Origin of the sequence: Deinococcus planocerae (assembly GCF_002869765.1) — a bacterium.
GTDB classification, from domain to species: Bacteria; Deinococcota; Deinococci; order Deinococcales; family Deinococcaceae; genus Deinococcus; species Deinococcus planocerae.
Genome location: NZ_PNOR01000008.1, coordinates 54,133 through 106,872 on the forward strand (window position 1 = coordinate 54,133; position 52,740 = coordinate 106,872).

Consider the following 52,740-nt stretch of genomic DNA (forward strand, 5'->3'; position numbering starts at 1 on the left):
CGCCTTGACCCGGGGCGCCTCAACCCGGCGACGGAGGTGGCCTTCCGCGCGAGCCGCCTGACCGGGGAGGTCGTCGCCGCCTTGATCGGGCCGGGGGAGCCGCGGGTCTTCCTGCGCGCGTCCGATCACCTGATGGACGCCGGGGTGGTCGGCGTGAGCCTCGCCCAGCCTTCCGAGCGTCGCTTCGGGGCGGGGGTGCGGTTGATCGCGGGGGAGGGCGAGATTCGGGAGCAGTTCGGGCGGGTGCAGGTCAGCGTGTCCGCGACGGGCTTCGCGCAGGTAAACCCGGAGGCGGCGGGGCTGGTGTACCTCCGCGCGGCGGAGCTGGCCGGGAAGGGCACGCACGCGGTGGACCTCTACGGCGGGGCCGGGGCCATCGGGCGGCACCTCGCGCCGAGTTTTACGCGGGTCACCGTGCTCGACACCGCCCCCGAGGCCCTGTCGCGCGGGCGGCAGGACGTGGCGGAAAGCGGGGGGGGCAACGTGACCTTCCGGGCGGGGGACGCGGCGCGGCTTGCCGACCTCGGCACCGACGTGATCGTGGTGGACCCGCCGCGCGCGGGGCTCGACGAGGGCTCGCGCGGGCACATCCACGCGAGCACCGCCGACCGCCTCGTGTACGTGAGCTGCGACCCCGCCACCTGGGCGCGCGACGTGGGCGACCTCACCCGGCGGGGGTGGAAGCTCGGCTCCGTGACCCCGCACGACTTCTATCCCCAGACGAGCCACGTGGAAATCCTGAGCGTGCTCGAACGTTAGAGCACCGGACAGAAGAAGGGAGGTACCCCGACCTGGAGACTGGCGCAGCAGAGCCAAGCGAGGTGCCTCGCTGGGTTTTCTCCGATGTTTTTTTGGGTTGGTATGACCTTATCTCTGTCGCTTGGAGGACCTGCTAAAACGGTGGACAGAAGCAGCCTTGTCACCCTGAGCGTGAGCGAAGGGTCTCGCACGCCACGTCGGGATGCATCGCTCGCGCCTGGCATGGCAGCACTCCTGTGTCGAACGCTCTGGAGCGGTACTCGGTGACGTGGCCGCGTGGGGTCGGGCGTCCCTTCTACCCCGCACGGCCCTGCTCCGGAGCCCTTCTGGCCGTCTGTCCCGGACGTTCATGTGCCGCCGTCCTCCCCGCGTTAGCCTTCCTCCGTGAAGCGTGCTGCTCCCCTCCTCCTCGCCGCGCTGCTGTGCGGCTGTCAGGACCGCGAGGCGCGCGCGGAGAACGCCCGGCTTCAGGAGCGGGTGACCCGGCTGGAGGCCCAGGTCGCGGCGCTGCGGCGGGAGACGCGTGCGGAGGACCCGGCCCAGGCGGGGGAGGTCGTCTTGCGCGCCGCCGCCCAGAACTGCGCGAACGACCTCGCCCGCTTTCTGGAGACGACCCGGCAGGGCGGGGGCACCTACCCCCCGGCGCGGCTCGTGACCCTGCCCGACTCGTGCGTGGACCTGCGGGTGAACTGGCGCCAGCTCGGCGCGGACGCCTACGCCTTCGACGTGGCCGACCCGGGGGGGCGCACCCTCGCCACGGGCCGTTCGCCCTGACTCCCACCCGGCGACCCTGCTAGGCTCCTGGGATGCTGGACGCTTTGGTGGTGGGCGGCGGGCTCGCGGGTCTGACGGCGGCGCGGGTCCTGACCCGGGCGGGGCGCCGCGTGCGCGTGCTGGAGGCGGCGGACGCGGTGGGCGGGCGCGTGCGCTCCCGGGCGGTGGAGGGCTTCACCCTGGAGGCCGGGTATCAGGTCCTCTTCCCCGCCTACCCGGCGGTGATCCGGCACCTCGACCTGAGCGCGCTCGACCTCGTGCCCATCCCGCCCGCCGCCGTCATCCGCCGGGGAGCGCACTCGGACGTGGTGGGCGACCCCCTGCGCGACCCCGGCGGGTTGCCGAGCACCCTGACGACTCCGGTGTTGCCCCTCGCGGACAAGCTGCGGGTGGCGCGGCTCGCGGCCCGGCTGCGCGCCCCCGCCCCCCACACCCTGCTGGGCGGCCCGGACGAGACGACCGAGAGCTACCTCCGGCGCCAGGGCTTCACCGAGGCGACCCTCGACCGCTTCTTCCGCCCCTTCTTCGGCGGCATCTTCCTGCGGCGGGACCTGCACACGAGCGCGCGGCTCTTCCGCTACTACTTCCGGATGCTGATGGACGGCGGCGTGGCCCTGCCCCGGGCGGGCATCGGCGCCCTCTCCGATCAGCTTGCGGGGGGCGTGGAGGTGACGACGGGCGTGCGGGTCACCCGGCTCGTCCCGCAGACGGGCGGGCACGTGTCCGCCGCGACCTCCGCCGGGGACATCGAGGCGCGGCACGTCATCGTCGCCACCGACCCCGACACGGCGCAGGCCCTCCTCGGGGAGCCCGTCTCGCGCGGGAGCCTCGGCAGCACGTACCTGTACTACGCCTCGTCCGTGCAGCTCGACCGCCAGCCCCGCCTCCTCCTGAACGCGGAGGGCGGGCTGATCAACAATGCCCAGTGGCTGAGCAACGCGATTCCCGGTCGGGCGCCGGAGGGCCAGCACCTCCTCGCCGTGACCGTGCTCGGCCTGCCCGACCTCGACGACGCCTCGCTCGACGCCCGGGTGCGCGGGGAACTCGGGCGGTGGTACGGGGCGGAGGCGAGCCACCTGCGTACCCTCCACGTCGAGCGCATCCCGCACGCCCAGTACCCGCAGCCGCCGGGGTACGCCGCCACCCTCGCCGGGCACGCCACCCGCCTTCCCGGCGTGCTGCTGGCCTCGGAGGTCACCTCGTCGAGCAGCATCCAGGGCGCGATGGAGAGCGGGGAGAAGGCCGCCGCCATCCTCCTCGGCGACCTGGCGGGGATGAGCCGCCCGAGGGGGGCGTGAGCGCGGACCTATCCTGTCCCCTATGACCGCCCACCTCGACCACCTCGTCGTCGCCGCCCGCACGCTCGAAGAGGGCCGGGCGTGGCTGGAGGGACGCCTGAACGTGCCCACGCAGCCGGGCGGCGAACACGAGCGGTTCGGCACCCACAATGTGCTGCTCTCCCTCGGTGGCGCGGCGTATCTGGAGGTCATCGCCGTCAACCCGCAGGCGCCCGCGCCGGGCCGCCCGCGCTGGTTCGGCCTGGACACCCCCGAGCTGCGCGGGCGGCTGGAGGACGGTCCCCTCCTCATCCACTGGGTCGCGCGGGTGCCCGACATGAACGGCCCCGACCTCCCGACCTTCGGAGAACCGCTTGACCTCTCGCGTGGCGAGAACCGCTGGACGCTGACGGTGCCGGGAGACGGCTCGCTTCCCGGCGGAGGCGTGCGCCCCAGCCTGATTCGCTGGCACACGCCGCCCCCGCCTGGCCGCCTGCCCGACGCGGGGGTCCGCCTCCTCACCCTGCGCCTGGGCACGCCTGACCCGGACGGGCTCCGCGCCGTGCTGGACGCCTTGGAGTTCGTGGGCGAGGTCGAGGTCTACGAGGCCCCCCAGCCCGAGCTTCAGGCGATGCTGGAGACGCCGGAAGGGCCGGTCACGCTGTGAGGGGTCACCAGCGGGACGGGGGCAGGGACGATCCGACCTGACCCGCCCGCGCCGGTCGCCTGCGGTGCAGCAGCGCCGCCGCCAGAAGACCCGCCAGGAAGCCGAAAAGGTGCGCCTCCCAGGAGATCAGCGGGTTCGATGGCAGCACCCCCCAGATCGCCCCGCCGTACAGGAACACCGCGACGAGTGCGATGACCACCGCGCCGGGCGTCCGCTCCCACCACCCCACCCCGATCAGGTAGGCGAGGTAACCGAACACGAGCGCCGAGGCCCCCAGGTGTAGGCTGCCCCCTCGCCCCAGCAGCCACACCAGGAACCCGCCCACGACGACGATCACCAGCGTCGCCCCCAGGAAGCGCCATGCGCCGCGCAGCGCACTCATGAAGGCGAGGACGGCCAGCGGCACGGTGTTGGCGATCAGGTGCCCGAATCCGCCGTGCAAGAAGGGCGCGGTGAGCACGTTCGTCACGCTGCCCGGGTCGCGCGGGAGGATGCCGTACCCGTCGAGCGCCCCGCCGAACGCGAACTGGTCGAGGATCTCCTGCGCCCACACCCCGCCCACGAGCAGCAGGGTCAGCACGGCGGCCAGGACGGGTTGCGAGCCCCGGCGCGGTCGGTCGGGGCCCGGACGGCGGGAGGGGGAGGCGCGCACCGCTCCAGTCTGACCCAAAAGGAGGAGGGCCACCGGGACCGTTCCCCCAGTGGCCCTCTCGCCCCTGTCCTTAGCCCGCGACCTTGCCCTTCAGAGCCCCCTTCTCCTGCAAGTATTCGGCGATCTGCACGGCGTTCAGCGCCGCCCCCTTGAGGAGCTGGTCGCCCGCCACGAAGAGGTCGAGCCCCCCGTCGAACACCAGCGAGGAGCGGATGCGCCCGACCTCCACGTCGTACTTGCCGCTGGCCGTGAGGGGCATGGGATAGAGCCTCGCCGATGGATCGTCGCGCACCTCGACGCCCGCCGCCTGACGCAGCAGCTCGCGCGCCTCATCCGGGGTGGCGGGCCGTTCGAGTTCGAGGGTGATTGCCTCGGAGTGCGTGCGCAGGGTGGGGATGCGGACCGCCGTGCAACTGACCCGGATGGAGTCGTCGCCGATGATCTTGCGCGTCTCCCAGGCGACCTTCATCTCCTCTTTCGTGTAGCCGTTGTCCTGGAAGGCGTCGATGTGCGGGATAACGTTGAAGGGGATCGGGTGCGCGAAGACCTCCGCCTCCGCAGGCTGGGCGTGCAGGACCCGGTGCGTCTGGGTCAGCAGCTCCTCGATGCCCTTTTGCCCCGCGCCGCTCGTCGCCTGATAGGTGGAGACGATCATGCGCTTCACGCCGTAAGCCCGGTGCAGCGGCGCCACCGCGACCACCGCGACCGCCGTTGTGCAGTTGGGGTTGGCGATGATGCCCTTGTGGCCCAGGGCCGCCTCGCCGTTCACCTCGGGCACGACGAGGGGCACTTCCGGGTCGTAGCGGAAGGCGCTGGAGTTGTCGATGACGACTGCGCCGCCCGCCACCCACGCCGGAGCCAACGCCTTGCTGATCGAACCCCCCGCCGACGCGAGGATCAGGTCGGCGTCGATGGCCCCCTCGGGCGTGACGCGCACCGTCAGCTCCTGGCCGTTAAAAGGCAGGGTCGTCCCCGCCGAGCGCGGGCTGGCGTAGAGCTGCAATTCGCCCAGTTGAAGCGTGCTGCTCTCCAGCACCCGCAAGAGTTCGTGTCCGACCGCTCCCGTCGCCCCCACAATCGCTACGCGCATCTCACGCCTCCTCGAAAATTGGTCCCTAAGACTGTTTCCTCAAGAAAAAGGCCGCCACGCGGTGTGCGGGCGGCTGTCCAAGCACTCCGCCCTCACGGAGTGGTGGTCGTGTGGCGGCGCATGGGGGCAAGGTAACGGGCGCGGGGCGGGGGGTCAAGGGGGCTGGGCTAGGGCGCATGGTCCTGCGGGAGGTCGCCACTTTGCGTTGCCGCAACGAAGTTCTGCCAGAAGTCCGGGGCATAGACGCTCTCCCGGTTCAGGCCGAGGACCCGCCCGACCCGCAGGAAGCGGGCCCGTTCGTCGGCGTCCAGCCACAGCCGGGCTTCCATCTCGTTCAGGCCTGGAGTCCCAAACGCCATCTCCCGCTCGCCGACGGCAAACAAGTGTTCGACACGCTGTACCCCGTCGGCGGGGCCGGTCGTAGACCTTCCAGCAGCCGGGCGACCTCCGCCTCGCACCGGGCATCTTCCTCTGCTGTTCGGCAGGGCTGAACCTTTCAGGAGTGCTGACCGGAGATCATCTCTTCTTCCGCAGGAACGATAGCCACCCCGCACGCTCGGGGCTTTGCGCGGGGGCGAAGTCGGTGATCTTGATCTCGGCTTCGGGGTGGGGGGCGGGGGCCCAGTCTCCGGCCTCGCTGGCAATCATTCCGCCGAAGCGACCGGCGGCGTAAAGGGCGTGGGTTCGCTCCTGCTCCTGGGTAAGCGCGCGGGGGTCGGCGAGGGCTTCGAGCATGGCCTGGAGGGTGTCGTCCTCGCAACTCCAGCATCCGCGCGAGAAGGTGGCTTCCTTGCCGTAAATCCGAATCCTGACGGGCATGACTGGCTCCGGGCCGGACAGGCTGACTCTCCCCGTCCGGGCTTGTGGGTTGGGGTGACCCGGCCAGGATAGCGCGTGTGCCCCCGCGGGGCCCGGTTGGAAGGACACCTTGTCTGTTTCGGGGTTACTTCGGCTCGCCCAGACGGCGCTCGTTGCCCGCCTGGAGGCGGCGGATGTTCTCGCGGTGCTGCCACACGAGCAGGGCGGTGAGCGCCGTGACGACCCCCGTGAGCCACGCGGGCTGACCGGTGACCACGGCGAGGAGGACGGCGGTGACGGCGCCGAGGACGCTTCCGGCGGAGACGAAGCGGGTGAGAAACATGCTCGACAGCCCGATCACCAGGATGCCCAGGCCCAGCACGGGCGCGGCGGCGGTGATCACGCCGAAGCTGGTGGCGACTCCCTTGCCGCCCCGCCAGCCCAGGAAGGGGCTGAAGTTGTGCCCGAGGACGGCGGCGACCCCGCAGAGTGTGGCGGCGAAGGGGCCCAGGCCCAGCGCGCCCCCCAGCCACACGGCCAGCGCCCCCTTGAGGATGTCGAAGAGGGCGACGAACAGCGCCGGGCCCGCGCCGAGGGCGCGCAAGACGTTCGTGGCGCCGCTGTTGCCGCTGCCGACCTGGCGGATGTCCACCCCGCGCGCCCGGGCCACCCACGCGGCGGCGGGGAGCGAACCGAGCAGGTACGAGAGGGCCAGGGCGAGGACGGTGGTCAGGATCACGGCCCCGATTGTACGCGGGGCCCGCGGACTCTGAAGGAAGGCCCGGGGCCTTTGTCACGTGCGCGCCCGGACCGGGCCGCTAGGGTGGCCTCGTGCCCACGCCCCGCCCGCCCGCCGCCGCCGAGCGGCTCGCCGCCCTGCACGCGTACCTCAGCCTCGACCCCCTGTCCGGGGAGGCCTTCGACCGGATTCTGGCCCTGACCGCGCAGGTGCTCGACGCGCCCTGCGCCGTCGTCAACCTCGTGGGCGAGGACTGGCAGTTCACGGTGGCGAGCCACGGCGCCCCCCTCACCGGGCTGGTCCTGCCCCGTGAGGAGGTGCCCTGCTCGCTGACGGTGCTCGGGCAGGGGGTGGTGGTCATCGAGGACCTTGCCGCCGACCCGCGCTTTGCCCACCACCCCGAGGTCGGGCCGGACTCCCCGGTGGGCGTGCGGATGTACGCGGGCGCCCCGCTTGTCACCGCCGGGGGGCAGGCGGTCGGGACCCTGTGCGTGTTCGACACCCGCGTGCGCGGGCTGGAGGGACGCGAGCGTCAGGTGCTGCGCACGCTCGCCGCGGTGGTGATGGACGAACTCGACCTGCGGCTGAGGACCCGGGAGCTGACCCAGGCCCGCGACCACGCCCGCACCCTGCGCGACCTCGCCGAACTCATGCACGAGCCCCAGGGCCCCGAGGAGACGGCGCAGCGCGCCCTCGCCCTCCTGCACGCCCGGATGCGCCTCGACTGGTCGGGCCTGCTGCGTCTCACGCCGGGGGGCCCCGAGGTGCTGCGCGACCACGCCGGGCCGCGCGGCGAAGCGTACCGGGCGGTGATGCGCGAGCCGGTGACTCTGGAGGGCACCCCCCTCTGGGCGGCCCTGCGGCGCCGCGAGCACGTCTTCGTGGACGACTACGCCGCCGAGCCCGAGACCCTTGCGCACCTGCTCGCGGCGGGGCTGCGCAGCGCGGCGTGGCTTTTTCTGCGAGACGGCCAGGGCGGCGCCCCGTACGTGCTCGCGCTCGCCCGCCTCGGCGAGCCGTCGGGCTGGACCCCCGACGAGCGCGGGTTGCTGGAGGCGGCGGTGCGCAGCGTCGGCGTGGCGCTGGAGCGCGCCGAGCACGTCCGCGACCTCGAACGCGCGGCGCTCACCGACGCCCTGACCGGCCTCGGCAACCGCCGGGCCCTCGACGAGGCGCTCGACGAGGCCGCCCGGTTGCACGCGCAGGCGGGGGCGGGGTACGTGCTCGCGGTCGTGGACCTCGACGGGATGAAGCGGGTGAACGACGAGCGGGGCCACGCGAGCGGCGACGACCTGCTGCGCGCCTTCGCCCTCGCGCTGCGCGCCCCCGACGTGACCGCCTACCGCCTGGGGGGCGACGAGTACGCCCTGCTCCACGTGGCGCCCCGGGGCGGCGCGGCGGCCCGCGAGGAGCTCGTCGCGCTCGTGGAGGCGGCGGCCCGGCACGTCCGCGCCCTGGGCTACCCCGCCGACGCCTCGGTGGGGGTGGCCGGGGTCCCCGACGACGCCCGCGACGCCACCACCGCCCTGCGCACCGCCGACCTGCGGATGTACGCCCGCAAGCGCGAGCGGCTGCGCCTCCGCGGCGGGGAGTAGAGGCCGCGCTCCCCCCTCCCGGCCCGCCCCGTCCCCCGGCGGGGGAGGAGGCCCGCCCCCCTCGCCCGCCGTCCCCCCGGCCCGCTACCCTGCGGGGCATGACCGCCCTGCTGCTCGATCACGTCGCCATCGCCACACCCGACCTCGACTCGGGGAGCGCCCCCTACCTCACCCTGGGCCTGACTCCCGAGGGCCCCGACGAGGAGGTCGCCTCCCAGGGCGTGGTCGTGCGCGCCTTCGTGGTGGGGGAGAGCCTGGTGGAACTCCTCGCGCCCACCCGCCCGGACAGCCCGATTGCAGGCTTCCTGGAGCGGCGCGGCCCGGGGCTGCACCACACGGCCTACCGGGTCACCGATCTCGACGCCGAGATGGGGCGGCTGCGGGAGGCGGGGGCCCGTTTCCTCTCGGACGCGCCGACGCCGGGCCGCGCGGGGACGCGGGTGGCCTTTCTCCACCCGAAGTGGGGGGCGGGCACCCTGATCGAACTCGTCGAGCATCCCGCCGGGGGGCCGCACCACCCGGCGGGGAGGGAGGCTTGAGGCACCGGGCCAGACCCCTGTGGTGGCTCCCCGCCCTGGGGATCATGGGCGCGATCTGGTGGCTCAGCTCGTCGCCCGACACGCCCGGCCCGCCCCTGCCGCACCCGCGCGACTGGGCGGCGCACTTCACGGCGTACCTGGCGCTGAGTTTCTGCCTCGCGCGGGCGACCGGGCGGCGCGGACTCGCCCTGGTGGTCGCCGCGTGGTTCGGGGCGCTCGACGAGGTGCACCAGGCCTTTGTGCCGGGCCGCGAGGCGGGGCCCACCGACTGGGTGTTCGACGTGCTGGGCGCGTGGGTGGGGGCGTGGCTGGCCCTGCGGGGTGGGACGCGGGCGCCCTCCGCCCCTGTCCCAGTTCTGTCAGACCCCTCCCGCTAGGGTAGGCCGCATGACGCGCGCCGTGACTGCCGCCGCCTCCCCGAGTGCCGGGAGTCCCCCGCCGGGAAGTGCGGGGGCCGTGGCTTCGGCCCAGGAAGCCCTCGACCGGGTGATCCTCGGGAAGTCCGGGCAGGTCCGCCTCGCCCTGGCGTGCCTGCTCGCGCGCGGGCACCTGCTGATCGAGGATCAGCCGGGGGTGGGCAAGACCACGCTCGCGCACGCGCTCGCCCGCGTCCTGGGGCTGGACTTCCGGCGGGTGCAGTTCACCGCCGACCTGCTGCCCGCCGACCTCCTCGGCGTGAGCGTCTGGGACGCGCGGGAGGGGGCCTTCCGTTACCACCCCGGCCCGATTTTCTCGCAGGTGCTTCTCGCCGACGAGATCAACCGCGCGACCCCCAAGACGCAGGGCGCCCTGCTGGAGGCGATGGAGGAGCGCCAGGTCAGCGAGGGCGGGGTGACCAGACCCCTCCCCGAGCCCTTTTTCGTGATCGCCACCCAGAACCCCGCCGCCTTCGTGGGGACCGCGCCGCTGCCGGAGGCGCAGCTCGACCGCTTCCTGCTCACCGTCACGCTGGGCTACCCCGACCCCCGCGCCGAGCGCACCCTGCTGGAGACGGGGGGCCGGGCGGGGGCCGCGCGCGACCTTCCCGCCGTGCTCGGCCCCGCCGCCCTGGTCGCCGCCCAGCGCGAGGTGGACGAGGTGTACGCCGCTCCCCCTCTGCTCGACTACCTGCAACTCCTCGCCCGCGCGACCCGGGGGCATCCGGCGCTCGCGGGCGGGCTCAGCCCCCGCGCGCTGATCGGGCTGCTCGGGGCCGCCCGCGCGTGGGCCTTCCTGGCGGGGCGGCGTATGGTCCTCCCCGAGGACGTGCAGGCCGTGTTCCCGGCGCTCGGCGCCCACCGCCTGCCGCCGCGCGACCCCGGCACCCGGGTGGGGGACGTGCTCGCCCGCGTCCTCGCCGACACGCCGATCCCCTAGCCGGAGACCCGTGACGAGCGCACCTCGGGAGACCGGAGAGGGCGGCGTGGGGCCCGCGGGCCGATTGCGCCCCACCCGGCTGGGGCTCGCTTTCCTGGGGCTGATCCTGCTCACCCTGGTGGGGTGCATCAACTACGCCCTGAGCCTGGGCTACGCGGTGACCTTCCTGCTCGGCGGTGTGTGGGTGGTCACGGCGACCGGGGCGAGCCGCGCGGGCCGGGCCCTGGCGGGCACCCTGACACCCCCGACCGAGGCCGTGGCGGGGACGGCGGCCACCTTCACCGCCACGCTGACGAGCGCGGGGCCAGGGTGCGCGGCGGCGGTGCGGATCGGCGGGCGGGGCACCCCGGAGGCCCGGGCGCACGTCCCGGCGGGAGGCCGGGTGACCGTCACCCTCCCCGTGCCCGCCCCGGCGCGCGGACGGCTGACGCTCCCGCGGCCCCGGGTGGTCGCCCTCGACCCCCTCGGGCTGTGGGAGGTCACCCGCCCGCTGCCCGCCCCGGACGGGCCCGTCGTCTTTCCTGCCCCGGAGGTCGGCGCCCCGCCCCCCCCGTCGCGGCTGGCCGCCGGGGCGGGGGAGGGGGGACGCCGCGTGCCCGGCCACGAGGACTTCAGCGGCCTGCGCGCCTACGTCCCCGGCGACTCGCCCCGGCAGGTGTCGTGGCGGCACGCGGCGCGCACCGGGGCCCTCCTCACCCGCGAGACGGACGCGCCCGCCACGTCGGCGCGGGTGTTCGACTGGGCGGACACGGGGGCCCTCGGGGACACGGAGGCCCGGCTCTCGCGCCTCGCCGCGTGGGTGGGGGAGGCGCGGCGGGCGGACCTCCCCTTCGGCCTGACGCTGCCCGGGCGGGCGCTCCCGGTCGGACGGGGGGAGGCGCACGCGCGGGAGGCGCTGACGGCGCTCGCCGGGCACCCGCCGCCTCCCCCAGTTCCGGGCCGGGGGAGGCGGACGGGGGCGCCCGCGCCCCTGCCGGGCGGGCCGCTGCGGCTGACCCTGTTCGCGCTCACGGTGGCGCTCTTCCCCGCCGCCCTGCGGCAGCCGGGGTGGGCCACCCTGCTCATGCTGGGGGTGCTCGGGTACAGCGCGGCGCGCACCCTACCCGGCTGGCGGGAGCGCGTGGCCCCGCCGCCCGCCGCCTTTCTGGCGCTCGCGGCGGTGGGGTCGGCGGCGCTCCTCCAGACCGGGTACGGCACCCTGCTCGGGCGGGACGCGGGCACGGCCTTCTTGAACCTGCTCGTCGCGCTCAAGGCGGCGGAGACCCGCACCGGGCGCGACGCGAAGTTGCTCGCCCTCCTCGGCGTGTTCGTCACGCTGACCCACTTCTTCTTCGGGCAGGGCCCCGTCGCGGCGGCGCACGCGGTCCTGAGCGTGCTGCTGCTCCTCGCGGCGCTGGGCGGGTGGACGCTGCCCGCCTCCCCGGCGGCCCCTCCCCCCCTGCGCGTGGCGGCCCGCCTCGGCCTGCGGGCCACGCCGCTGACCCTGGCCCTCTTCCTGCTCTTTCCCCGCCCCGACGGTCCGCTGTGGCAGCTTCCCGTGCAATCGGGCGCCCAGACCGGGCTCGCCGACCAGATCAGCGCGGGCGAATTCGGCTCGCTCGCCCAGAGCCGCGCCGTCGCCTTCCGGGCGGACTTCGGGGGCGCTCTCCCCCCGCCCGACGAGCGCTACTGGCGCGGCCCCGTGTACGAGGCCTACGACGGGGTGAACTGGACCCAGGTCCGGCTGCGCGGTCCCTCCCCCAGCGTGGAGCCCGGCGGGCCCACCCGGGCCTACACCCTCACCCTGGAACCCAGCGCCCGGCCCTGGCTCCTCGCGCTCGACGTGCCCACCACCCTGCCGCCGGGGACCTTCCTGACGACCGCCTTCCAGGCCGTCACGCCCCGCCCTCTGGCGACCCGCACCCGCTACACCTTCCAGAGCCGCGCCGCGCGCCTGGGGGTCACGGAGAGCCGCGAGCGGCTGGAGTTCGACCTGCGGCTGCCCGGGGGGGAGAGCCCGCGCGCCCGCGCCCTCGCGTCCCGCTGGCGCTCACTCGCCCCGGAGGCCCGGGTGGAGGCGGCGCTGGGGTATCTGCGCGCGGGCGGCTTCGCCTACACCCTCGACCCCCCCACCCTGCCGACGCGGGACCGGGTGGACGCCTTCCTCTTCGGCACCCGGCGCGGCTTTTGCGAGCACTACGCCTCGGCCTTCGCGTTCCTGATGCGGGCGGCGGGGCTGCCCGCCCGGATCGTGGGCGGCTACCAGGGCGGCGAGGTCAACCCGCTCAGCGGCTCCCTGATCGTGCGGGCGCAAGACGCCCACGCCTGGACCGAGGTGTGGTTGCCTGCTCATGGCTGGGTGCGGGTGGACCCCACCGCCGCCGTCGCCCCCGCGCGGGTCAGTGCCGGGCTCGCCACCGCCCTGACCTCTCCCACCGCCCTCGCCGCGCCCCCCCCGACGCCCCTGCGCCGCGCCGCGCTGCGCCTCGACGCCCTGCAAACCCGCTGGAACGCCTGGGTCGCCGGGTACGACGGCGCCCAGCAACGCAGCCTCCTGGGCCGCGTGGGGGTGGGCCGGGTCGGCGACTTTCCCTACCTCGCCCTCGCCGGGGGACTGCTCGCGCTCGCCCTGCTGCCCGCCCTGCTGACCCGCCCGCCCCGATCCGCCGACCCCGCCGCCCGGCTGCTGGGCGACCTCGCCCGCCGCCTGCGCCTGCCCCGCGCACCCGGCGAGACGGCGGGGGCCTACGCCCACCGGGCCAGCCTGGCGCGGCCCACCCAGGCCGACGCCATTCGGGCCGCCGTTCACGCCTACCACGCGGCGCGGTACGCCCCCGGCGCCGGGTCGGCGGCCCTGGGCGAGCTGCGGGCGGCGGTGCGGCGGGTGCGGCGCTGAGCCCCGGCGCCTACCGTCCCGCCGCCTTGTCCTCCTCCCCGAGCAGGGCCGCGCGCTCGTCCGGGGTCAGGGCCGCCATCACCCGGCGCAGCACCACGTCCACGGCCTGATCGGCGCTCTCGTCGAGGGTGAGGGCGTCGAGGAGGGGTACGTCCTCGCGGGCGGCGAGGTCCTCCAGAAAACGCTGCATCGTACGAATCTCGCGGAAGTAGCGCATGTAACGGTGCAGGGGCCGACTCGCCGCCGTCTCCTGGTCGCGCGACTCGAAGTGGCGGCGGTGCTCGTCCTCGCCCCGCAGCACCACGAGCATGGGCACGACGATGGCCCCCGCGTAGGCCTCCGCCCGCAGGTAGCCCGGCACGAGGTGCACGCCCTCCAGCACCACGCTCGCGCCCTCCTCGACCGAGCGGCGCACCACCGCCCCCAGCCCCACGCTCACCTGCCCGACCTGATCGCGGAAGCCCGCCAGCAGCGCCCCTTCCGTGGGGTGCTCGGGCCGGGGCTCGCCGGGCGGAATCAACGCCTCCCAGGCATTGAAGGTGCTCGCGTGCAGGGTAGGCACCAGGGCGGGGGAGACCATCGCCCGCATCACCTGCCGGATCGAGTCGGTGCTCACCACCCGCGTGATCCCCAATCGGTACGCGATCTCGGCGGCGAGGTAGCTCTTGCCCGTGCCGCTCACGCCGCCCAGCAGCACCACCAGGGGCCGGGGCGGGCGGCGGACCAGGCGCAACAGGCGGTAGCGCGCGCTCACGTCGGGCCCCACCTCGTCGCGCAGCAGGGCCTCGACCTTCTCGCGGATGGCGCGCCGGGTCACCACCCGGTCCTCGCTGCCGCGCAAGTCGCGCTGGGTCACCCGGGCCACCTTGCGCGCCACGTCGGGCGCCACCCCCGCCGCGAGGAGCGACTGCACGAGCAGGCCCTTGCTGAAGGGGCTCGGCGTGCCCCCGTCCGCGCTCACCACGCCGAGCCGCCCGCGGTTGCGCTGGAGGAAGCGGTACGTCAGCCGCAGGTGTTCCCCGTACCGCTCGGCGAGGGTCCGCTCGGTCATGGCGTCGAGGGCCTCCACCCCGAGCTCGCGCACGCCCGCTTGCCGCAACTCCACGTCCACCGCGCTCGCCACCGCGTAGGCGTCGCGCGGAGAGAGGCCGGTGTCCTCCAGCGTGCGGGCGAGGACTCCCCGGCTGAAGGGCAGCGTCCCCTTCTTCGCCCGCACCAGGATGTCCACGAACGCGGGCGTCTGCCGGGCGGCGGCCTGCGCCACCTCCTCCCCCGCCACGTCGTGCGCCACCTCGACCATCAGGGCCTGCAACTCCTCGGGGCTGACCGGCGACCGCTTTGAAAAGCGGAGCTGCCCCTCCCCCCGCCGCGCCACCGCCGCCGCCGTAGGGGCACTCGCCCCGGCGTTCACCAACGACTCCACGACGAGCCCCCGGCTGAAGGGCCAGTGGTGGCGGGGGGAACCGACGGTGAGTTCGGGCTGCGTCAAGGGCGGGGACCTCCGGGAAAACCGGGGGGCATTCTACGCGCCCCCACCCGGGGTCATGGGGTGGGTGGTCAGAGTCCGGGAGGCCGGGACGCCCGCGCCCCTAGGTTGTCCGCCCGGTGGGCTCGCGCCGCAGCGCCCCCTCCAACAGCAGGTTGAGCGCCAGCCGCGTCTCCTCCTGCAAGGTGCGGTCGGTGCCGTACGCGCTCCAGCGCAGGGCCACCATCAGGTACGTGTCGGCGATCAGGTTGCTGATGCGCTGGAGGCTCATGTCGGTGCGAATCTGCCCCGCCTGGTGCAGGGGCCGCAGGATCAGTTCGATCACCTTGCTCAGCGGCAGCGCCTGGTACGCCGTCCGGGCCCGCTCGGGGTTGGGGTTCATCACCTCGTAGGCGAGCGGCGGGAAGAGGTCGCGCTCGCGCCCATTTTCCTCGGCGAGCTGGTCCCAGATCTCGTACAGGACGGTCAGGGGCGCGGTGCCTTCCGAGAGCCGGGCCTCGGCCTGGTCGCGCAGGCGGTCCATCACCTCGCTGCCGTAGTCGAGGAGCACCGCTTCCTTGTAGGGGTAGTAGTTGAAAAAGGTCCCCCGCGACACGTTGCTCGCCTTGGCGATGTCGGTCGCCGTCGTCGCCTGGAAGCCGCCCCGCTTGAACAGCTCCAGAGCGACGTTGTAAATCCGCGCGCGGCGGCGTTCCTTCTGACGCTCCCGGAGTGAGGAGGAATCCATGATCCCTCACATATAGCGTCTGGAGTCCAAATTTGCACCCCGTCAAACATGAAGGCGGGGGAGGGGTGTCTACACCGGGACCGGCGCGGTCAGTGGCCCGTGGTCAGTGGCCCGTGGTCAGTGGTGAGTGGAGAAAGAAAAGGGCCGAGCCGCGTACGCCCCAGCCTCTTCTCCCCACTCACGCCTCACCACTCCCCACCCACCGCCCCTACGGCTCGAAGCTGTCCTGAAAAGCGTACCGGTCTCCCCGCACCCAGTAGTTGACGTAGGAAACGCGCTTGGGGCCGCTGTAGGTCGTGCGCCTCAGGAGGAAGGCGGCGGTGCCCAGCGGCACGCGCAGCAGGTCGGCCTCCTCCTGGCGGAGGTTGACGGCCTCCAGGTTCTGCTCGACGCGGGTGAGGGGCACGCCCATCGAGACCATGACCTCGTGGACGCTCTCGGCGGCGAGGTTGTGCTCCATGAGCGCGGGGGCGAGGCGGGCGTTGACGTACCTCTTCTCGATCACCAGCGACTCGTCGCCCGCCGTCCGCAGGCGATGCACGAAGATCACCGGGTCGCCGGGCTGAATCTGGAGCACGATGGCGATCTCGGGCGTCGCGTCGATCTGCATGGCGCGCAGCACGGTCGTGCGGTGCTCGGGGTGGCGCGCCCACTCCTTGAAGGGCCGCACCCGGAACATGCCCTGGCGAAAGCGTTTCCCGGTCGGGAAGGTGCCCGCCCCCTGCACCCGGTACACGTAGCCCTCGCGTTCGAGTTCGTCGATGGCGCGGCGGGCCGTCATGCGCGAGACCTCGAATTCGCGCGCGAGTTGCGGCTCGCTGGGCAGGGGCAGCCCCTCCGGGTAGTGCCCACCCAGCAGCCGGTCTTTGAGGGTGGTCTTGATGAGCGGGTACTTCGCCATGCATCCCTCCGGGGGGCCGCCAGAACGGCACGCGGCTATACAACCTCATCTTAGGGTTGGTGTCCAACGTACACAAGGCGGCCCCGCCTGTCACCCGCCCCAGGACAAGGGGCCGGCAGCCCGGGGTCCACTTGGAAGGAGGGCCCTCAGCCCCCAATGTGCGACATCTCGATCTTGCGCCCGGGTCCCTCCGCCCCGGACGGGGTGGCCTCGCCGCGTTCCTCGCTGTAGCGGTCGCGGCGCTCACGCCATACGCCCGCGATCAACTCGCGCAGGTCGTCGTCGCCCGCCCCGGCACGCAGCGGGGCCCGCAGGTCGGTGCCCGCGCCCGCGAAGAGGCAGGTGTACAGCACGCCGACCGCCGAGAGCCGCGCCCGCGAGCAGTCGCCGCAAAAGGGCGCCGTGACCGAGGAGATCAGCCCGACCTCGTGGCCTGCCGCGTCCACGTGCCGCTCGGCGACCTCGCCGCGGTAGTGGGGATTCACGGGCCGGAACTCCGCCCCCGTGCCGTCCTCGCCGAGGCGGGCGAGCACCTCGCGCGAGGGCACCACCGAGTCGAGGTTCCAGCCGTTGTGGTTGCCCACGTCCATGAACTCGATGAAGCGCACGACCGCCCCCTCGCGCAGGGCCAGCCAGAGGTTGCGCAGCCCCTCGTCGTTCACCCCGCGCTGCACGACCGTGTTCACCTTGACGCCCAGGCCCGCCGCGAGCGCGGCCTCGATGCCGCCCAGCACCCGCTCCGGGTGCACGCCGAGCCCGTTCATGCGCCCGAAGACCTCCGGGTCGAGGCTGTCGATGCTGACCGTCACCCGCCCCAGCCCGGCGCCCTTGAGGTCGGCGGCGAGGCGGGGAAGCAGCAGCCCGTTCGTGGTGAGCGCCACGTCCTCCACCCCACTCAAACGGGTGAGGCGCCCGATCAGCTCCGGCAGGTCGCGCCGCAACAGGGGTTCGCCCCCGGTGATCCGCAGCTTGCGCACCCCCAGCTCCACGAAGACCCTCGCCAGCCGCTCGATCTCCTCGAAGCTCAGCAGCTCCGTTCTCGGCAAGAAGGCGTAGCCCGGCCCGAAGACCTCGGCGGGCATGCAGTACGTGCAGCGCAGGTTGCAGCGGTCGGTCACGCTGACGCGCAGGTCACGCAGGGGCCGGTTCAGCCGGTCGAGGAGCATCCCCCCCACCATAGCGGGTGCGCGGGCGGGGGGTGGAGGCCCGGCTCACGCTGTGCCCATCTTGCCCGTCGCCGGGGCCGCGCTGTTCCGTCCACAGGGACGTCCTTTTTGAACCCGGTTCATTGCTATTGGGTTAAGAGCGCCCTAATCTTTTGGACAACCTTCAATTTGCCCGCGCGCCCGTGGCGCCCCGCCGACCCTCGTGCTCCCCGCCCCCAGGAGGCCCGCATGACCGTATCCCGTCTGCAATCCGGCTCGCCGCCCGTCCGCAACGCCGCCTACGCGCGGCTGGTGGCCGAGCGCAACCGCTTCACCGTGATCATGACGATCACCTTCCTCGTGCTGTACTTCATGCTGCCCATCCTGGCGGGGTACAACAAGCCGCTGATGGCGACGAAGGTGTTCGGCAACGTGACCTTCGGGTACGTGTTCGCCTTCCTGGAGTTCGCGATGGGCTGGATCATGGCCGCGATCTACGTCGTCAAGGCCCGCACCTTCGACCGCCTCGCCGCGGAGGCCCAGCGATGACTCTTCTCCTCTCCGCGATCATCGTGGCGATCACGCTCGGAATCACCTTCTGGGCGAGTCGGCGCAACACCAGCGCCTCGGACTTCTACGTGGCGGGCGGGCGGATCAGCGCCCCGCAAAACGGCATCGCCATCGCCGGGGACTACATGAGCGCGGCCAGCTTCCTGGGCATCACGGGTCTGATCGCCCTGAACGGCTACGACGGCTTCATGTACTCGGTGGGCTGGTTCATCGCCTACCTCACGGTCCTGTTCATCGTGGCCGAGCCCCTGCGCAACCTCGGCAAGTACACGCTCGCCGACATGCTCGTCTACCGCCTCAAGGACCAGCGGGTGCGGACCTACGCGGCGATCAGCACCATCGTCGTGAGCACCTTCTACATGATCGCGCAGGTCGTCGGCGCGGGGAGCCTGATCAGCCTGCTCTCGGGCGGCGTGATCGGGGCCGGGCTCGCCATCCCGCTCGTCGGCGTTCTCATGATCATCTACGTGGTGGTCGGCGGGATGCTCGCCACGACCTGGGTGCAGATCATCAAGGCCGTGCTGCTGATGTTCGCGACCATCGTGATGACGGTTTTGATCCTGAGCCGCTTCGGGTGGAGCTTTTCCAGCCTGCTCGGCGCGGTCGAGCAGCGCAACGGGGCGGAGTTCCTGGGTGCGGGCGTGAAGTACAAAAACCCCATCGACCTGATCTCGCTGGGCCTGGCGCTCGTGCTGGGCACCGCCGGGCTGCCGCACATCCTGGTGCGCTTCTACACCGTGCCCACCGCGCAGGACGCCCGCAAGAGCGTGGTGTGGGCGATGGTCCTGATCGGCGCCTTCTACGTGATGACCGCCTTCATGGGCAACGCGGCGAACGTGCTCGTCGGCAAGGACACCATCACCCGGGAGAACGCGGCGGGCAACATGGCGGCACCGCTGCTCGCGCAGGCCCTCTTCGGCGGGGCGGGCACGGTGGGCGGCGAGTTCGGCCTCGCGTTCGTGACCGCCGTGGCCTTCGCGACCATCCTGGCGGTCGTGGCGGGCCTGACCATCGCGGCGAGCACGAGCTTCACCCACGACATCTACAAGGGCGTGATCCGCAAGGGGCAGGCGACCGAGCGCGAGGAATTCCGGGTGGCCCGCCTCGCCACCGTCGGCGTCGGCGTGATCGCCATCCTGCTCGGCCTCGCGGCCCAGACGCAGAACGTGGCGTTCCTGGTGGCGCTGGCCTTCGCCATCGCGGCCTCCTCCAACCTGCCCGTCATCCTCTTCACCCTGTTCTGGCGCAAGTTCAACGCCACGGGCGCGATCTGGGGCATCGTGGGCGGCATCCTGACCTGCCTGGCGCTGATCGCCGTGAGCCCCAACATCCGCGGCATCGACCCGCCCGAGAAGACGACGGGCCGCCACCTCGTCCAGGCCCCCGCGATCTTCCCGCTCGAAAACCCCGGCATCGTGTCCATCCCCGCCGGATTCCTCTTCGCCGTCCTGGGGACGCTGGTGGGCGCCGCCCGCCGCAACGAGGGCGCCGAGCAGGCCTTCGAGGAGATGCAGTTCCGCGCCTACACCGGGGCGGGCGTGGACGGAACGGTCGCGGCGCACGACTGAGAGGCGGCAGAGCTTCTGTTGACCAGCCGTCCGCATTCACCCCCGGCCCAGCGGTCGGGGGTTTCGCTCTCGGAGCGGGCCGGGGCAGCTTGGACCCGGTGCAGTACCCCTCCCGTAACGACACATGCCCGCCTGCGCTGGCGGCGGTACAGTGGGTCCACTCAAAGCCAGGACAGCCACGATTCCCGCAGAGCCCCCCAAGAGGCGCCCCCTGCCCGGAGGTTTCCCCGCATGACCGACCCCGCCCTGTCCCGACCCACCCCGACCGACCACATCGACGCGATGCTGCACGAGAGCCGGGTGATTCCGCCGAGCGCAGAGTTCGCCGCGCGCGCCCGGGTCTCGCGCGAGCAGTACCAGGAACGCTACCGCCGCAGCCTCGACGACCCCGACGGCTTCTGGAGCGAGGTGGCCGACGAGCTCGGCTGGATGCGCCGCTGGGACCGGGTGCTCGACTGGCAAGAACCCCACGCCCGCTGGTTCGTGGGCGGGCAGACGAACATCGCCCACAACGCCCTCGACCGCAACGTGGCGCGCGGCCTGGGCGACAAGACGGCCATCGTCTGGGAGGGCGAGGACGGCACGGTCCGCACCTATACCTACGCGGAGCTCCTGCGCGAGGTGAAGAAGGCGGCGAACGCGCTGACCTCCCTCGGCGTCGTGGCGGGCGACCGGGTGACCCTCTACCTGCCGCTGATCCCCGAGGCCGCGATCAGTATGCTCGCCTGCGCCCGCATCGGGGCCGTCCACAGCGTCGTCTTCGGGGGCTTTTCGGTGAGTGCGCTTTCCGACCGCATAGGCGACGCGCAGAGCAAGGTGCTCATCACCGCCGACGCGGGGCAGCGGCGCGGTTCGCTCGTCAGGCTCAAGGAGAACGCCGACCGGGCCGCCGAGAGTGCTCCGAGCCTGGAAAAGATCGTGGTCGTGTGCCGCGCGGACTGCGACGCCCCCATGCAAGAAGGCCGCGACGTGTTCTGGCACGACGTGGTGGGCTCGGCGGGTGAGGAGCACGAGGCCGCGGCACTCGACTCCGAGCACCCCCTCTTCATCCTCTACACCTCGGGGAGCACGGGCAAGCCCAAGGGCGTGCAGCACACGACGGGCGGCTATATGGTGGGCACGTACCTCACCACCCAGACCGTCTTCGACCTGCGCGACGACGACGTGTACTGGTGCACCGCCGACGTGGGCTGGGTGACCGGGCACTCCTACAGCGTGTATGGCCCCTTGCTCAACGGAGCGACGGTCGTGCTGTACGAGGGCGCGCCCAACCACCCCGACTGGGGCCGTTTCTGGGAGGTCGTCCAGAAGCACGGGGTCACCATCCTCTACACCGCGCCGACGGCGATCCGCTCCTTCATGCGGCAGGGCGACGAAATTCCGTCCCGCTACGACCTGAGCAGCCTGCGCCTGCTGGGGTCGGTCGGCGAGCCCATCAACCCCGAGGCGTGGATGTGGTACTACCGCGTGATCGGCGGCGAACGCTGCCCGGTCGTGGACACGTGGTGGCAGACGGAGACGGGCGCGATCATGCTGACCACCCTGCCCGGCGCGCACGCCAGCAAGCCCGGCAGCGCGGGCCTCCCGATGTTCGGCGTCGAGCCCGCGATCATGACCCACGCGGGCGACGAACTCGGCCCCGACGACGGCGGCCTGCTCGTGATCAAACGGCCCTGGCCCTCGATGCTGCGCACGGTCTACGGCGACGACGAGCGCTACCGCAAGAGCTACTGGGGCGAGATTCCGCACGTCTACTTCGCCGGGGACGGGGCCCGCCGCGATCAGGACGGCTACATCACGGTGGTGGGCCGGGTCGACGACGTGCTCAACGTCTCCGGGCACCGCCTGGGCACGATGGAGATCGAATCGGCCCTCGTCGCCCACCCGAGCATCGCGGAAGCCGCCGTGGTCGGCAAACCCGACGACGTGAAGGGCGAGTGCGTGGTGGCCTTCGTGCTGCCGCAGGTCGGGCACACGGTCGATCCCAAGGTGATCCGCGCCCACGTCTCCAAGGAGATCGGCGCACTGGCCCGCCCCGACGCGATCATCATCGCGGACGCCCTGCCCAAGACCCGCAGCGGCAAGATCATGCGCCGCTTCCTGCGCCAGATCGCCGCCGGGAAGGAGATTCAGGGCGACACGAGCACGCTGGAAGACCCCACGGTGCTCGACCGGCTGGCGGCGACGCAGGCGGTGTAAGGGGAGGGGTGCCCCCGGTCCTCTTGCTCTTGACGGGTGCGCCCGCCAGCGGCAAAAGCCGGTTGGCCGCCCGACTTGCAGCCGAGTTGGCGTGGCCGCTGCTGTCTCGTGACCGGATCAGGGAATTGTTGTGGGACGCTTTGCCCTCAGGAAGTGAGGCGCGGGAGGCGTCTGCCGACACGGCCTGGAGGCTGTTCTACTCGCTGACGGGGGACCTTCTTGCCAACGGCTCGAATGTCATTGCGGAAAGCAGCCTGCACTTCCGGCGGGCGGTGGACGAACTTCAGCCCGTCCTGGCGCGGGCGACCACGGCGCACGTTCATTTGGACTGCGACCGGGACGTTCGTGTGGAACGCTACGCCGCCCGCGCGGCCAATCGGCACCCCTGCTTCAACGACTCGGCGTTGGCCCTACGCTACCGGGATGAAGCGGACCGCTGAGCCTATTTCGCGGAGCCGCCCGAACTGGGCTTTCCCCTGTTGCGCGTCAACACTTCCGCTGGAGAAGACCATCTGGAACAGGTGCTGGCCTTTGTTCGGAGCCTCCAACTAAATCGACACCCGATCCCGGACGGCCACTTCCGCTAGCCTCCGCGCCGCCTCCACCAGCACCTCCGGCGGCTGCACGAGCGCGAAGCGGACGAAGCCCTCGCCCCGCTCCCCGAAGGCGCGGCCCGGGCTGACGGCGACCCCGGTCTCCTCGGCGGCGCGCACGGCGTAGGCCACGCTGTCGGTGAGCCCCGGCACCCTCGCCCAGGCGTACATGCTCGCCTGCGGCAGCGCGACCTCCCACCCGAGCCCCCGCAGGGCCGGGACGAGGGCGTCTCGCCGCGCCTCGAAGACCCGCGCGCCCACCCGCCCCAGCTCGTCGGGAAGGCCCAGCGCGACCGCCGCCGCCCGCTGGATGCCCAGGTAGGCGTGGAAGTCAACGGCCCCCTTCACGCGCGCCAGGGCCGCCAGCGCGTCCGCGTCGCCCGCCGCGAAGCCGATCCGGAAGCCGCCGAGGTGGTGCGTCTTGGAGAGCGAGTGCAGCTCCACGACGCCCTCCAGCCCGGCCTCCAGGGCACTCGGCGCCCGGTAATTTCCGAAGGTCAGCTCGGCGTAGGGGTGGTCGTGGATCAGCAGCGTGCCCCGCGCGCGGCACCACGCGGCGGCCTCCCGGAAAAACGCCGCGTCCGCCACCGCCGAGGTCGGGTTGTTGGGGTAGTTCAGGAGCAGAACGCGGGGCCGCACCTCGTCCGGCACGGCGTCCAGGTCGGGCAGGAAGCCCCGGTCGGGCAGGAGGGGCAGCGTGACGGCCCTCAGGCCCGCGACCGCCACTGCCCCCAGGTAGGGGGGATAGCAGGGGTCGGGGAGCAGCACGGTGTCGCCCGGGTCGGCCACCGCGAGGAGCAGGTGGGCCAGCCCCTCCTGCGCGCCGATCAGGGGCAGGACCTCGCGGCCCGCGTCCACCCGCACCCCGAAGCGCCGCGTGAGGTAGCCTGCCGCCGCCTCGCGCAGGGGCGCCGTGTCGCTGAAGAGGGGGTAGCGGTAGGTGGCGGGGTCGCGGGTGGCTTCCCGCAGGGTCTCCAGGGCAGCCTCCGGGGGCGGCTGGTCGCTCGATCCGATGCTGAGGTCGATCACGCCCAGGCCCGCCGCCCGCGCCCGCCCTTTCGCGGCGTCCATGAGCGCGAAGACGCTGCCCGGCACCGCCGCCGCCCGCCTTGAGGTCCACATGCCCGGCAGGCTAACACTCCCGCGGCCCGGCGTCCCGTGGTCTGCCGGAAGAGCGGCGCCGTGAAAGAAGACGGTAAGAAAGTGAATCTATCCTGAAGACAGTCCCATCCCACTGGAGGCGAGATGCTGACCGTAAAGCTTCACCTGTGTAACGGCGACGTAATCACCACCACCCTGACCCTGGCCCAGAAGAACCGTCTGAGCCGGACGCTGAACCAGGCGGTCCTCCCCGTCACTCCCTTCACCCTAAACGCGAACGGCGCCGAACTGGAGATCCCCTGGCGCACCATCGGCTACCTCTCCTCCGAGCCGTTGGTCCGCGCCGACCTTCAGGCCCAGGAAGCGCGGGAGGCGGCGGACTGAGCGTGTGCCCCGCCCGGCGCGCCGGGTCCTGACTGCACCCCCGAACGACTCTCTGCCAACAGAACTGCCGCCGTCACCAGGGGCGGCGGTTTCTCTGTTGGGCTGCCGACCCGCGCGTCCCGGCGAGCAGGGCCGCGTGCATTGTGTCCCCGGGGGACTCTCCTGACCTCGCCTCCCCCCGGCCCTACGTCGGCTCCTCCGCCTCCCGGACGATCCCGAGCACGCGCTCGCGCACGAGGCGTTCCTCGCTCAGGTAGCGTTCGGCGCTCATCTGCACCCCGATGGCGGCGACGACCTGGCCCCCGTGGCGGTAGGGCACGCCCAGGGTGCACTGCCCCTCGACCCACTCCTCGATGGAGTAGGCGTAGCCCCGGCGCCGCACCCGGGCGACCTCGGTGCGCCACTCGTCGGGGGTGGTGATGCTGCTTTCCGTGCAGGCGCTGAACTCGCGCGGGTGGATGTCCGCGTGGGTGTAGAGGATCTTGCCGCTCGCGGTGGCGGTGGCGGGTAGGTAAATGTCGAGCGGCAGGTCGATGTCCGCGTCGGGGTGGCGCTCGCGGATCGCGCACACGACCTCCTCGGCCTCCAGGATGCACAGGAAGGCCACCGCCCGCACCCCGAAGGCCAGCCGGGTGATCAAGGCCCGCGCCCCCGGAAACCACGGCAACGCCGCCGTGAGCTGCGCCCCCATCTCCGCGATGTGCCACGACAGGCGGTATCTCCCGGCGGGCGTGCGCCGCAAGAAGCCCGCCTCCGTCAGCCCCGCCAGGTAGGCATGCGCCGTCGCCCGCGGCACGCCGAGGTGTGAGGCGAGCGCCCGCACCCCCCACTCGGGCTGCTCGGCGCTGAAGGCTCCCAGGATGCTGGCGGCTTTTTGAAGGGACAGCACGCGTCCAGCGTACAGGGACGCCCGTGGGTAGGGCGTGATCATGACGGAAGGCCGAAGGTCGGTCAGCCGGGCGGCCCCAACCATTCCTCCCGGTCGCCGGGGTCGAGGGACAGGAGCGCCGTCTGGACGAGGTAGGGCCGGGCTCCCTCCCGCTCGGTTCCCTGCCCGCTCAACTCCTCGCGCAGGGCGTCGAGGTGGGCCTGCACCCGCCGCGCCGTCTGCTCGTCCAGCCACAGCACCCCCATGTAGTCGCCGCCGAAGTGCCGCACGCGCACCTCGGCGAGCGTGCGGCCCTCGGGGAGGAGGACCTCGGAGTGGACCTCGCCGCCGGAGTCGCGGTAGAGGAGGCGGGTGCCCAACTCCAGCTCCGCGAGCCGCCTCGCCCCGGCGCGAGCCCGCAACCGGTCGAAGGGCCGCCCGTGCCGGATGAGCTGCGCTTCCAGGTCGGCGAAGGGCGTGAGGTGAAAGGGCACCCGGAGGCCCGCGGGCGCCCGGTAGAGCCGGATGGGCCGCCCGGTTCGGCGTTTCTCCCCCACCTCCTCCAGCAACCCCGCCCCCAGGAATTGCCGTACCCGGTAGAGCATCCGCTCCACACTCACCCCCGCCTCGCGCGCCGCTGCCCCCGCGCCCCGCGTCCGCCCCAGGAAGGGCTCCAGATGGCGCAGGGCCGCCGGGTCGCTCAGCAACCGGGCCTGCTCCGGCGTGCTCACCTCGAACCACTCGCCCTCGAAGGAACCCAAAATGGTCTGCGGCATTTTCGGTAGGGTACGCCGGACGCTGGGGGTATGACGACCACCGCCTCCGCCACCACGCTGCCGCGCGCCTTCTGGACGTACTGGGCGGGGTTGGGGGCAACCGCTCTTGGAGACTCCGCCGTCGCCGTTGCCCTGCCATTCCTGGCGCTGGACGCGGGGGGAGGAGCGGGGGCGGTGGGCCTCGTGGTGCTGTGCGGGAGCCTGCCGCGGTTTCTGGCGCCGCTCCTGGGCGGGCTGGCCGACCGGCTGCCCGCGCGCGTCCTGCTGGCCCTCAGCGCCGGGGGGCGGGCGGTCGCGGTGGGAGCCGTGGGCGGGCTGGCGCTGGCAGGCACGGCCCCGCTCGCCCTCCTCGCCGCGTTGGCTTTTGTGAACGGCCTGCTCTCCACCCTCGCCTACGCCACGGGGGCCGCGCTTGTGCCGCGTCTGGTCGCCCCGGCGCTGCTGCCCCGCGCGAACAGCCTGAACAGCGGGGCCTTGATGGGCGCTCCCCTCGTCGGCTATGGGGTGGGCGGCGTGCTCGTCCACGGATTCGGCGCAGGGGGAACGCTGCTCGTCAGCGCGCCGCTGATCCTGGGGTTGCTGGTTGCTGCGCTGGCCCTGCCCCATCTGAAAGGGGCGGCGGGCGGACGGGTCCAGCCGCTCCGGGACGTGTTAGAGGGCCTGCGGGTCATCCGCCGCTCGCCCCTCCTGCTGGCCCTGCTCGCCATGAGCTTCGCGCTCAACCTCGCCATGAACGTGATGAACGTCCGCGCTCCCCTCCACATGACGGTCTTCGGGCGGGGCGCTCCTGACTACGCCGTCTTCGAGATGGTCATCGCCGGGGGTGTCCTCGCGGGCATCGCCCTTGTCACGCCGCTCGCCGTGCGCTGGCGGCTGGATACCCTGATCGGCACGGGCCGCTGGGTCCTCGTCCTGGGCACGCTCGGCTTCACCCTGACCCCGGTGCCCGCGTGGTGGGGGGCCGCCGCCGTCTTCGGCCTGGGGTTAGGGTTGCTGGAGGTCGCCGCCACCACCCGTTCCCAGCAACTCGTGCCGGACGGGCTGCGGGGTCGTGTGGTCGGCGCACTGATGGGCGTGAACGCGGTCGGGCTGACCTTGGGCGCGGCGCTGGCGGCGTGGCGGGTCGAGACGGGAACGCTGATGCTGGCCCTCTCCACCCTGCTCGCCCTCCTGGCGCTGACGTGGACGGTGGCGGTGCGGGCGCAGGCGCGGCGGACGGCGACTTGACGGGAGGCAAAACAGAAGGAGGGGGACGCACGCCAACGTGTCCCCCTCCCTCCCGTTGTCTGTCCTACACCGTTCCGCGCGCGAGCCGCCGTTCCACCCGACGCTGCACAGCCTCCAGCACCCCGCTGATCGCCCAGTACAGCAGGGCCGCCATGATGTAGGGGCCGAAGGGCTCGAAGGTGCGGGCAATCACGAGCTGGGCGCTGCGCAGCAGTTCCACCACCGTGATAACACTGACGAGCGACGTGTCTTTCACCAGACCGATCAGGCTGTTGCCCAGGCTGGGGGCCGCCACCCGCAGCGCCTGCGGCAGCACGATCAGCCGCATCGTCTGCGCCCCCGTCAGCCCCAGGCTGTACGCCGCCTCCCGCTGGCCGCGCCCCACCGACAGGATCGAGGCGCGAATCGTTTCCGAGAGGTAGGCGCCCGCGTTGAGCGTGAGGGCCAGCACGCCGCCCACGACCGGGTTCAAGGTGATCCCGAAGCTCGGCAGCCCGTAGTAGATGACGAAAATCTGCACCAGCAGGGGCGTGCCCCGGATAAAGGACACGTACAGGCCCGTCAGCCACCGCAGGAGAGCGAACCGCGACAACCGGGCGAGCGCCACCAGGAAGCCCAGCGGCAGCCCCAGCACCATCGCCGCGAGCGCGAAGGCCAGCGTGATCCCCGCCCCCTGGATCAGGACGGGCAGGGCCTGGAGGGCGCTTTGCAGGATGAAGGAGAGGTCCACGGGGCTCACCTTAAACGGCGGCGGGACGCCCGGAGTGTTCCCCCCGCGTCCCGCCGCCCGCAGTCCTTACTTCCCGGGCTGGCTCACGTCCTGCCCGAACCACTGACGGCTGATCTTCGCGTACGTGCCGTCCGCCTTGATCTGGGTCAGCGCCCGGTCGACGGCGGCCTTGAGCGCCGCGTTGTCCTTGCGCAGGGCGATCCCCACGGGCTCCGGCGCGCCGATCACGCCCGCGCCCTTGACGGGGAGGTTGTCGCGCTTGATCAGGTAGCCCACCAGCAGGCGGTCGTTGTACGCGGCGTCGAGGCGGCCCGAGATCAGGTCGCGCAGGTACTCGGGGGCGCCGGGGTACGTCACCACGTTGATGCCGCCCGCGTCACGAAGCTGCTTCTCGAAGTTGCTCCCCAGCCCGACGCCCACCCGCTTGCCCTTGAGGTCGGCGAGCGTCTTGAAGGCGGCGGGGGCGTTCTTCCGCACGATGATCTGCGGGCTGCTGTAGGCGTAGGGCCGGCTGAACCCGATGGCCTGCTGCCGCTCCGGCGTGATGCCCACCTGGTTGACGATCACGTCGTATTTGCGCGCCTGGAGCCCGGCCAGGATGCCGCTCCACTCGGTCAGCACGAACTCGGGCTTGAGACCCAGCTTCGCCGCCACCGCCCTGGCGATGTCCACGTCGAAGCCGACGAGCTGCCCCTTCTCGTCCTTGTAGGTGAAGGGCGCGTACGTCCCCTCCATCCCGATCTTGAGAACGCCGGGTGTCAGGGTGCTGGGCTTGTTCTGGCTCTGGGCCTGAGCGCCGCCCGCCAGAAGCAGGGGCGCGAGGATGGTCAGGATGGTTCGCTGCATGGTTCCTCCGTGGAAGAGGGCGCCGCTTGCTCGGGATGGGCGCCACGCGGCTTCCCACTCTACTCGCGATGCTCTGTTTTGTAAAGTGCTTTGCTTCGAGTAGCAGGTCGACTCGGTCTCTACGGGCGCAGGTCCTCGTCCTCGATCAGGAAGTCGACGGCGCCCGAGCCGATCTCGTAGTAGGCGCCGATGACGCGAATCTGGCCGCGCGCCTCGGCGGCCTGGATGACGGGTTGCTCGCGCAGGGCGGCGGCCTGGCAGCGGACGTTGTTGAGCACGGCCTCGCGCATCCGGGCCTTCTTGTCGCGGATGGGAGGGAGGTCCCGCACGCAGGGCTGGATGCGGGCGATCAGGTGGCGGAAGTTCTCGGGTTCCTGCGCGACCTGTTCCTCCGGCAGCATCGCGGCGGCGACCGCCCCGCACCCCTCGTGCCCCATCACCACGATCAGGTGCACGTCGAGGTGTTCGGTCGCGTACTCCAGCGTGCCCAGCCCCGCGTCGCCCACCACGTTGCCTGCCACCCGCACCACGAAGAGGTCGCCGAGGCCCTGGTCGAAGACGATCTCCACGGGCACCCGGCTGTCGCTGCACGCGAGGATCGCCGCGAAGGGGGTCTGGCCCATGATCTGCGCCCGGCGCTGGTTGGCGTCCGCCTCCGGGCGGGTGGCCTGGCCCGAGAAGAAGCGCGCATTGCCGTCCTGGAGGGCCTGGATGGCGTCTTCCGGGGTGCTGATCCGCGCCGGACGCAGCTCCGCGATGTCCGCCATGCTCGCGCCCCGGCGGATCGCCGCCAGCACGCGCCGTTCGAGGTCGGAGGGCAGGGGAGGCGGCAGCAGGTCGGACGCCGGATCACTCACCCGCCCATCCTAGAGCGGGTGAGCCATGAGGCGGCGAAATTCGTTTGCCCCGGCTCTGACTGTCCCCGACTACTGCCCCTGCCCCGCGGTGTACCCCGGCTGGCCGTCGAAGGTGTAGAGGTGCTCGGTCTTCACGAAGTCCAGCCCCACCTCCGACACGCGGGCGAGCAGCGCCAGCACGTCCGCCGGGGTGAGGGAACGTTCCCCCTGCCACAGGAAGCGGCAGCGCCAGTGATCCGAGCAGGTGGTCTCGGGCAGGCCCTGCGGCCAGACCTTCACCCCCCGGTTGGAGATCATGTCGAGCTTCCAGTCGGCATTTGCGGCCTGACTGAGCTGCGCCCCCAGCACGTCGGGCTGGCGGCCCGCGTCATACCACTCCAGGAACACGTCCACGCCCACGGCCACCTTCTCGGCGCGGGGGCGGGACTTGAGCTGCACCCCAATCTTCGGGGCCGCCTCCCCGCTCACGGCGGGCAGGCGCCCCGGCATCTGGCCCAGGCGGTCGATGACGGCCTGCGCGAAGTCCTGGGTGCCCACCCGCCGGGTGGTGTGCTCGCCCGCGATGTCCCCGGTGTGCACGCCGTCTTCCAGTGTCCTCAACCACGCGTTGAGCACCCGCGCCGCCACGTCCCCCTGCCCGATGTGGGTGAGCATCAGGGCCGCCGCGTTCAGCAGGCCGCTGGGGTTGGCCTTGTCCTGCCCGGCGATGTCGGGGGCGCTGCCGTGGACGGCCTCGAAGAGGGCCACCGTTCCCCCGATGTTCGCGCTGCCCCCCAGCCCCACCGAACCCGCCACCTCCGAGGCGATGTCGGAGAGGATGTCCCCGTAGAGGTTGAGGGTCACGATCACGTCGAAGGTCTCGGGCCGCGCCCCCAGCCGCGCCGCGCCGATGTCCACGATCATATGGTCGGCGGTGATGTCGGGATATTCCTGCGCCACCTCGTCGAAGACCCGGTGGAACAGGCCGTCGGTGAGCTTCATGATGTTGTCCTTGCTCATCGCCGTGACCTTGCGCCGCCCGTGGGCCCGGGCGTACTCGAAGGCGTAGCGCACCACCCGCTCGCAGCCCTCACGCGTGACCAGCTTGAGGCACTGGTACACCTCGTCGGTCTGGCGGTGCTCGATCCCGGCGTACAGGTCCTCCTCGTTCTCGCGCACGATCACCAGGTCCATCTCCGGGTGGTGGGTGGCGACGAAGGGCGCGTAGGCCCGCGCCGGGCGCACGTTCGCGTACAGCCCCAGGGCCTTGCGCAGGGTCACGTTCACGCTCTTGTACCCGCCGCCCTGCGGGGTGGTGATCGGGCCCTTGAGCAGCACTCCGGTGCGCCGCATCACCTCCCACGCCTCGGGCGCGACTCCCGAACTCACCCCGCGCAGGTAGACCTCCTTGCCCACCTCCACAGGGTGCGGCTCGATCCGGGCCCCCGCCGCCTCCAATACCCGCAGCGTGGCCTGCATGATCTCGGGCCCAATCCCGTCCCCGGGCGCTATGGCGATGGGCGTCAGGGCGGGCGCGGCGGCGGATTCGGCGGGGGAGAGCTTGGTCTGGGCAGAGGTCGTGTTCATGGGTTCTCCTTGGGTGGGCCGGAAACGCTGACCCACGACTGGGGAGATAATAGCGAAAACTTTTTCGTGTATTGCGTTTCGCCTTTTGCACCCGGTACAGTCGTGACGGGACGCCGAGGCCCCCGCCATGACCGACCCTGCCCCCGACAGCCAGTGGACCTTCCTGACCAACCACAGCCACGTGCTGCTGTGTCTGGTGCGGGACCCGGGCGCCACCCTGCGGCAGGTGGCCGAACGGGTGGGCATCACCGAGCGGGCGGTGCAGCGGATCGTGCGGGACCTGGAGCAGGCGGGGGTGATCACGCGCCGCCGTCAGGGCCGCCGCAACAGCTACACGGTGGACCCCGGCTTCCACCTGCGTCACCCGCTGGAGGCGCACCGAACGGTCGGGCACCTCCTCGCCCTGCTGGAGGAGGCGCCCGAGGCGGAAACCGCCCTCCAGCCCGCCTGACGGGGAACAACGTGCCGCTCGACCCGCCGCCGGAGCGCGGCTGTTTTAGGCTGGGCTCATGACGGCGCCGCTCGACCCCACTGTGGACCTCACCCTGGACGAACTGCTCGAACGTTACGCCACCCTGCGCGACACGCTGCTCGGACTGGAACTGGAGCGCGACGCTCTCGCCGCCCGGATCAAGTCGGCCCTTGCCGCCGGAGCCCGCGCCGAGACGGACCTCTACCGGGCCGAACTCAAGGTCTCGCGCCGGGTCGAGTACCCGGTCGAGCCCTTCCGCGACGTGTTCGGCGACGCCGCCGCCCTGGAGGTCGCCACCATCGACCGCAAGAAGGCCGAGGCGCTGGCGAAGGCGGGTGACCTCGACCCCGAACGGCTGCACGAACTCGCCGTGGTAAAAGAAACGCAGTCGCTGGTGTTGATCCCCAAGACGCGGTGAGTGCCGCCCTCAGAACACCTTGCCACCGAGTTTGGCCTCCTTTACAGGAGTGAGAACAGTTGCCTCCCCGCTCGCGGCCCCCGGAAACTGCACCCCGAGAATGAGGACCTCCGAGGTCGCGTCGCCGATCTGGCGCGGCTCGAAGTTCAGCACCCCCACCACCTGACGGCCCAGCAACTCCCCGGGCGCGTGCCCGGTGAAACGGCCTACGCTGACCCGGCGCCCGTACTTCCCGAAGTCCACGGTCAGCCGGTAGGACGCCTTCGGGGTGCTCGGCTCGACCTCGACCTCCATCACGCGCCCCAGCCGGATGTCCAGCCGCCCCAGGGTGTCCTCGTACGTTACGGTCGTCTTCAGTTCCGTCGCCATTCCACACCACGCTCCTTGTTCGGCAGCACACCCGGTGCCGAGTCCTTCGCTGGAACAGCACCCCATTCGGACGCATCCACCGTCCGAACGGTAGCCGGAGATGGACGGGCATGGGCATAAGGTGGAGCCCGCCCAGCCTGGGGAGGAGGTCCTCACCCGCTTCCCGGCTCCTCGTCCAGCAATACCTCCACCGTCACCACGTCCCGCCACTCGCCGCCTTGCCGAGCGTGGCGGCGGTGGACGCCCACCTCGCGGAAGCCGCAACGCGCGTGCAGGCGGCGGCTGGCCGCGTTGTCCACGAGGACGCGGCTGGTGAGCTTGTGCAGCCCCGCCTCCCGTGCCGCGTCCATCAACGCACGGAGGGCCACCTCGCCGTACCCCCGCCCCCTCGCCTCCCGCCCCACATAAACCCCGTGGTCGCCGATGGTCGCGTACGCCTCCCGTGTGCTGTAGGGGCCGCTCCAGGCGAAGGCGACGACCTCTCCCACCTCGTCCAGCGCCACGACGGCGGGGTGTGGTCCCCGCAGCCGCTCCGCCACCTCGGCCTCCGAACGCTCCCTCGTCTCGAAGGTGGCGATCCGGTCGGCGATGCCCTGGTTGTAGATGCGGGTGACGGTGCGGGCGTCGTCCGGCGTGGCCGCTCGGGAGGCAGGCATGGGGGAAATCATGTCACGGGGACAAAAAAAAAGCATTGCCGGTGAGCAGCGGCACCCAGAGATCATCCCTTATGGCTGCTGCCTTCCGGCCCTGACCAGGTTCAGGCGTCCCCGCTGCGCTGCGCCAGCAATGCGACGCGGAGTGTAGCACACGTTCCGGCGACGCGGCTGGGAAGGGGCACGGCAAAAGTGCGCCACGCCAAAAGGGCACCGCCGGAACCCTCAAGATTCCGGCGGCCCGTTGGTGCTGGAGATGGGACTTGAACCCACACGCCTCGCGGCGCTAGCACCTCAAGCTAGTGCGTCTACCAATTCCGCCACCCCAGCAACGGTGAAGCGAAAGGAATGATAGGTGCCGCCCCCCGCCTTGTCAACTGCCGAGCTTGCCTCCCGGCCCCGGCGTGCTAAGCTACCCGCTGCCGCCGTGAGCGGTCGGGCAGGTTTGCCAGTGCTCATCCGCTGGACGACCCCTTTGGCCCGGCTGATCCGCGCGGGACTTCACAACAAAAGAGGGACCACGTGATCGACAAGAAACAGACCATCCAGACGTTTGCCCAGAGCGAGAAAGACACCGGCAGCACCCCCGTGCAGATCGCGCTGCTCACCGAGCGCATCAACAACCTCTCCAAGCACCTGACCGAGAACAAGAAGGACAAGCACGGCCAGCGCGGCCTGCAACTCCTCAACGGCCAGCGCCGCCGCCTCCTGAAGTACCTCGAGCGCACCGACTACGACGGCTACATCGCCCTCACCGACCGCCTGAACATTCGCCGCGGCCAGCGCATCGTCCGCTGAAGGTTCCCGGCCCCGCCGCTCCCGGATCGTCCGGGGGCGGTTTTCCTTTGGAAGTCGTCCGTCGCCAGCCGCAGGTCACCAGCAAAGCTAACGGTCTCCCGGTCGAGGACGGGCCCGGTCCGGTGCCCTCCGCCAGTCGCCGTCGGGAAGGGGCACCACGCCGGGGCAGGCGAGGCGCGGGGCGTTCGCGTACACGTACACCCAGGCGGCCTGCGTCTCGCCGCCCTCCAACGTCACAGTCACCCGCTCCCGCGTGTAGAGGGGCGGCACCTCGCCCACGCCCTCCAGCGCGTCGAGGAAGGGGAGGGCGGCCCCCCAGTCCTCGGGGGCGTAGGTGAGGACGTGGCCGCGTACCCCGTCCTCCGCGCTGCCGGGCACGACCGCCGGGTACGCCTCGGGGAGGAGGTGCAGGAGGCGGAAGCCGGGGAGATGGGCGGGCCGGGCCACGAACGCGCCGCCCCGCGCGGCCACGTGGGCGTTGCGCTCGCCGGGCATCAGGGTCCCGTAGACGAAAACTCGGGTGAGGGGCTTGGCCTGCACGCGGGCCATGCTAGCGGGGATAGGGGGCTCAGAGGCGGTTGCCCCGCGGCTGGTGGAAGTACACCCGCCCGACGACGGTGGCCTCCTCGGGCTTGACGGGGGGGTGGTCGGGGTTGTCGCTCGTGAGCCAGACGTGGGGGCCGTACCGCCGCAGCCGCTTGACGGTCAGGCCCAGGCCGGGAACGTGCAGAACGTAGATCCGGCCCTCGCGCAGGTCGAGGTCGCCGGGGTCCACGTAGATGCGGTCACCGGGGCGGATGCCGCCCGCGCCGCCTTCCCCCGTGCTCATGGAGTCGCCCTGCACCTCCAGCACCAGCATTCCCGGTCGGTGCTCGCGCGCCGGAACGAGTTCGTGGTCGATCACGCTCCCCTGGTCCTCCGACAGCGGCAGCCCCGCCGTCGCCAGGGCCCGCACGGGCACCCGGATCAGGTCGAGGGTGCCCAGCAGTTCGGCCCCCGCCCCCGGGGCGCTCAGCAGCGGCAAGCCCGTGCGCGCCACCCACTCGCTCGCGCTGATCTCCAGGGCCCGCCGCAGGGCGTCTTGCCGGGAAGGAGTCAGCGCCTTCAGGGGCCGGGTTCCCCGCTCCAGGCGGCTGAGGTACGGCTGCGTCACGCTGCCCGCCTCACCCCCGTGCAGGGCCGTCAGGCGCGCCACCTCGTCCTGGCGCAGGCCCAGGCTCGCCCGGCGTTCGCGCAGCCAGCGGGGAAGGTCGGGGGAGAGAACCGTCATGCCGGGAGTCTAGCCTGTGCGAAATGCCCCAACTGGAATGGCCGAGCTTGACGATATGCCCACAGTCATATTATGTTGATGGCGTATCCAGAGCGCCCCGCTTCGAGCCCGCGCGGCCCATTCGCCTCCGGTCCTCCCTCTGCCCGGCGTCCCTGTCCTCACCCCCGGGGTGTGGGCGGGGCCGCCCGTCTCGTCCCCCCCCAGGAGGCTTTCCATGAGCGACCTTGCCCCCCTCCTCGATCTTCTTCCCGTGCTGGGCACCGCGTTCGGCGCGGGGAGCGTGACGCAGCTCGCCCGGCAGCTCGCCCGGCCCGCCCCCCCGCGTGTTCGGCGGGTGCTGGCGCACGCGGCGGCGGCGGGGATCGCGGCGCTGACGGTGGTGGCGCTGCTGACGGCTCTGTGGCGGCCCGCGCCCGTTCCGGCGCTGCTGCTCGCCGCCGCGTGCGTGACGGGCTGGAGCGGGCCGGGCATCCTGACGCGGCTGGGCGGGGTGATCGAGCGGCGGCTGGGGCTGGCGGGTCTCGACCCGGAGGACCCCCCGGGCCGGAAGGGAAGACACCGCACATACCACCTGGATGAAAACACTCACACTGAAGCATGAACGTCGTTCGCCCCGCCGCCGCGCGCGGCCTGCTGGTGCTGTCCGCCCTGCTGCTCGGTGGTGTCGTGGCTTCGGCTCAGACAACCCCCTCCTCCGGCACGACGCCCGCCGAGCGCCGAGCTGCCACCCCGGCGCCGCTGAGCCAGACGGAAAAGGCCGCGCTCGACGCCCTGTTCCGCAAGCTGCGCCCGGCCACCCTGCGCATCGAGGACTGCCCGCCGACGAACTGCCGCGAGCCGAACGGGGTGGGCACCGCCTTCCTGATCGGCGACGGTTACGCCTTGACGGCCTACCACGTGGTCTTCGCCTCCAAGACGCTGAGCGCGCAGACGCTCGACAAGAAGCGCTACGCGGTGCAGGTCGTCGGCTACGACGATCAGTCCGACCTCGCCCTGATCCGGGTGAACGTGCCGGGCGGAACGCCCTCCATGCCGCTCGCGGCGAGGGGGCCCCAGGTGGGAGACGCCGCGCTCGCCATCGGGAACGGGGGCGGCGAGTTCCTGGTCCAGAAGACCGGTCGCCTGACCGGCCTCGACAGCGACGCGGGGCGCGCGGACTTCCCGCCCGGCACCCTGGAACTGAACGCGCAGCTCATCCCCGGAGACAGCGGCGGGCCGATCCTCAACGCCCAGGGAGAGGTCGTCGGCGTGGTGAGCTACATCAGCGTGGGGGGGCCGCGCGGGGGCCGCATCACCGCCTACGCCGTGCCCGTCACGCGGACGAACGCCACGCTCGCCGCGCTGCGCCGGGGCGAGAAGCGGGACGCGCCCGTCATCGGCATCGCCCTGACCCCGCAGCTCGAATTCGCCTTCGCGCTCCCCGCCGACCGCTTCGCGGAGTTCAACCGCGTCTTCGACCTGGGGCTCGGCGACACGCCCGGCGCCTTTTTCACGAACGTGGTCCCCGGCAGCCCCGCGGCCCGGGCGGGCCTCCAGCCGCTCACCCTCAACGAGCAGGGTAAGCGCGTCTCCGGCGATCTCGTCACCGCCGTCAACGGCCAGGCCATCGCCAACTTCTCCGACTTCCAGTACGCCGTGCGCCGCTACCGCCCCGGCGAGACGGTGACCCTTACCGTCTTGCGCGGCGGCAAGAGGATCGAGGTCAAGCTCACCCTCGCCGCCCGCCCCCAGGTGCAGGTCCAGAACTAGCGGTCTGCTCCCTGGGCGCCGGACACGTGCCTCACGTCCGGCGCCCTTGACCTTGCCTTCACAATGCACGACGTTCGACACTGCGGAACCGCGAAAAATGGGCAGAGTACCTTTGTTCCACATTCAGCGTTCGCAGTTCCAAGGAGGTCCACCCATGAAGAGACTCCTCGTCCTCGCCCTGCCTCTCGTCGTCGCGTCGTGCGGCGCGCTGGGGGTCCAGACCTTCACGCTGGGCAAGCAACCCGCCGCCGGTGACCTCGACCCGGCGGGCGTCGTGACGGCCCGGCGCTCGGGCGACGCGGTGCTCACGTCGGCGAAGGTGACGGGCCTGCGGGCCAACCAGTTCTACGTGGCCCACTACCACCTCCAGGGCACGGCGAGCACCGACCCCTGCAAAAGCGGCGGCCCGCCCATCATGAGCAGCAAGATCGTGGGGACGACCGACGGCACAGGCATCCTGACCCTGAACGGCAGCGTGCCGCGCGCCGACATCGCCCAGGCGACGTATTTCAACATCCACACGGCGAGCGACGCCCAGGGCACCCCCGCCGACCCCGGCGTGGCCTGCACGGCGGTGACGGTCCCCTAACCTCCTCGCCGCCTGAACGCCCGCGCCCCGGTCCCCTGCGGATTTCGGGGCGCGCTGCGTTACCCTGCCCCCATGAGCCTGCGAATCCTGGGCGGCAGCGCGAAGGGCCGCGTGCTGCACGTGCCCCCCAGCGCCCGGCCCAGCGGCGCCCGCATCCGGAAGAGTCTTTTCGACCTCCTCGCCACCCGGCAGCCGGAGGGCCGCTTCCTCGACCTGCACGGCGGCAGCGGGGCGGTGGGGCTGGAGGCGGCCAGCCGGGGCTACGAGGTCACCCTGATCGAAAAAGACGCCCGCGCCGTCCGCACCCTGGAGGAGAACGCCCAGAGTCTGGGGCTCACGGTCCGCATCCTGCGCGGGGACGCCGGGGCCCTGCTCGGGCGCGTGGGCGAGTTCGACGTGGTGTTCAGCGACCCGCCCTACGTGCAGGACATCGGGCGGCTGACGGCGAGGCTGCTCGCCTCGGGGGTCATTGCGCCCGCCGGAGTGCTCGTCTGTCAGCACCCGGGACAACTGCGCCTGCCCCCCCACCTCGATTACGGGCGTGAGGAGCGGGTGTACGGCAGCAACGTCCTGACGCTGTACACGCGGCCTGTGGTGGGGGATACACTCGACTTCACATGAACGCCGTCTTTCCCGGCTCCTTCGACCCCATCACGAGCGGGCACATGGACGTGCTGACGCGGGCGTCGCGCATCTTCGACCACGTGACCGTGACCGTCATGCACAACGCGCGCAAACAGGGCCGCCACCTCTTCGACCTCGACGAGCGGCTCGCCATCCTGCGCGAGGCGACCGCTCACTTCGGGAACGTCAGCGTGGACTCCTTCGGCGGCCTGCTCGTGGACTACATGCGCCAGCAGCAAAAGGGGATCATCGTGCGCGGCCTGCGGGCGGTCAGCGACTACGAGTACGAGCTTCAGATCGCCCATTTAAATCGCCAGATCGGCGAGGTCGAGACGGTCTTCATCATGGCCGCGACCCGCTGGAGCTTCGTCAGCTCCACGATGGTCCGCGAGATCGCCAGCTACGGCGGCGACATCTCCGAGATGGTGCCCCGCGCGAGCGCCGCCGCCCTGAGGCGCAAGTTCGCCGAGGTGTACGAGGGGCGCGAGGCCGAGATGCGGGGAGGGCAGGCGGAGGCGGGGCGCGAAGCCTGACGGAGAGCGGAAGCGAGGCGAGGGGGCGGGGGCGCGTCCGGCCCCCGGCCTCCTCCCTCCCTCGAGACCTCAGACGAGCTGCTTGCGGCCCGCCGCCGCCGCCCTCAGCGACTCCGCCCGGTCGGTCTGCTCCCAGGGGAACTCGGGCCGCCCGAAGTGCCCGTACGCCGCCGTGCGCGCGTAGATGGGCCTAAGGAGGTCGAGCTGGTCAATGATCGCCTGGGGCCGCGCGTCGAACTGCTCGCGCACGAGGTCGGCGAGGAGGTCGTCGCTCACGGTGCCCGTGCCGTACGTGTCCACCCGCAGCGAGACGGGGTGCGCCCGCCCGATGGCGTAGGCAACCTCGACGAGCGCCCGCCGCGCCAGCCCCGAGGCGACCACGTTCTTGGCGATGTAGCGGGCGTAGTAGGCCGCCGAGCGGTCCACCTTGGTGGGGTCCTTGCCCGAAAAGGCCCCGCCGCCGTGCGGCACCGCCCCGCCGTAGGTGTCCACGATGATCTTGCGCCCGGTCAGGCCGGTGTCGCCGTGCGGGCCGCCCAGCACGAACTTGCCGCTGGGGTTGATGAAGTACTTCGTCTCGTCCGTCAGCAGCTCGGCGGGAATGACCGCGCGGATCACGTGCTCGATCATGTCCGCCCGGATTTGCTCCTGGCGGACATGCTCGTCGTGCTGGGTGCTGATGACCACCGTGTCCACGAAGGTCCGGGTGGCGTCGTGAACGCCCGCCGCATTCGGGGGAAGGTCGCGCACGACCGTCACCTGCGCCTTGGCGTCGGGGCGGAGGTACGGCAGCCTTCCCGCCTTGCGCAGCTCGGCCAGCCGCCGGGTCAGCCCGTGCGCGAGCGAGATGGGCAGCGGCATCAGCTCGGGCGTTTCGTCCGTCGCGTAGCCGAACATCAGGCCCTGGTCGCCCGCGCCGACCTCGGAAAAGCGGTTCTCGGGCCGGGCGCGTTCCTCGTCCGTCATTGCGCGCCATTCTTCCGAGTGGTCCACCCCGCCCGCGATGTCCGGGGACTGCTCGTGGATGGTCGTCAGCACCGCGCTGTACTCGGCGTCGAAGCCGTAGATCGCCCGGGTATACCCCACCGCCTTGACGGCCTCGCGGACGATCTTCTGTACGTCCACATGGGCCTTGTCCGCCCGCACCTCGCCCGCCACGACGGCCATGCCCGTGGTGACCAGCGTCTCGACCGCGACGCGGCTCGAAGGCTCCTGCCTCAGGAACTCGTCGAGCAGGGAATCCGAGATGAAATCCGCGAGCTTGTCCGGGTGGCCTTCCGACACCGACTCCGACGTGTAAAACTTCCGCATGTTCGCTCCTGTACGCGCGGGGAGGCGTCTCGCAGAACGGCCTGGAGAGGGATGTCGCCCCGGTCCCCGCACGGCCCGCCCCAGGGGAGGCGGCACCGGGGCAGCGTAACGCAAGGGCGCGGCGAGGAAAAGGACGAAAGGTGCCCATGCTCCCGGCGGCACGATCTCATCCGGCCTCGGCCATCCTCACGTCCGGGAAACGCTACGCCGTGTGTCCGCTTTGGACATATGAGAGCCCGACCGCTTCTTCTCACCGTTCTAACGCTTCATCAAGTCTATAGTTCCCACGCAGACACCCCAGTTATTCGGCAGGCCCGCACAGACGGCATTCCAGGCGTCGTCCGTGTCCGTGTTCATTCCAGCGGAAGAGTCGGTGGCGACCTTCCTGAGGAGTCGCTATGTCTTTGACCCCCCTTCAACGCGGCACCGCTCTCACCCTCCTGTCCCTGACGCTCGCGGCCTGCGGGAGCCAACAGGCCAGCGTGCCCGGCGGGGCGGCCCCGGCCCAGGCCACGCTGGGGGCCCTGTCCACCCTGACCACCCCGGCCCAGAACGAGACGCCCGAGCTGTGGTTCGTGGAGTTCGGCGAGCGCCCCACCAGCAAGGGCGGCAACGGCGCCACCATCGCCCGCGAGCGTCAGGCCTTCCGCGACCAGGCCCGGCAACTCGGCGTAAAGTTCCAGGAGCGCCTCGTCTTCGAGCGGCTGTGGAACGGCGTCTCGGTGCGGGTGAGGCCCTCCGAACTCGGCAAGATCAAGGACCTCTCCACCGTGCGCGGCGTGTACCCCGTACTCAACGTCACGCTGCCCGAAGAGCAGATCGTGAACGAGCCCGAACTCGCCACCGCCCTCGCCCAGACGGGGGCCGACGTGGCGCAAAACGAGCTGGGCCTGACCGGCAAGGGCGTCAGGGTCGCCGTGATGGACACCGGGATCGACCTCGACCACCCCGACTTCCGGGGGCGCATCGTGGCGGGCTACGACTTCGTGGGCGACGCCTTCACGGGCGCGAACGAGCCGGTGCCCGGCCAGGACAACGCGGACGACTGCGGCGGGCACGGCACCCACGTGGCGGGCATCATCGGGGCGAAGGGGGGTGCGGTCGGCGTGGCGCCCGACGTGAGCCTCGGGGCCTACCGCGTCTTCGGCTGCGAGGGCTCGACCCAGACCGACATCATGATCCAGGCGATGGAGCGCGTCCTCGCCGACGGGATGGACGTGCTGAACATGTCCATCGGCGCGGCCTTCCAGTCGTGGCCGCAGTACCCCACCGCCGTCGCGGCCTCCAACCTCGTCGATCAGGGGGTCGTCGTGACCGCCTCCATCGGCAACTCGGGCACGGGCGGCGCGTTCGCGGCGGGGGCGCCCGGCGTGGGCGAAAAGGTCATCGGCGTGGCGTCTTTCGACAACACGCACGTGCTGCTCAGCGAGTTCGTGGTGAACGGCCAGAAGATCGGCTACCAGCCCGCCTCGCCCTCGCCCACGCCGCCCACCTCGGGGAGCCTGCCGCTCGCCAAGACGGGCACCCCGGCCAGCACCGCCGACGGCTGCGCGGCCCTGCCCGCGAACAGCCTGCGCGGCCAGGCCGTGCTTATCCGGCGCGGGACCTGCTCCTTTTACATCAAGGCGTACAACGCCCAGCAGGCGGGCGCGGCGGCGGTCGTGCTGTACAACAACGCCGCCGGACCCCTCGCCGCCAGCGTGACGGGCACGCCCGCGGTCACGATTCCCGTGGTGGGGATCTCGGACACCGACGGCAAGGCCCTCGACGCGGCGATCACGGCGGGCGGCGCGACCCTCACCTGGACCCCCGGGCAGGGGACGTACCGCAACCCCACCGGCAACCTGATCTCCAGCTTCTCCTCGTACGGCCTCGCCGCCGACCTGAGCCTCAAGCCCGACCTCGGCGCCCCCGGGGGCCTGATCCGCTCGACGTGGCCGCTGAGCCTCCCCGGCGGCGGGTACAACACGATCAGCGGCACGAGCATGGCCTCTCCCCACGTGGCGGGCGCGGCGGCCCTGCTGCTCCAGGCCAGGCGGGACGCGGGCCAGGCCGTGAAGGCTGCCGACGTGCGCACCCTGCTCCAAAACACCGCCGAGCCGCACCTGTGGTCGGGCAACCCGGCCACGAGGCTCCTCGACATGGTGCACCGCCAGGGCGCGGGCATGATCAACATCGTGAACGCGGTGGGCACGACCGCCACCGTCACCCCCAGCAAACTGTCGCTGGGCGAGAGCGAGGGCGGCGCGAGCAAGACCGAGACGCTGACCGTCACCAACACGGGCAAGAGCCCCGTGACCTACGCGCTCTCGCACACCGGGGCGATCAGCACGACGGGCAACTACACGGTGGCCTTCGCCAGCACGCCCGCGGGCGTGAGCTTCAGCGCCCCCAGCGTCACCGTGCAGCCGGGCGGCAGCGCGACCGTGACCGTCACGATCACCCCCACGGGGGCGGACCTCAGCCAGTACGGCGGCTACGTCGTCTTCACGCCCCAGGGTGGCGGCACCACGCTGCGGGTGCCCTACGCGGGCTTCAAGGGTGACTATCAAGCCCTCAAGGTCCTGACCACCCCGCCCCGCCTTGCCCGGGCGAACGCGGACGGCACCTTCGCGCCCACCCCGGAGGCGTCCACCTTCACCCTCCAGAACGGCGACGTGCCCTACTTCCTGCTGCACCTCGACCACTTCGCCCGCTTCCTGAAGATGGACGTGTACGACGCCGCGAGCGGCAAGCCCGTCCACCCCCAGTTCTTCAACCTGCTCACCCAGGAGTACCTGGGCCGCAACAGCACCGCCACGGGCATCTTCGCCTACGACTGGGACGGCACGGTCAGCCACAGCCGCGGCAGCAACGGCGCGGGCAACGACCACGACAAGCGCAAGGACGTGCCCAACGGGCAGTACGTCGTCAAGCTGACCATTCTCAAGGCGCTGGGCGACGAGAGCAACCCCGCCCACTTGGAGACCTGGACCTCGCCCGTCATCACCATCGCGCGGCCCTGAGCCAGAACGTCTTCCGGCGCAGTTCCTCCTCTGGGGGGAGCTGCGTCTTCTTGTTGGCGGCAGGGGAATGAGGTGACGTTCTAAGCTGCGGCGTGCCTTCCAGCGACCCGCTGCCGACCGAGGCCCTCGCACTCGCCTGGGCCGCTCAGCTTGGGGCCGTGACCTGGGAGGAGGTGGTCGAGTGGGCGGACGGGTGGATTCTGCGGCTAGACGCGCCCCCGGCTGAACTTCTGGAACTGAGCCTGAGCGGGCGGAGGCCGGACGAGGCGTTCACGCTGCTGCGAAGGCTGGCGCGAAGGGGAGACCCGGACGCGGCCCTGTCCACGCTCGCTGGGAGGCTGCGGGAGGATATCGACCGGGGACAAGCTGACGCCCTGGTCTTGGCAGGTCGTTTGACAGATTTAGCTGCCCTCAGTTCAGACGAAGAACCTGACGACGTTCGCCTGCCGCCTCCGTCCCCCAGCTTTCGTGATGCTGCCTGGCTCCTCTACGCCATTTCGGTCGAAAGAGGCACCGATGATGAAGAGGAAGAGTTCGACCGCAATCTCGCCGAGGAAGTCTTGGTGACCCTTCAACGCTTCCTCTAACCCACCCTCAGCCGCTCGCGTCCGCCCCCATCGCCTCCCCGATCCCCTCTGGAAGCTCGCCCGCCACCCGCTCCAGCGTCCGCGCGGCGGCGGCGCGGGCCATCTTCTCGAAGGCGGCGCCGCCCCAGCCCTCCGCCTGCGGGGTGTGGAGGTGCGCGCGAAAGTGGAACTCGAAGGCGACCACACCCGCCCCGTCCACGCTGGCCTGCCCGGCGACCTCGACCCAGGCGCGCTCGCCGCTGAGGGGTTGTGGGACGAGGACCGCGCCGTCCGGGGTAACGTTCAGGAGGCTTCGGAAGGGCAGGTCCACCTCTCCGAGAACGGGCACGGGGACGACGAGTTCGCCCGTGACGCACTCGGTGTTGCCCAGCAGGGCGCGCAGGAAGCGCACACGGGCGAGGGCCACCCCGGCGTCGCGCACGAAGGCGAGGGCCGCCTCCCGTCCCTGCGGGTGGGGGAGGGTGAACCGCTGCTCGGCCTCGATCACCACCGGCGGATCAGTCCACCCACTCGATCACCACGCGGTTTTCGGCGACGGCGGCCTGCAACTCGGTGTCGGCCACGCTGCGTAGCCTCGGCAGGTGCGCGAAGCGGGGGGTGGCCGAGGCGTAGCCCAGCCGCACCACCACGTCGTCGCTGAGTTCGTCCTTGCCGACCCGCCACACGAGCTGGGCCCCCAGCGTCTCCAGTTGCCGGACGAGCTCGGCGGGCAACTCGGGCCGGGTCTCCTCCGGGCCGGGAGCGTCGGGCTGGGTGGGGTCGGTCATGGGCGCATTGTACGTGCGGGCCGGTGTACTACAGTCGTAGTACAAAGGGGGAATGACCCCCGCCACCCCCCCCTCCTGGCGCGAGATCGAGACCCGCGTCGGCCTCGACAACCTTCCCGCCTTCCACCGTGCCTTCCTGACCTGGAGAGGAGTGGAGGGCACCGCCGAGATGCCCCTGCGCCGCGCCCAGCAGCGCGTCGAGGCCGAACTCAACCGCCTGGTGCGGGAGGGAGGGGCGCAGAAGCAGGGGGACGACTGGACGCTCGCCCCGGGTGCTCTCGACGGCTTCGAGGCAGCGCGGCCCTATCTGGGCTGACCTGTCTCCAGCAGCGCCGCCAGCCCCCGCGAGGCTATGTCGCGGACGCTGAAACTCAGGTACGGGGTCAGTTCGGTTTCCTCCGGGTTGACCTCGATCACCACCGCGCCCGCCTCCCGCGCTTCCAGGGCCAGGCCCGCCGCCGGGTACACCACGCCGCTCGTGCCGACGATCAGGGCGACCTCGGCCTCCCGGAAGGCGTGCCCGGCAGCCTCCAGCGCGTCTTCCGGCAGGTACTCGCCGAACCACACGATGTTGGGGCGCATCCGCGAGCCGCAGACGGGGCAGCTCGGCGGCGGGGTGAAGTCCTCCGGGGCGGGCAGCGGCCTGACCGTGCCGCACACCTCACAGCGGGCGGTGGTGAGGTTGCCGTGGAGTTCCACCAGCCGCCCGCCGTTCGCCCCGCTTCCCGCCCGGGCGTGCAGGCCGTCCACATTCTGGGTCGCCAGGAAAAAGCCCGCGCCCTTTTCCCGCTCCAACCCGGCCAGGAGGAGGTGCGTCGAATTGGGCTGGGCGCGCGTCACGTCGGCGTAGCGGCCCGCGTACCACTGCCAGACCGTCTCGGGATCGCGGCGGTACGCGCCCGGGCTGGCGAGGTCTTCGGGACGAAAGCGCGCCCAGTGCCCCGTCTGCGCGTCGCGGAAGGTGGGGATGCCGCTCTCGGCGCTCACGCCCGCGCCGGTCAGGACGGCCACCCGACGGGCGGAGCGGAGGGCGGCCTGGGCATCGGCGAGGTTCATGGGGAGAGGGTAACGCAAGAGGCGACCGCTTTCAGACAGAGAGCTGTCTTTCTGTCGTACAATACCTGTATGCAAACGACCCTCCGGCTGGACGACGACTTGCACCGCCGGGCCAAGATGGAGGCCGCTCGGCGGGGCATCACGCTCACGCAACTTGTGGAGGAGGGGTTGCGTGCACAGCTTGAGGCGAGTGCGGCGGGGTCACGCCCGCCTGTCGTTCTGCCCACTTTCGATTCCGGCCTCTCCTTCAACTTCACGGCGCAGGAGATCAAGGCGATGATGAACGACGACAGCGAACAACTTGCCCGGCTGGGTCTGACTCCCGAAGCGGCGAGTCCGAAGAAATGAGCTATCTGCTCGACGCCAACTTGCTGCTCAACGCGTTCCGTCGGGATGCTCCAGCCCACGCGGCAAGTTACGGGTGGCTCACGCGGACCCTTCAGGAGGGCGAGGCCGTCTGGACGACCAGCGTCAACGAGCTTGCCCTCCTGCGGATCGCTACCCTCGCCGCCCTGGGACCCCTGGCAGCCTCACCGGAACGTGTCTTCGAGTTCCTCGCCGCCCTGCACGCCCAACCCAACTACCGCCACCTCGAACTCGGCAAGCCGGGGTTGGGCCGCTGGCGGCAACTCACCCTCGACCTGGAGCTGCGCGGCAACGACCTCAACGACGCCTCCCTCGCCGCCCTCGCGCTGGAGCATCGGCTGACGCTGGTGACGGCGGATCAGGGCTTCACGCGCTTCCCGGGGCTGCGGGTGTTCACGCCCACCTGAGTCAGCCTTCAGCCCGGAAACGACAGAAACTCCGGCGGCACCGCCTCCACCAGCCACACCCCGTTTTCGGAGAGGTAAAAGACGTGCCCGGCCCCGTGCATGTCCCCGGCCCGCACGGTGAGCACGACCGGCCTCCCACGCCGCGCCCCCACCCGCCGGGCGGTCTCCGGGTCGGGCGAGAGGTGGACGTGGTGGCGGGACATGCGCCGCAGCCCCTCGCGGCGGATGGCGGGCAGGGCCTCCGGGTGGGTGCCGTGGTACAGCACGGGGGGCGGCGGGGTGGGCGTCAGCTTCAGATCGACGGGGACGCTGTGCCCCTGGTTGGCCCGGATGCGCTCCCCCTCCAGCGTGAAGCGCCGCTTGTCGTTCGTGCGGACCACCCGTTCGAGTCCCTCGCGCGAGATGCGGAGATGGCGGAGGACGGCCTCGACGGGCAGCCACCCGCCCGGTTCGAGGGGTACGCCCGCCTCGTGGGGCGCGTGGCGCAGGAGGTAGGAGAGACGGCGGGAGAGGCGTTCGTCGGTCATGCCCCCATCTTCCACCGCCTCCGCTCTCCCGGACATGGGCGCGGTGGCCTAGCGCAGATGTCCCAGCCTCGTCGCCTTCGTCGCCAGGTACCCGGCGTTGTGCGCGTTCTCGCCCACCCGCAAGGGGACGCGCTCCACGACCTCCAGCCCGAAGCCGGAGAGGGAGTGCAGCTTGCGCGGGTTGTTCGTGAGGACCCTCAGCCTGCGCGCCCCCAGGAGGTGCAGCATCTGCGCCCCGATCCCGAAGTCGCGGGCGTCGGCGGGAAGGCCGAGGCGCAGGTTAGCGTCCACCGTGTCCGCCCCCTCGTCTTGGAGGGCGTAGGCGCGAATCTTGTTCAGGAGGCCGATGCCCCGGCCCTCCTGGCGCAGGTAGACGAGGACGCCGCGCCCCTCCCCGGCAATCGCCCGCATCGCCGCGTCGCGCTGGGGGCCGCAGTCGCACCTCAGCGAGTGGAAACCGTCCCCGGTCAGGCACTCCGAATGCACCCGCACGAGCAGGGGTTCCCCAGTCACCTCGCCCATCACCAGCGCGACGTGCTCGGCCCCCGAGAGGGTGTCCTCGAAGCCCACGATGCGGAAGTCGCCGTACTCGGTGGGAAGCTTGGCCTCGGCCACCCGCACGACGAAGGGATCGTGTTCCATCCGGTAGGCGATCAGGGCCTCGATGGAGCCGACCAACAGCCCGTGTTTCTCCCCGAAGGCGAGGAGGTCGGGCAGGCGGCTCATCTCGCCGGAGTCATTCATGATCTCGCAGATCACGCCCGCCCCCTCAAATCCCGCCAGCCGCGCGAGGTCGCACGCCGCCTCGGTGTGCCCGGCCCGCCGCAGCACCCCGCCGGGCCGCGCCACCAGCGGGAAGATGTGCCCCGGACGGCGAAAGTCGCCCGCCTTCGCCTCCGGGTTGATCAGGGCCGCCACCGTCGCCGCCCGGTCGTAGGCGCTGATCCCGGTCGAGTTGCTCACGTGGTCCACGCTGACCGTGAAGGCCGTCCCGTTGGGGTCGGTGGAGCGCCCCACCATCGGCGTGAGGTCGAGGTCGCGGGCGCGTTTCGGGGTCAACGTCACGCAGATCAGGCCGCGGCCCTCGCGGGCCATGAAGTTGATCCACTCGGGGGTGGCGGTGGCGGCGGGCATCAGCAGGTCGCCCTCGTTCTCGCGGTCCTCGTCGTCCACCAGGATCACCGGGCGCCCGGCGCGCAGCTCCCGCAGGAGGTCGGGGATGGGGGAGAGGCTCACCGGGCCACCTCCCCACCCGGGCGGGCAGTCTCCCAGTCCCGCATCAGGATCAGCCGCTCGACGTACTTCGCCATCTGGTCGGCCTCCAGGTTGACCCGGGTGCCGGGCCGCCACTCGCGCAGGGTGGTGACCTCCAGCGTGTGCGGCACCAGCCAGAGCGTGAACTCGTCGGGGGCGAGGTCGGCGCGGCTGCCCCCCGGCCCGCCCACGTCCACCACGGTCAGGCTCACGCCGTCCACGGTGACGCTGCCCTTTGGGACCAGAAACCTGGCGAGGTGCCGGGGCGCGCGCACCCGCATGGTGAAGGCGCCCGGTTCTTCGCGGACCTCCAGCACCTCGGCCACGCCGTCCACGTGCCCGCTCACGACGTGGCCGCCGAAGCGGGCGGAGGCGCTCATGGCCCGCTCCAGGTTCACGCTCGCGCCCTCCTGCCAGCGCGGGGCCGTCTTGCTCACCGTCTCATGCGAGAGGTCCACGGTGAAGGTCGTGTCGTCCCAGCCTGTGACGGTCAGGCAGGTGCCGCTCACGGCGATGCTCTCGCCGAGTTCGAGGTCGGGCCACAGCCGCGCGGGGGCGATGCCCAGGGTGAGGTTGCCGTTTTGCTCGGTGGCGCGCGTCACGCGACCCACCTGTTCGACGATTCCGGTAAACATGGGGATACCTCCGGGAAGGGGACTTCAGAGCCTCGGCACGTCGTTCAGCAGGCCCGTGACAAGCACGTCGGGGCCGAGGGGTTGAACTTGAACGTCGGAGAGGGCGCGGGCGTCGGCCATCGAGCGGGCCGCGTTGTTCAGCGGCGTCAGGCCAGTCCCGAGCAACTTAGGAGCGATCAGGGCACACACCTCGTCCACGAGGCCGTGCGCGAGGAAACTCGACGCCAGCCCCGGCCCGCCTTCGAGGAGCAGGCTGGAGAGGTCGAGTTCGCCCAACCCGCTCAGGGCGTCCGGCAAGGACCCGGCGCGGAGGATGACGGCGCCCGCCCCCTCCAGGTGGCTCGTCTGGGCGTCTGGGGCGGTCACGACGACGGTGCCGGGACGCAGGGCGCGGGCGGTCACGGGCGTGCGGGCGCGGCGGTCGAAGATGACCGGGCGCGCGTCACGGCCCCCCTCGACGCCGCGGGTGGTGAGGGCCGGGTCGTCGCTCAGCACCGTGCCCGACCCGACGGCGATGGCGTCCAGCTCGTCACGCCAGCGCATCACCTGGGCGCGGGCCTCCGTGGACGTGACGGCCCCGTTGCCCTCCCCACACGCGGCCACCTTGCCGTCGAGCGTCATCGCGTACTTGTAGACGACCCAGGGGCGGCCCCGCGTGACGAGCGAGCGGAAACCCGCCTGCTGACGCACGGCCTCCGCCTCGCCCACGCCGACCTCGACCTCGATTCCGGCCTCGCGGAGCCTCTGCACGCCCCGCCCGGCGACCCTGGGGTTGGGATCGAGCGCGGCCACGACGACCCGCGCCACCCCGGCCCGGATCAGGGCGTCCGCGCAGGGGGGCGTCCGCCCGAAGTGGCTGCACGGTTCGAGGGTGACGTGGGCGGTGGCTCCGCGTGCCCGCTCGCCCGCCTCCCGCAGCGCGAAAACCTCGGCGTGAGGCTCGCCCGCCCTCGGGTGGAAGCCGCGCCCCACCACCTCGCCGCCGCGCACGATCACGCAGCCCACCGGGGGATTCGGCGCGGTGCGGCCCAGACCCCGGGCAGCTTCCGCGAGGGCCTGCGCCATCCATACCCTCATGTCCTGAGCCCTGTTCGGCCCATTTGCCTCATGCATACGCTGTCGCCGCCCGCTGGGGTGCGGGTGTCGGCATCCTCCTTCTTCCATCCGGACTGTCCCGTCGGCACTCGGCACGTTGGCGTGCCTGTGCTTCTGGCAAACCGTCGGCCCCGGAGTCTCACCGAGTCGGGCCTGCGCGTGGTGCGGTTTGCGCGGGCTTCGCGGGCTGACCGGCTAGGCGCCGGATCACCGCCGGTGGGGAATCTCACCCCGCCCCGAAAGAGGTGGCCCGCCCGGAAGGAGGGCCAGGGCGATGCTAGCGCGGGGGCAGGAAGAGAAGTGGGCGGGACCTCACGCCGGGCGCGGGCTTGACCCTGCCCTAGGGGCAGCCCCCACACTGGCCCTACCTCCGGAGGCTGCACCACTGAAAGAGGGCGTCATGACGGACACCAGACCACCCCTCCTCACCACCGGCGCGTTCTCGCGCGCCTCACGTCTGAGCCTCAAAGCGCTGCGGCTCTACGACGAACTCGGGTTGCTGCCGCCCGAGCGGGTCGAGGAGGCCAGCGGCTACCGCTACTACACCGCCGAGCAGGTGGAGACGGCCCGCTTGATCGCCCTGCTGCGCGTGATCGAGATGCCCCTGGTGGACATCCGGGCCCTGCTGGAGGCGCCGCCAGAAGAACGGGCCCACCTGGTCGAGACACACTGGGCCGCCGCGCAGGGGCTTCACACCCGGCGCGCTGCCGTGGCCCGCCACCTGATCCACACCCTGAGAGGAGACCCCATGCCCCGCAGCTACGAAGTTCAGCGCCGCGACGTGCCTGCCCAGACGGTCGTGACCACCCGGCGGCGCCTGTTCCTGCCCGACCTCAGCGCCTACATCGGCTCCTCCATCGACCGCCTGTACGCCGAGGTGCGCGCCCAGGGGGCCGAACCCGCGGGAGCACCCATCGTGATCTACCACGGCGAGGTGGGCGTCGACTCCGACGGCCCGGTCGAGGTGTGCGTGCCCTACACTGGGACCCTGCGTCCCTCCGGCGACCTCTCCCTGCGCGAGGAAAGAGCCCACACGGAAGCGTTCGTGACCGTTCGCAAGGCCGACTTCGAGTACCACGAGCTGATGGCGGCCTACGATGCGGTGGACAGGTACGCCCGCGCTCACGGCACCCGAAACGGCCTGTCCGTCCGCGAGGTCTACCCCTATGACTGGGAGGGGGCGGGCCCGGACGACCCGGCGGGTGAGGTCGCCTGCCCCTTCCACCCCGCCGAGGTGCCCGCCTGAGCGCCCCGTCCCCTACCCTGGGACCATGAGCTATGCCGACTTCCTGGGCATGACCGTGCGCGAGGCCACCCCTGGGCGCACGGTCGTCGCCCTGACCGTCACCCCCGGCGGCCTGAACATGCACGGCACCGCGCACGGCGGTCTGCTCTTCAGCCTCGCCGACGAGGCCTTCGCCGTCATCAGCAACCTGGAAGCGCAGGCGGTGGCCGTCGAGACCCACCTGAGTTTCTTTCGCCCCGCCCGCGTCGGAGACGAACTCGTCGCGGTCGCCACCCCCGAACGGGTGGGCCGCACCCTCGCCACCTACCGGGTGGAGGTCCGGCGCGGCGGGGAAGGGGAGGTGCTGGCGCTGTTCCTCGGTACGGTGGCGCGGTGGGGGCAGGGGGAACCAAGCTAATGTTTAGGGCGGTAATCTTGGGCAGATCGCCCTTTAGCGTCTTTCCAGACATCCCACCCATTGACGGAGTTGGCAGAAACCATAGCAGCGGCGTCCGATGGCGTCTCAAAATCGTAGGGCTGAACAAATTCAAACCGCGCATCGTCCAATTGCTTTAGAATCCCGTCCTTAACCATCTGTTCTCGACGAGCGTTAAAGTTAGGCCAGGGGGTATCGCGCGAAAGGCACTGGCTTCCTGGTTGCATTCGCCAGATGCTCTTACCCGTTGACTGGTGGAGAAAGACAACATGTGCCTCGCATTTTCGAGTCCGGTAGGTGAAAAGAAAGCTCTTAGACATCGGTTTGGGGGTAGGTAGCGGATCGGACTTGTCCAATAGCACATCCCGCTCAGCCTCGGTGATCCGGCCCATCTGCACAGCGGCGGCGGCGGCTTTCTCAAAGGTAGCGATGCTGAACTCTTCCTGCGTAGCTTCCACCACCGGACGCTTTTCCTTGTGGATACGTGCCTCGTCGCGGCGCTGCCGCTGACGCTCGCCGACGACCTGCACAGCTTTTGCAAAGGCGTCCGCCTGCCAAGTCGCCACGTCCAGCAGCGTGGCGAGGTCGTCGGCGAAGGTGTCCCCCTTCTGTGCGAGTTCGACCCGCAGGGCGACCCGTGCTTCCCATTTGCCCGGCAGATGCTCGTCGATGACGATCCAGACCCGGCCATTGGTCACGATGGCCCAGCGCGTGCCCTCGTTGACAGCGTAGGTGGCGGCCTGCTGGAACTGCACTGCGCCCAGGGTGATGCCCATTCCCTTGATCTCCAGCGCGAATTTGCCCTTGCCCGCGCGAATCAGAAAATCCGGGAATTTGCCGGTGTCGTTCTTTTCTTCCGGCACAACCTCCGCCGGATTCCAGATGTCGAAGCCCGCCGCTTGGAGCAGCCGCAGCACGATGGTTTGCCGAACCACTGCCTCACCCGGGTTGGGCGAAGTTGAAAGCCAGCCTTGGATGTCGCTTACAGCGTCCCGCACGCGTTCTGTCGGGGTCGGCATCTGTCCGAGAGTCTAGCAGCGACTCACCTTGTCCTCGGCCAAAATATGTTATGTTATTTACGTAAGGAGGCAGAATGCTGCACATCGAATTCATCACCGACCTGGGCGCGCGGGTGACCGTGGACGTGGAGAGCGAAGGAAAACTGCTGGACGTGCAACGCCAGTACGGACGCCTGGGCTGGACGAGCGGCGACGTGCCCACGGGGGGCTACCAGTTCCCGCTGGAGAACGAGCCCGACTTCGACTGGTCCCTGATCGGCGCGCGCAAGTGGACCAACCCCGAGGGCGAGGAGATGATCCTCCACAAGGGCCACGCCTACCGCCGCCGCGAGCTGGAGGCCGTGGACAGCCGCAAGCTCAAGCTGCCCGCCGCCGTGAAGTACTCCCGGGGCGCCAAGAACGCCGACCCCGACCACGTGCGCGAGAAGGCCGACGGCGAGTTCGAGTACGTCACCCTGGCGATCTTCCGCGGTGGCCGCCGCCAGGAGCGCTACGCCGTCCCCGGCGGCGCGGGCGCGGGCCGTGCTCCTGCCCAGGCCGCGGGCGCCTCCCGCCCGGCCCCGACCCGTCCCCAGGCGGCGAACGCTCGCACGGCGACGGTGGCGCGCGTGGAGGACGAGGAGACGCCGTTCTAGGACGGTCAGTGGTCTGTGGAAAGTGGTGAGTGGTCGGGGGTCTGTCCCACTGACCACTCACCACTTCCCACTTCCTGCTCCTCGATCACTCCCCGCACGTCGGCAGGCCGCCAGCCCTCAGGCTTGAGCTGCTTGCCGTCGGCGCGTCTGGGGCCGCCCGCCTTGCTCAGGTTGGCGCGGTGGACCTCGGCGAACACGGCGTCGGCGTCGATGCCCAGGGCGTCCAGCGCCCCGTAGGTCACGTATAGCAGGTCGGCGAGTTCGTGCGCGAGCGG

Annotated in this window: 61 protein-coding genes, 1 tRNA gene, 1 other RNA gene and 1 riboswitch (2 of these 64 cut by a window edge); of the genes, 31 read left to right on the top strand and 32 right to left on the bottom strand. The window is 71.5% G+C overall.

Annotated elements, in window-relative coordinates; translation table 11 throughout:
- The 4 genes from A7B18_RS06225 to A7B18_RS06240 all read left to right on the top strand — a co-directional run.
- On the top strand, positions 1-759 hold the 3' portion of the coding sequence (locus A7B18_RS06225) for a class I SAM-dependent RNA methyltransferase (RefSeq protein ID WP_102125824.1). It extends 474 nt beyond the left edge of the window; 759 of the gene's 1,233 nt are visible here — the last part of the coding sequence; its start codon lies beyond the left edge, outside the window; it ends in the stop codon at positions 757-759.
- A gap of 384 nt (positions 760-1,143) precedes the next feature.
- Entirely contained in the window at positions 1,144-1,533 is a 390-nt protein-coding gene (locus A7B18_RS06230) for a hypothetical protein (RefSeq protein ID WP_102125825.1), read from the top strand.
- 32 nt (positions 1,534-1,565) lie between these two features.
- Entirely contained in the window at positions 1,566-2,831 is a 1,266-nt protein-coding gene (locus A7B18_RS06235; protein ID WP_102125826.1) for an NAD(P)/FAD-dependent oxidoreductase, read from the top strand.
- 22 nt (positions 2,832-2,853) lie between these two features.
- Complete coding sequence (locus tag A7B18_RS06240; RefSeq protein WP_102125827.1) at positions 2,854-3,477, top strand: VOC family protein; 624 nt, start codon at positions 2,854-2,856, stop codon at positions 3,475-3,477.
- Between the two features lie 4 nt (positions 3,478-3,481).
- Here A7B18_RS06240 and A7B18_RS06245 read toward each other — a convergent pair whose 3' ends face one another.
- From A7B18_RS06245 to plsY, 5 genes are all read right to left on the bottom strand, one after another.
- Positions 3,482-4,129, bottom strand: coding sequence for a rhomboid family intramembrane serine protease (locus A7B18_RS06245; RefSeq protein ID WP_245872768.1), 648 nt, complete (start codon positions 4,127-4,129; stop codon positions 3,482-3,484).
- Positions 4,130-4,199: 70 nt separating this feature from the next.
- On the bottom strand, positions 4,200-5,219 hold the full coding sequence (locus A7B18_RS06250; protein WP_102125828.1) for an aspartate-semialdehyde dehydrogenase: 1,020 nt from the start codon (positions 5,217-5,219) through the stop codon (positions 4,200-4,202).
- Between the two features lie 167 nt (positions 5,220-5,386).
- Positions 5,387-5,602, bottom strand: coding sequence for a hypothetical protein (locus A7B18_RS21315; protein WP_146009477.1), 216 nt, complete (start codon positions 5,600-5,602; stop codon positions 5,387-5,389).
- 133 nt (positions 5,603-5,735) lie between these two features.
- Complete coding sequence (locus A7B18_RS06255) at positions 5,736-6,038, bottom strand: hypothetical protein (protein ID WP_102125829.1); 303 nt, start codon at positions 6,036-6,038, stop codon at positions 5,736-5,738.
- 124 nt (positions 6,039-6,162) lie between these two features.
- Positions 6,163-6,756, bottom strand: coding sequence for a glycerol-3-phosphate 1-O-acyltransferase PlsY (gene plsY, locus A7B18_RS06260; protein WP_102125830.1), 594 nt, complete (start codon positions 6,754-6,756; stop codon positions 6,163-6,165).
- A 92-nt stretch (positions 6,757-6,848) separates the two neighbouring features.
- Between plsY and A7B18_RS06265 the strand changes: the two genes are divergently transcribed.
- The 5 genes from A7B18_RS06265 (at position 6,849) to A7B18_RS06285 (ending at position 13,121) form a co-directional block, all read left to right on the top strand.
- Positions 6,849-8,351: a sensor domain-containing diguanylate cyclase gene (locus tag A7B18_RS06265; protein ID WP_102125831.1), complete on the top strand. Its 1,503-nt coding sequence runs from the start codon at positions 6,849-6,851 to the stop codon at positions 8,349-8,351.
- A gap of 98 nt (positions 8,352-8,449) precedes the next feature.
- Positions 8,450-8,890 carry a VOC family protein gene (locus tag A7B18_RS06270; RefSeq protein ID WP_180970046.1) on the top strand — a complete coding sequence of 147 codons (441 nt, stop codon included), beginning with the start codon at positions 8,450-8,452 and terminating at the stop codon, positions 8,888-8,890.
- Between the two features lie 44 nt (positions 8,891-8,934).
- Positions 8,935-9,267, top strand: a complete 333-nt coding sequence (locus A7B18_RS06275) for a VanZ family protein (RefSeq protein WP_102125912.1) — start codon at positions 8,935-8,937, stop codon at positions 9,265-9,267.
- Between the two features lie 10 nt (positions 9,268-9,277).
- Entirely contained in the window at positions 9,278-10,246 is a 969-nt protein-coding gene (locus A7B18_RS06280; RefSeq protein WP_102125832.1) for an AAA family ATPase, read from the top strand.
- A gap of 10 nt (positions 10,247-10,256) precedes the next feature.
- Positions 10,257-13,121 (top strand): transglutaminaseTgpA domain-containing protein, encoded by a 2,865-nt coding sequence (locus A7B18_RS06285; protein WP_245872769.1) that lies wholly within the window; start codon positions 10,257-10,259, stop codon positions 13,119-13,121.
- Between the two features lie 10 nt (positions 13,122-13,131).
- Here A7B18_RS06285 and A7B18_RS06290 read toward each other — a convergent pair whose 3' ends face one another.
- From A7B18_RS06290 to moaA, 4 genes are all read right to left on the bottom strand, one after another.
- Positions 13,132-14,610 carry an ATP cone domain-containing protein gene (locus tag A7B18_RS06290; protein WP_102125834.1) on the bottom strand — a complete coding sequence of 493 codons (1,479 nt, stop codon included), beginning with the start codon at positions 14,608-14,610 and terminating at the stop codon, positions 13,132-13,134.
- A gap of 100 nt (positions 14,611-14,710) precedes the next feature.
- Positions 14,711-15,334 carry a TetR/AcrR family transcriptional regulator gene (locus tag A7B18_RS06295; RefSeq protein ID WP_102125835.1) on the bottom strand — a complete coding sequence of 208 codons (624 nt, stop codon included), beginning with the start codon at positions 15,332-15,334 and terminating at the stop codon, positions 14,711-14,713.
- 208 nt (positions 15,335-15,542) lie between these two features.
- Positions 15,543-16,235, bottom strand: coding sequence for a GntR family transcriptional regulator (locus tag A7B18_RS06300; RefSeq protein WP_102125836.1), 693 nt, complete (start codon positions 16,233-16,235; stop codon positions 15,543-15,545).
- A gap of 146 nt (positions 16,236-16,381) precedes the next feature.
- Positions 16,382-17,401 (bottom strand): GTP 3',8-cyclase MoaA, encoded by a 1,020-nt coding sequence (moaA, locus tag A7B18_RS06305; protein ID WP_102125837.1) that lies wholly within the window; start codon positions 17,399-17,401, stop codon positions 16,382-16,384.
- Between the two features lie 228 nt (positions 17,402-17,629).
- Between moaA and A7B18_RS06310 the strand changes: the two genes are divergently transcribed.
- The 4 genes from A7B18_RS06310 (at position 17,630) to A7B18_RS06325 (ending at position 22,157) form a co-directional block, all read left to right on the top strand.
- Positions 17,630-17,929, top strand: coding sequence for a DUF485 domain-containing protein (locus A7B18_RS06310; protein WP_102125838.1), 300 nt, complete (start codon positions 17,630-17,632; stop codon positions 17,927-17,929).
- Positions 17,926-19,518: a solute symporter family protein gene (locus tag A7B18_RS06315; RefSeq protein ID WP_102125839.1), complete on the top strand. Its 1,593-nt coding sequence runs from the start codon at positions 17,926-17,928 to the stop codon at positions 19,516-19,518. Before A7B18_RS06310 ends, A7B18_RS06315 begins: the two co-directional genes overlap by 4 nt.
- A gap of 231 nt (positions 19,519-19,749) precedes the next feature.
- Complete coding sequence (gene acs / locus A7B18_RS06320; protein WP_102125840.1) at positions 19,750-21,717, top strand: acetate--CoA ligase; 1,968 nt, start codon at positions 19,750-19,752, stop codon at positions 21,715-21,717.
- A gap of 8 nt (positions 21,718-21,725) precedes the next feature.
- Complete coding sequence (locus tag A7B18_RS06325; RefSeq protein ID WP_102125841.1) at positions 21,726-22,157, top strand: P-loop nucleotide/nucleoside kinase family protein; 432 nt, start codon at positions 21,726-21,728, stop codon at positions 22,155-22,157.
- Positions 22,158-22,265: 108 nt separating this feature from the next.
- Here A7B18_RS06325 and A7B18_RS06330 read toward each other — a convergent pair whose 3' ends face one another.
- Positions 22,266-23,432, bottom strand: coding sequence for an aminotransferase class I/II-fold pyridoxal phosphate-dependent enzyme (locus A7B18_RS06330; RefSeq protein WP_102125842.1), 1,167 nt, complete (start codon positions 23,430-23,432; stop codon positions 22,266-22,268).
- A gap of 123 nt (positions 23,433-23,555) precedes the next feature.
- Between A7B18_RS06330 and A7B18_RS06335 the strand changes: the two genes are divergently transcribed.
- A complete protein-coding gene (locus A7B18_RS06335) occupies positions 23,556-23,795 on the top strand; it encodes a hypothetical protein (RefSeq protein ID WP_102125843.1) in 240 nt (79 codons plus the stop codon).
- Positions 23,796-23,979: 184 nt separating this feature from the next.
- Here the strand turns inward: A7B18_RS06335 and A7B18_RS06340 are convergent, their stop codons facing one another.
- Positions 23,980-24,684, bottom strand: a complete 705-nt coding sequence (locus tag A7B18_RS06340; RefSeq protein WP_102125913.1) for an IclR family transcriptional regulator — start codon at positions 24,682-24,684, stop codon at positions 23,980-23,982.
- Positions 24,685-24,746: 62 nt separating this feature from the next.
- Positions 24,747-25,439 carry a hypothetical protein gene (locus tag A7B18_RS06345; RefSeq protein ID WP_102125844.1) on the bottom strand — a complete coding sequence of 231 codons (693 nt, stop codon included), beginning with the start codon at positions 25,437-25,439 and terminating at the stop codon, positions 24,747-24,749.
- 30 nt (positions 25,440-25,469) lie between these two features.
- On the opposite strand from A7B18_RS06345, the gene A7B18_RS06350 reads away from it, so the two are divergent.
- The gene (locus A7B18_RS06350) at positions 25,470-26,666 is read left to right on the top strand and encodes an MFS transporter (protein ID WP_102125845.1); all 1,197 of its coding nucleotides are present in this window, start codon (positions 25,470-25,472) and stop codon (positions 26,664-26,666) included.
- A 64-nt stretch (positions 26,667-26,730) separates the two neighbouring features.
- Here A7B18_RS06350 and A7B18_RS06355 read toward each other — a convergent pair whose 3' ends face one another.
- The 4 genes from A7B18_RS06355 to A7B18_RS06370 form a co-directional block, all read right to left on the bottom strand.
- Positions 26,731-27,396: an amino acid ABC transporter permease gene (locus tag A7B18_RS06355; RefSeq protein ID WP_180970047.1), complete on the bottom strand. Its 666-nt coding sequence runs from the start codon at positions 27,394-27,396 to the stop codon at positions 26,731-26,733.
- Between the two features lie 66 nt (positions 27,397-27,462).
- Positions 27,463-28,242 carry a transporter substrate-binding domain-containing protein gene (locus tag A7B18_RS06360; RefSeq protein WP_102125847.1) on the bottom strand — a complete coding sequence of 260 codons (780 nt, stop codon included), beginning with the start codon at positions 28,240-28,242 and terminating at the stop codon, positions 27,463-27,465.
- Positions 28,243-28,361: 119 nt separating this feature from the next.
- On the bottom strand, positions 28,362-29,099 hold the full coding sequence (locus A7B18_RS06365) for a carbonic anhydrase (protein WP_245872770.1): 738 nt from the start codon (positions 29,097-29,099) through the stop codon (positions 28,362-28,364).
- A 69-nt stretch (positions 29,100-29,168) separates the two neighbouring features.
- Positions 29,169-30,665, bottom strand: coding sequence for an NADP-dependent isocitrate dehydrogenase (locus A7B18_RS06370; protein WP_180970048.1), 1,497 nt, complete (start codon positions 30,663-30,665; stop codon positions 29,169-29,171).
- A gap of 127 nt (positions 30,666-30,792) precedes the next feature.
- On the opposite strand from A7B18_RS06370, the gene A7B18_RS06375 reads away from it, so the two are divergent.
- A complete protein-coding gene (locus A7B18_RS06375) occupies positions 30,793-31,116 on the top strand; it encodes a helix-turn-helix transcriptional regulator (protein ID WP_102125848.1) in 324 nt (107 codons plus the stop codon).
- A gap of 58 nt (positions 31,117-31,174) precedes the next feature.
- Complete coding sequence (locus tag A7B18_RS06380) at positions 31,175-31,555, top strand: hypothetical protein (protein ID WP_102125849.1); 381 nt, start codon at positions 31,175-31,177, stop codon at positions 31,553-31,555.
- 9 nt (positions 31,556-31,564) lie between these two features.
- Here A7B18_RS06380 and A7B18_RS06385 read toward each other — a convergent pair whose 3' ends face one another.
- From A7B18_RS06385 to A7B18_RS06400, 4 genes are all read right to left on the bottom strand, one after another.
- Positions 31,565-31,924, bottom strand: coding sequence for a tRNA-binding protein (locus tag A7B18_RS06385; RefSeq protein WP_102125850.1), 360 nt, complete (start codon positions 31,922-31,924; stop codon positions 31,565-31,567).
- A gap of 152 nt (positions 31,925-32,076) precedes the next feature.
- Complete coding sequence (locus A7B18_RS06390) at positions 32,077-32,580, bottom strand: arsinothricin resistance N-acetyltransferase ArsN1 family A (protein WP_102125851.1); 504 nt, start codon at positions 32,578-32,580, stop codon at positions 32,077-32,079.
- A gap of 32 nt (positions 32,581-32,612) precedes the next feature.
- Positions 32,613-32,711, bottom strand: an RNA gene (gene ffs, locus A7B18_RS06395) — signal recognition particle sRNA small type.
- A gap of 111 nt (positions 32,712-32,822) precedes the next feature.
- A tRNA-Leu gene (locus A7B18_RS06400) sits at positions 32,823-32,907 on the bottom strand.
- 192 nt (positions 32,908-33,099) lie between these two features.
- On the opposite strand from A7B18_RS06400, the gene rpsO reads away from it, so the two are divergent.
- Positions 33,100-33,375, top strand: a complete 276-nt coding sequence (gene rpsO / locus A7B18_RS06405) for a 30S ribosomal protein S15 (RefSeq protein ID WP_102125852.1) — start codon at positions 33,100-33,102, stop codon at positions 33,373-33,375.
- Positions 33,376-33,462: 87 nt separating this feature from the next.
- Here the strand turns inward: rpsO and A7B18_RS06410 are convergent, their stop codons facing one another.
- Positions 33,463-33,924, bottom strand: a complete 462-nt coding sequence (locus tag A7B18_RS06410; protein ID WP_102125853.1) for a gamma-glutamylcyclotransferase family protein — start codon at positions 33,922-33,924, stop codon at positions 33,463-33,465.
- Between the two features lie 19 nt (positions 33,925-33,943).
- Positions 33,944-34,645 carry an XRE family transcriptional regulator gene (locus A7B18_RS06415; protein WP_102125854.1) on the bottom strand — a complete coding sequence of 234 codons (702 nt, stop codon included), beginning with the start codon at positions 34,643-34,645 and terminating at the stop codon, positions 33,944-33,946.
- Positions 34,646-34,859: 214 nt separating this feature from the next.
- Between A7B18_RS06415 and A7B18_RS06420 the strand changes: the two genes are divergently transcribed.
- The 5 genes from A7B18_RS06420 (at position 34,860) to coaD (ending at position 38,140) form a co-directional block, all read left to right on the top strand.
- Positions 34,860-35,246 (top strand): hypothetical protein, encoded by a 387-nt coding sequence (locus A7B18_RS06420; RefSeq protein WP_102125855.1) that lies wholly within the window; start codon positions 34,860-34,862, stop codon positions 35,244-35,246.
- Positions 35,243-36,394, top strand: a complete 1,152-nt coding sequence (locus A7B18_RS06425; protein ID WP_102125856.1) for a S1C family serine protease — start codon at positions 35,243-35,245, stop codon at positions 36,392-36,394. Before A7B18_RS06420 ends, A7B18_RS06425 begins: the two co-directional genes overlap by 4 nt.
- Positions 36,395-36,548: 154 nt before the next feature.
- Positions 36,549-36,983, top strand: a complete 435-nt coding sequence (locus tag A7B18_RS06430) for a superoxide dismutase (protein WP_102125857.1) — start codon at positions 36,549-36,551, stop codon at positions 36,981-36,983.
- A gap of 72 nt (positions 36,984-37,055) precedes the next feature.
- Positions 37,056-37,604 carry an RsmD family RNA methyltransferase gene (locus A7B18_RS06435; protein WP_102125858.1) on the top strand — a complete coding sequence of 183 codons (549 nt, stop codon included), beginning with the start codon at positions 37,056-37,058 and terminating at the stop codon, positions 37,602-37,604.
- Positions 37,601-38,140, top strand: coding sequence for a pantetheine-phosphate adenylyltransferase (gene coaD, locus A7B18_RS06440; RefSeq protein ID WP_102125859.1), 540 nt, complete (start codon positions 37,601-37,603; stop codon positions 38,138-38,140). The genes A7B18_RS06435 and coaD overlap by 4 nt, the downstream gene beginning before the upstream one ends.
- 69 nt (positions 38,141-38,209) lie before the next feature.
- On the opposite strand, the gene metK is transcribed toward coaD, so the two are convergent.
- A complete protein-coding gene (metK, locus tag A7B18_RS06445) occupies positions 38,210-39,451 on the bottom strand; it encodes a methionine adenosyltransferase (protein ID WP_102125860.1) in 1,242 nt (413 codons plus the stop codon).
- A 398-nt stretch (positions 39,452-39,849) separates the two neighbouring features.
- On the opposite strand from metK, the gene A7B18_RS22840 reads away from it, so the two are divergent.
- Together A7B18_RS22840 and A7B18_RS06455 are read left to right on the top strand one after the other, a co-directional pair.
- Positions 39,850-42,456 (top strand): S8 family serine peptidase, encoded by a 2,607-nt coding sequence (locus tag A7B18_RS22840; RefSeq protein ID WP_102125861.1) that lies wholly within the window; start codon positions 39,850-39,852, stop codon positions 42,454-42,456.
- A gap of 158 nt (positions 42,457-42,614) precedes the next feature.
- Entirely contained in the window at positions 42,615-43,043 is a 429-nt protein-coding gene (locus A7B18_RS06455; RefSeq protein ID WP_146009478.1) for a hypothetical protein, read from the top strand.
- A gap of 7 nt (positions 43,044-43,050) precedes the next feature.
- Here A7B18_RS06455 and A7B18_RS06460 read toward each other — a convergent pair whose 3' ends face one another.
- Together A7B18_RS06460 and A7B18_RS06465 are read right to left on the bottom strand one after the other, a co-directional pair.
- Positions 43,051-43,533 (bottom strand): DUF3809 domain-containing protein, encoded by a 483-nt coding sequence (locus A7B18_RS06460; protein WP_102125863.1) that lies wholly within the window; start codon positions 43,531-43,533, stop codon positions 43,051-43,053.
- Positions 43,534-43,540: 7 nt separating this feature from the next.
- On the bottom strand, positions 43,541-43,810 hold the full coding sequence (locus A7B18_RS06465; RefSeq protein WP_102125864.1) for a DUF3248 domain-containing protein: 270 nt from the start codon (positions 43,808-43,810) through the stop codon (positions 43,541-43,543).
- Between the two features lie 52 nt (positions 43,811-43,862).
- Here A7B18_RS06465 and A7B18_RS06470 point away from each other — a divergent pair, with 52 nt between their 5' ends.
- Positions 43,863-44,126 carry a hypothetical protein gene (locus A7B18_RS06470; RefSeq protein WP_102125865.1) on the top strand — a complete coding sequence of 88 codons (264 nt, stop codon included), beginning with the start codon at positions 43,863-43,865 and terminating at the stop codon, positions 44,124-44,126.
- On the opposite strand, the gene A7B18_RS06475 is transcribed toward A7B18_RS06470, so the two are convergent.
- Positions 44,114-44,866 (bottom strand): SIR2 family NAD-dependent protein deacylase, encoded by a 753-nt coding sequence (locus A7B18_RS06475; RefSeq protein WP_102125866.1) that lies wholly within the window; start codon positions 44,864-44,866, stop codon positions 44,114-44,116. The two genes, A7B18_RS06470 and A7B18_RS06475, sit on opposite strands and share 13 nt — an antisense overlap.
- 69 nt (positions 44,867-44,935) lie before the next feature.
- On the opposite strand from A7B18_RS06475, the gene A7B18_RS06480 reads away from it, so the two are divergent.
- A complete protein-coding gene (locus A7B18_RS06480; RefSeq protein WP_102125867.1) occupies positions 44,936-45,214 on the top strand; it encodes a toxin-antitoxin system HicB family antitoxin in 279 nt (92 codons plus the stop codon).
- Positions 45,211-45,639, top strand: a complete 429-nt coding sequence (locus A7B18_RS06485) for a TA system VapC family ribonuclease toxin (RefSeq protein ID WP_102125868.1) — start codon at positions 45,211-45,213, stop codon at positions 45,637-45,639. The genes A7B18_RS06480 and A7B18_RS06485 overlap by 4 nt, the downstream gene beginning before the upstream one ends.
- Positions 45,640-45,647: 8 nt before the next feature.
- Here the strand turns inward: A7B18_RS06485 and A7B18_RS06490 are convergent, their stop codons facing one another.
- The 4 genes from A7B18_RS06490 to ribD are packed head-to-tail and all read right to left on the bottom strand — an operon-like array spanning position 45,648 to position 49,120.
- Positions 45,648-46,166 carry an RNA 2'-phosphotransferase gene (locus A7B18_RS06490; RefSeq protein WP_102125869.1) on the bottom strand — a complete coding sequence of 173 codons (519 nt, stop codon included), beginning with the start codon at positions 46,164-46,166 and terminating at the stop codon, positions 45,648-45,650.
- Positions 46,167-46,214: 48 nt separating this feature from the next.
- Positions 46,215-47,402 (bottom strand): bifunctional 3,4-dihydroxy-2-butanone-4-phosphate synthase/GTP cyclohydrolase II, encoded by a 1,188-nt coding sequence (locus A7B18_RS06495; RefSeq protein ID WP_102125870.1) that lies wholly within the window; start codon positions 47,400-47,402, stop codon positions 46,215-46,217.
- Positions 47,399-48,055 carry a riboflavin synthase gene (locus A7B18_RS06500; RefSeq protein WP_102125871.1) on the bottom strand — a complete coding sequence of 219 codons (657 nt, stop codon included), beginning with the start codon at positions 48,053-48,055 and terminating at the stop codon, positions 47,399-47,401. The genes A7B18_RS06495 and A7B18_RS06500 overlap by 4 nt, the downstream gene beginning before the upstream one ends.
- 24 nt (positions 48,056-48,079) lie before the next feature.
- Complete coding sequence (gene ribD, locus A7B18_RS06505) at positions 48,080-49,120, bottom strand: bifunctional diaminohydroxyphosphoribosylaminopyrimidine deaminase/5-amino-6-(5-phosphoribosylamino)uracil reductase RibD (RefSeq protein WP_102125872.1); 1,041 nt, start codon at positions 49,118-49,120, stop codon at positions 48,080-48,082.
- Between the two features lie 83 nt (positions 49,121-49,203).
- A riboswitch (FMN riboswitch) is annotated at positions 49,204-49,398 on the bottom strand.
- 152 nt (positions 49,399-49,550) lie between these two features.
- Here ribD and A7B18_RS06510 point away from each other — a divergent pair.
- Entirely contained in the window at positions 49,551-50,396 is an 846-nt protein-coding gene (locus A7B18_RS06510) for a MerR family transcriptional regulator (protein ID WP_102125873.1), read from the top strand.
- A 25-nt stretch (positions 50,397-50,421) separates the two neighbouring features.
- Positions 50,422-50,793: a hydroxyphenylacetyl-CoA thioesterase PaaI gene (paaI, locus tag A7B18_RS06515; RefSeq protein ID WP_180970049.1), complete on the top strand. Its 372-nt coding sequence runs from the start codon at positions 50,422-50,424 to the stop codon at positions 50,791-50,793.
- On the opposite strand, the gene A7B18_RS06520 is transcribed toward paaI, so the two are convergent.
- Positions 50,790-51,830: a DUF4357 domain-containing protein gene (locus A7B18_RS06520; protein ID WP_102125875.1), complete on the bottom strand. Its 1,041-nt coding sequence runs from the start codon at positions 51,828-51,830 to the stop codon at positions 50,790-50,792. The two genes, paaI and A7B18_RS06520, sit on opposite strands and share 4 nt — an antisense overlap.
- A gap of 74 nt (positions 51,831-51,904) precedes the next feature.
- Between A7B18_RS06520 and A7B18_RS06525 the strand changes: the two genes are divergently transcribed.
- Positions 51,905-52,465, top strand: a complete 561-nt coding sequence (locus A7B18_RS06525) for a single-stranded DNA-binding protein (protein ID WP_102125876.1) — start codon at positions 51,905-51,907, stop codon at positions 52,463-52,465.
- Positions 52,466-52,470: 5 nt separating this feature from the next.
- Here A7B18_RS06525 and A7B18_RS06530 read toward each other — a convergent pair whose 3' ends face one another.
- A protein-coding gene (locus A7B18_RS06530; RefSeq protein WP_102125877.1) for a pyrophosphohydrolase domain-containing protein crosses the window boundary here: on the bottom strand, positions 52,471-52,740 show its 3' portion. The gene runs 210 nt beyond the window's last position; the window shows 270 of its 480 coding nt (coding positions 211-480); the start codon falls outside the window, past its right edge — the gene reads right to left on this strand; it ends in the stop codon at positions 52,471-52,473.

Bases quoted from the DNA above. Each gene is read 5' to 3' on its own strand.
- A7B18_RS06235 (WP_102125826.1), top strand. From the start codon at position 1,566: ATGCTGGACGCTTTGGTGGTGGGCGGCGGGCTCGCGGGTCTGACGGCG.
- A7B18_RS06240 (WP_102125827.1), top strand. From the start codon at position 2,854: ATGACCGCCCACCTCGACCACCTCGTCGTCGCCGCCCGCACGCTCGAA.
- A7B18_RS06250 (WP_102125828.1), bottom strand. From the start codon at position 5,219: ATGCGCGTAGCGATTGTGGGGGCGACGGGAGCGGTCGGACACGAACTC.
- A7B18_RS06255 (WP_102125829.1), bottom strand. From the start codon at position 6,038: ATGCCCGTCAGGATTCGGATTTACGGCAAGGAAGCCACCTTCTCGCGC.
- A7B18_RS06270 (WP_180970046.1), top strand. From the start codon at position 8,450: ATGACCGCCCTGCTGCTCGATCACGTCGCCATCGCCACACCCGACCTC.
- A7B18_RS06275 (WP_102125912.1), top strand. From the start codon at position 8,935: ATGGGCGCGATCTGGTGGCTCAGCTCGTCGCCCGACACGCCCGGCCCG.
- A7B18_RS06280 (WP_102125832.1), top strand. From the start codon at position 9,278: ATGACGCGCGCCGTGACTGCCGCCGCCTCCCCGAGTGCCGGGAGTCCC.
- A7B18_RS06295 (WP_102125835.1), bottom strand. From the start codon at position 15,334: ATGGATTCCTCCTCACTCCGGGAGCGTCAGAAGGAACGCCGCCGCGCG.
- A7B18_RS06300 (WP_102125836.1), bottom strand. From the start codon at position 16,235: ATGGCGAAGTACCCGCTCATCAAGACCACCCTCAAAGACCGGCTGCTG.
- moaA (WP_102125837.1), bottom strand. From the start codon at position 17,401: ATGCTCCTCGACCGGCTGAACCGGCCCCTGCGTGACCTGCGCGTCAGC.
- A7B18_RS06310 (WP_102125838.1), top strand. From the start codon at position 17,630: ATGACCGTATCCCGTCTGCAATCCGGCTCGCCGCCCGTCCGCAACGCC.
- A7B18_RS06315 (WP_102125839.1), top strand. From the start codon at position 17,926: ATGACTCTTCTCCTCTCCGCGATCATCGTGGCGATCACGCTCGGAATC.
- acs (WP_102125840.1), top strand. From the start codon at position 19,750: ATGACCGACCCCGCCCTGTCCCGACCCACCCCGACCGACCACATCGAC.
- A7B18_RS06330 (WP_102125842.1), bottom strand. From the start codon at position 23,432: ATGTGGACCTCAAGGCGGGCGGCGGCGGTGCCGGGCAGCGTCTTCGCG.
- A7B18_RS06335 (WP_102125843.1), top strand. From the start codon at position 23,556: ATGCTGACCGTAAAGCTTCACCTGTGTAACGGCGACGTAATCACCACC.
- A7B18_RS06345 (WP_102125844.1), bottom strand. From the start codon at position 25,439: ATGCCGCAGACCATTTTGGGTTCCTTCGAGGGCGAGTGGTTCGAGGTG.
- A7B18_RS06350 (WP_102125845.1), top strand. From the start codon at position 25,470: ATGACGACCACCGCCTCCGCCACCACGCTGCCGCGCGCCTTCTGGACG.
- A7B18_RS06360 (WP_102125847.1), bottom strand. From the start codon at position 28,242: ATGCAGCGAACCATCCTGACCATCCTCGCGCCCCTGCTTCTGGCGGGC.
- A7B18_RS06370 (WP_180970048.1), bottom strand. From the start codon at position 30,665: ATGAACACGACCTCTGCCCAGACCAAGCTCTCCCCCGCCGAATCCGCC.
- A7B18_RS06375 (WP_102125848.1), top strand. From the start codon at position 30,793: ATGACCGACCCTGCCCCCGACAGCCAGTGGACCTTCCTGACCAACCAC.
- A7B18_RS06380 (WP_102125849.1), top strand. From the start codon at position 31,175: ATGACGGCGCCGCTCGACCCCACTGTGGACCTCACCCTGGACGAACTG.
- A7B18_RS06385 (WP_102125850.1), bottom strand. From the start codon at position 31,924: ATGGCGACGGAACTGAAGACGACCGTAACGTACGAGGACACCCTGGGG.
- A7B18_RS06390 (WP_102125851.1), bottom strand. From the start codon at position 32,580: ATGCCTGCCTCCCGAGCGGCCACGCCGGACGACGCCCGCACCGTCACC.
- A7B18_RS06410 (WP_102125853.1), bottom strand. From the start codon at position 33,924: ATGGCCCGCGTGCAGGCCAAGCCCCTCACCCGAGTTTTCGTCTACGGG.
- A7B18_RS06415 (WP_102125854.1), bottom strand. From the start codon at position 34,645: ATGACGGTTCTCTCCCCCGACCTTCCCCGCTGGCTGCGCGAACGCCGG.
- A7B18_RS06420 (WP_102125855.1), top strand. From the start codon at position 34,860: ATGAGCGACCTTGCCCCCCTCCTCGATCTTCTTCCCGTGCTGGGCACC.
- A7B18_RS06425 (WP_102125856.1), top strand. From the start codon at position 35,243: ATGAACGTCGTTCGCCCCGCCGCCGCGCGCGGCCTGCTGGTGCTGTCC.
- A7B18_RS06430 (WP_102125857.1), top strand. From the start codon at position 36,549: ATGAAGAGACTCCTCGTCCTCGCCCTGCCTCTCGTCGTCGCGTCGTGC.
- A7B18_RS06435 (WP_102125858.1), top strand. From the start codon at position 37,056: ATGAGCCTGCGAATCCTGGGCGGCAGCGCGAAGGGCCGCGTGCTGCAC.
- coaD (WP_102125859.1), top strand. From the start codon at position 37,601: ATGAACGCCGTCTTTCCCGGCTCCTTCGACCCCATCACGAGCGGGCAC.
- metK (WP_102125860.1), bottom strand. From the start codon at position 39,451: ATGCGGAAGTTTTACACGTCGGAGTCGGTGTCGGAAGGCCACCCGGAC.
- A7B18_RS22840 (WP_102125861.1), top strand. From the start codon at position 39,850: ATGTCTTTGACCCCCCTTCAACGCGGCACCGCTCTCACCCTCCTGTCC.
- A7B18_RS06465 (WP_102125864.1), bottom strand. From the start codon at position 43,810: ATGACCGACCCCACCCAGCCCGACGCTCCCGGCCCGGAGGAGACCCGG.
- A7B18_RS06470 (WP_102125865.1), top strand. From the start codon at position 43,863: ATGACCCCCGCCACCCCCCCCTCCTGGCGCGAGATCGAGACCCGCGTC.
- A7B18_RS06475 (WP_102125866.1), bottom strand. From the start codon at position 44,866: ATGAACCTCGCCGATGCCCAGGCCGCCCTCCGCTCCGCCCGTCGGGTG.
- A7B18_RS06480 (WP_102125867.1), top strand. From the start codon at position 44,936: ATGCAAACGACCCTCCGGCTGGACGACGACTTGCACCGCCGGGCCAAG.
- A7B18_RS06485 (WP_102125868.1), top strand. From the start codon at position 45,211: ATGAGCTATCTGCTCGACGCCAACTTGCTGCTCAACGCGTTCCGTCGG.
- A7B18_RS06490 (WP_102125869.1), bottom strand. From the start codon at position 46,166: ATGACCGACGAACGCCTCTCCCGCCGTCTCTCCTACCTCCTGCGCCAC.
- A7B18_RS06500 (WP_102125871.1), bottom strand. From the start codon at position 48,055: ATGTTTACCGGAATCGTCGAACAGGTGGGTCGCGTGACGCGCGCCACC.
- ribD (WP_102125872.1), bottom strand. From the start codon at position 49,120: ATGGCGCAGGCCCTCGCGGAAGCTGCCCGGGGTCTGGGCCGCACCGCG.
- A7B18_RS06510 (WP_102125873.1), top strand. From the start codon at position 49,551: ATGACGGACACCAGACCACCCCTCCTCACCACCGGCGCGTTCTCGCGC.
- paaI (WP_180970049.1), top strand. From the start codon at position 50,422: ATGAGCTATGCCGACTTCCTGGGCATGACCGTGCGCGAGGCCACCCCT.
- A7B18_RS06520 (WP_102125875.1), bottom strand. From the start codon at position 51,830: ATGCCGACCCCGACAGAACGCGTGCGGGACGCTGTAAGCGACATCCAA.
- A7B18_RS06525 (WP_102125876.1), top strand. From the start codon at position 51,905: ATGCTGCACATCGAATTCATCACCGACCTGGGCGCGCGGGTGACCGTG.